The 45,774-nt window shown below is 33.6% G+C and carries 40 protein-coding genes (1 of these 40 only partly in view); 18 read left to right on the forward strand and 22 right to left on the reverse strand.

Annotated features, from left to right (window positions below; genetic code table 11):
- A protein-coding gene (pyrH, locus tag ACODSB_RS02400) for a UMP kinase (protein ID WP_488935885.1) crosses the window boundary here: on the reverse strand, positions 1 to 700 show its 5' portion. It extends 8 nt beyond the left edge of the window; the window shows 700 of its 708 coding nt (coding positions 1–700); its start codon is at positions 698 to 700; its stop codon lies off the left edge, out of view.
- Between the two features lie 190 nt (positions 701 to 890).
- Here pyrH and ACODSB_RS02405 point away from each other — a divergent pair, with 190 nt between their 5' ends.
- Entirely contained in the window at positions 891 to 1,508 is a 618-nt protein-coding gene (locus ACODSB_RS02405) for a thioredoxin family protein (protein ID WP_488935861.1), read from the forward strand.
- A 370-nt stretch (positions 1,509 to 1,878) separates the two neighbouring features.
- On the opposite strand, the gene truB is transcribed toward ACODSB_RS02405, so the two are convergent.
- From truB to ACODSB_RS02435, 6 genes are all read right to left on the reverse strand, one after another.
- Positions 1,879 to 2,571, reverse strand: a complete 693-nt coding sequence (truB, locus tag ACODSB_RS02410) for a tRNA pseudouridine(55) synthase TruB (protein WP_488935862.1) — start codon at positions 2,569 to 2,571, stop codon at positions 1,879 to 1,881.
- Positions 2,571 to 3,368 (reverse strand): undecaprenyl-diphosphate phosphatase, encoded by a 798-nt coding sequence (locus ACODSB_RS02415; RefSeq protein WP_488935863.1) that lies wholly within the window; start codon positions 3,366 to 3,368, stop codon positions 2,571 to 2,573. Before ACODSB_RS02415 ends, truB begins: the two co-directional genes overlap by 1 nt.
- Before the next feature lie 84 nt (positions 3,369 to 3,452).
- Positions 3,453 to 3,707 carry a DUF3098 domain-containing protein gene (locus ACODSB_RS02420; protein WP_053472463.1) on the reverse strand — a complete coding sequence of 85 codons (255 nt, stop codon included), beginning with the start codon at positions 3,705 to 3,707 and terminating at the stop codon, positions 3,453 to 3,455.
- Between the two features lie 109 nt (positions 3,708 to 3,816).
- Positions 3,817 to 4,692, reverse strand: coding sequence for a cell division protein FtsX (locus ACODSB_RS02425; RefSeq protein WP_053472464.1), 876 nt, complete (start codon positions 4,690 to 4,692; stop codon positions 3,817 to 3,819).
- A gap of 439 nt (positions 4,693 to 5,131) precedes the next feature.
- Positions 5,132 to 5,290 carry a hypothetical protein gene (locus tag ACODSB_RS02430; protein WP_180856882.1) on the reverse strand — a complete coding sequence of 53 codons (159 nt, stop codon included), beginning with the start codon at positions 5,288 to 5,290 and terminating at the stop codon, positions 5,132 to 5,134.
- Positions 5,291 to 5,611: 321 nt separating this feature from the next.
- Positions 5,612 to 5,959, reverse strand: coding sequence for a winged helix-turn-helix domain-containing protein (locus tag ACODSB_RS02435; RefSeq protein ID WP_488935864.1), 348 nt, complete (start codon positions 5,957 to 5,959; stop codon positions 5,612 to 5,614).
- 199 nt (positions 5,960 to 6,158) lie between these two features.
- Between ACODSB_RS02435 and ACODSB_RS02440 the strand changes: the two genes are divergently transcribed.
- From ACODSB_RS02440 to ACODSB_RS02460, 5 genes are all read left to right on the forward strand, one after another.
- Positions 6,159 to 9,143, forward strand: a complete 2,985-nt coding sequence (locus tag ACODSB_RS02440) for a leucine--tRNA ligase (protein ID WP_488935865.1) — start codon at positions 6,159 to 6,161, stop codon at positions 9,141 to 9,143.
- Between the two features lie 521 nt (positions 9,144 to 9,664).
- Positions 9,665 to 10,513: an alpha/beta fold hydrolase gene (locus ACODSB_RS02445; RefSeq protein ID WP_488935866.1), complete on the forward strand. Its 849-nt coding sequence runs from the start codon at positions 9,665 to 9,667 to the stop codon at positions 10,511 to 10,513.
- Between the two features lies 1 nt (position 10,514).
- On the forward strand, positions 10,515 to 10,988 hold the full coding sequence (locus ACODSB_RS02450; RefSeq protein ID WP_053472469.1) for an RNA polymerase sigma factor: 474 nt from the start codon (positions 10,515 to 10,517) through the stop codon (positions 10,986 to 10,988).
- Positions 10,975 to 11,568 (forward strand): hypothetical protein, encoded by a 594-nt coding sequence (locus ACODSB_RS02455; RefSeq protein ID WP_180856878.1) that lies wholly within the window; start codon positions 10,975 to 10,977, stop codon positions 11,566 to 11,568. Before ACODSB_RS02450 ends, ACODSB_RS02455 begins: the two co-directional genes overlap by 14 nt.
- A gap of 149 nt (positions 11,569 to 11,717) precedes the next feature.
- A complete protein-coding gene (locus ACODSB_RS02460; protein ID WP_488935867.1) occupies positions 11,718 to 12,404 on the forward strand; it encodes a zinc metallopeptidase in 687 nt (228 codons plus the stop codon).
- Positions 12,405 to 12,576: 172 nt separating this feature from the next.
- Here the strand turns inward: ACODSB_RS02460 and ACODSB_RS02465 are convergent, their stop codons facing one another.
- The 3 genes from ACODSB_RS02465 to ACODSB_RS02475 all read right to left on the reverse strand — a co-directional run bounded on the left by ACODSB_RS02465 (position 12,577) and on the right by ACODSB_RS02475 (position 14,740).
- Entirely contained in the window at positions 12,577 to 13,047 is a 471-nt protein-coding gene (locus tag ACODSB_RS02465) for an Lrp/AsnC family transcriptional regulator (RefSeq protein WP_035681816.1), read from the reverse strand.
- A 260-nt stretch (positions 13,048 to 13,307) separates the two neighbouring features.
- Positions 13,308 to 14,057, reverse strand: a complete 750-nt coding sequence (locus ACODSB_RS02470; RefSeq protein WP_053472472.1) for a uroporphyrinogen-III synthase — start codon at positions 14,055 to 14,057, stop codon at positions 13,308 to 13,310.
- Positions 14,058 to 14,071: 14 nt separating this feature from the next.
- Positions 14,072 to 14,740 carry a DUF4271 domain-containing protein gene (locus ACODSB_RS02475; RefSeq protein WP_053472473.1) on the reverse strand — a complete coding sequence of 223 codons (669 nt, stop codon included), beginning with the start codon at positions 14,738 to 14,740 and terminating at the stop codon, positions 14,072 to 14,074.
- A 107-nt stretch (positions 14,741 to 14,847) separates the two neighbouring features.
- On the opposite strand from ACODSB_RS02475, the gene ACODSB_RS02480 reads away from it, so the two are divergent.
- The 3 genes from ACODSB_RS02480 to ACODSB_RS02490 are packed head-to-tail and all read left to right on the forward strand — an operon-like array spanning position 14,848 to position 17,420.
- Positions 14,848 to 15,573 (forward strand): polyprenol monophosphomannose synthase, encoded by a 726-nt coding sequence (locus ACODSB_RS02480; protein WP_073485429.1) that lies wholly within the window; start codon positions 14,848 to 14,850, stop codon positions 15,571 to 15,573.
- A gap of 8 nt (positions 15,574 to 15,581) precedes the next feature.
- A complete protein-coding gene (locus ACODSB_RS02485) occupies positions 15,582 to 16,922 on the forward strand; it encodes a dihydroorotase (RefSeq protein ID WP_488935868.1) in 1,341 nt (446 codons plus the stop codon).
- Between the two features lie 9 nt (positions 16,923 to 16,931).
- Positions 16,932 to 17,420, forward strand: coding sequence for a DUF4296 domain-containing protein (locus ACODSB_RS02490; protein ID WP_180856874.1), 489 nt, complete (start codon positions 16,932 to 16,934; stop codon positions 17,418 to 17,420).
- Between the two features lie 3 nt (positions 17,421 to 17,423).
- Here the strand turns inward: ACODSB_RS02490 and ACODSB_RS02495 are convergent, their stop codons facing one another.
- Complete coding sequence (locus ACODSB_RS02495; protein ID WP_488935869.1) at positions 17,424 to 18,425, reverse strand: NAD-dependent epimerase/dehydratase family protein; 1,002 nt, start codon at positions 18,423 to 18,425, stop codon at positions 17,424 to 17,426.
- Positions 18,426 to 18,599: 174 nt separating this feature from the next.
- On the opposite strand from ACODSB_RS02495, the gene tyrS reads away from it, so the two are divergent.
- Together tyrS and ACODSB_RS02505 are read left to right on the forward strand one after the other, a co-directional pair.
- The gene (tyrS, locus tag ACODSB_RS02500; RefSeq protein WP_488935870.1) at positions 18,600 to 19,895 is read left to right on the forward strand and encodes a tyrosine--tRNA ligase; all 1,296 of its coding nucleotides are present in this window, start codon (positions 18,600 to 18,602) and stop codon (positions 19,893 to 19,895) included.
- Between the two features lie 147 nt (positions 19,896 to 20,042).
- A complete protein-coding gene (locus tag ACODSB_RS02505; RefSeq protein ID WP_180856871.1) occupies positions 20,043 to 20,387 on the forward strand; it encodes a hypothetical protein in 345 nt (114 codons plus the stop codon).
- A 45-nt stretch (positions 20,388 to 20,432) separates the two neighbouring features.
- On the opposite strand, the gene ACODSB_RS02510 is transcribed toward ACODSB_RS02505, so the two are convergent.
- The 5 genes from ACODSB_RS02510 to ACODSB_RS02530 form a co-directional block, all read right to left on the reverse strand.
- On the reverse strand, positions 20,433 to 21,413 hold the full coding sequence (locus tag ACODSB_RS02510; protein WP_488935871.1) for a LuxE/PaaK family acyltransferase: 981 nt from the start codon (positions 21,411 to 21,413) through the stop codon (positions 20,433 to 20,435).
- A 152-nt stretch (positions 21,414 to 21,565) separates the two neighbouring features.
- The gene (locus ACODSB_RS02515; protein ID WP_488935872.1) at positions 21,566 to 22,642 is read right to left on the reverse strand and encodes a M57 family metalloprotease; all 1,077 of its coding nucleotides are present in this window, start codon (positions 22,640 to 22,642) and stop codon (positions 21,566 to 21,568) included.
- A gap of 181 nt (positions 22,643 to 22,823) precedes the next feature.
- Positions 22,824 to 23,162, reverse strand: a complete 339-nt coding sequence (locus tag ACODSB_RS02520; protein WP_053472555.1) for a T9SS type A sorting domain-containing protein — start codon at positions 23,160 to 23,162, stop codon at positions 22,824 to 22,826.
- Between the two features lie 108 nt (positions 23,163 to 23,270).
- Positions 23,271 to 24,686, reverse strand: coding sequence for a hypothetical protein (locus ACODSB_RS02525; RefSeq protein WP_488935873.1), 1,416 nt, complete (start codon positions 24,684 to 24,686; stop codon positions 23,271 to 23,273).
- Between the two features lie 190 nt (positions 24,687 to 24,876).
- The gene (locus tag ACODSB_RS02530) at positions 24,877 to 27,675 is read right to left on the reverse strand and encodes a TonB-dependent receptor (RefSeq protein WP_488935874.1); all 2,799 of its coding nucleotides are present in this window, start codon (positions 27,673 to 27,675) and stop codon (positions 24,877 to 24,879) included.
- Between the two features lie 233 nt (positions 27,676 to 27,908).
- Between ACODSB_RS02530 and ACODSB_RS02535 the strand changes: the two genes are divergently transcribed.
- From ACODSB_RS02535 to ACODSB_RS02545, 3 genes are all read left to right on the forward strand, one after another.
- On the forward strand, positions 27,909 to 28,592 hold the full coding sequence (locus tag ACODSB_RS02535) for a response regulator transcription factor (RefSeq protein WP_488935875.1): 684 nt from the start codon (positions 27,909 to 27,911) through the stop codon (positions 28,590 to 28,592).
- Between the two features lie 233 nt (positions 28,593 to 28,825).
- Positions 28,826 to 29,911, forward strand: coding sequence for a sensor histidine kinase (locus ACODSB_RS02540; RefSeq protein ID WP_488935876.1), 1,086 nt, complete (start codon positions 28,826 to 28,828; stop codon positions 29,909 to 29,911).
- 162 nt (positions 29,912 to 30,073) lie between these two features.
- The gene (locus tag ACODSB_RS02545; RefSeq protein ID WP_488935877.1) at positions 30,074 to 31,369 is read left to right on the forward strand and encodes a porin; all 1,296 of its coding nucleotides are present in this window, start codon (positions 30,074 to 30,076) and stop codon (positions 31,367 to 31,369) included.
- 135 nt (positions 31,370 to 31,504) lie between these two features.
- Here ACODSB_RS02545 and ACODSB_RS02550 read toward each other — a convergent pair whose 3' ends face one another.
- The 3 genes from ACODSB_RS02550 to ACODSB_RS02560 form a co-directional block, all read right to left on the reverse strand.
- A complete protein-coding gene (locus ACODSB_RS02550; protein ID WP_053472490.1) occupies positions 31,505 to 32,581 on the reverse strand; it encodes a glycosyltransferase in 1,077 nt (358 codons plus the stop codon).
- A 281-nt stretch (positions 32,582 to 32,862) separates the two neighbouring features.
- Positions 32,863 to 33,432, reverse strand: a complete 570-nt coding sequence (locus ACODSB_RS02555) for a hypothetical protein (protein WP_488935878.1) — start codon at positions 33,430 to 33,432, stop codon at positions 32,863 to 32,865.
- Between the two features lie 63 nt (positions 33,433 to 33,495).
- Positions 33,496 to 36,927 carry a DUF8818 domain-containing protein gene (locus ACODSB_RS02560; RefSeq protein WP_488935879.1) on the reverse strand — a complete coding sequence of 1,144 codons (3,432 nt, stop codon included), beginning with the start codon at positions 36,925 to 36,927 and terminating at the stop codon, positions 33,496 to 33,498.
- A gap of 196 nt (positions 36,928 to 37,123) precedes the next feature.
- Here ACODSB_RS02560 and ACODSB_RS02565 point away from each other — a divergent pair, with 196 nt between their 5' ends.
- From ACODSB_RS02565 to ACODSB_RS02575, 3 genes are all read left to right on the forward strand, one after another.
- Positions 37,124 to 38,185, forward strand: coding sequence for a helix-turn-helix domain-containing protein (locus tag ACODSB_RS02565; RefSeq protein ID WP_488935880.1), 1,062 nt, complete (start codon positions 37,124 to 37,126; stop codon positions 38,183 to 38,185).
- A gap of 2 nt (positions 38,186 to 38,187) precedes the next feature.
- Entirely contained in the window at positions 38,188 to 39,237 is a 1,050-nt protein-coding gene (locus tag ACODSB_RS02570) for a helix-turn-helix domain-containing protein (protein WP_488935881.1), read from the forward strand.
- A 115-nt stretch (positions 39,238 to 39,352) separates the two neighbouring features.
- Positions 39,353 to 41,599, forward strand: coding sequence for a TonB-dependent receptor domain-containing protein (locus tag ACODSB_RS02575; protein ID WP_488935882.1), 2,247 nt, complete (start codon positions 39,353 to 39,355; stop codon positions 41,597 to 41,599).
- Positions 41,600 to 41,764: 165 nt separating this feature from the next.
- On the opposite strand, the gene ACODSB_RS02580 is transcribed toward ACODSB_RS02575, so the two are convergent.
- The 3 genes from ACODSB_RS02580 to ACODSB_RS02590 all read right to left on the reverse strand — a co-directional run bounded on the left by ACODSB_RS02580 (position 41,765) and on the right by ACODSB_RS02590 (position 44,053).
- Positions 41,765 to 41,989, reverse strand: coding sequence for a DUF5808 domain-containing protein (locus ACODSB_RS02580; RefSeq protein WP_488935883.1), 225 nt, complete (start codon positions 41,987 to 41,989; stop codon positions 41,765 to 41,767).
- A gap of 124 nt (positions 41,990 to 42,113) precedes the next feature.
- Positions 42,114 to 43,373 (reverse strand): aspartate kinase, encoded by a 1,260-nt coding sequence (locus ACODSB_RS02585; protein WP_053472498.1) that lies wholly within the window; start codon positions 43,371 to 43,373, stop codon positions 42,114 to 42,116.
- Between the two features lie 185 nt (positions 43,374 to 43,558).
- Positions 43,559 to 44,053, reverse strand: coding sequence for a GNAT family N-acetyltransferase (locus tag ACODSB_RS02590; RefSeq protein WP_180856860.1), 495 nt, complete (start codon positions 44,051 to 44,053; stop codon positions 43,559 to 43,561).
- A 250-nt stretch (positions 44,054 to 44,303) separates the two neighbouring features.
- Between ACODSB_RS02590 and fbp the strand changes: the two genes are divergently transcribed.
- Complete coding sequence (gene fbp / locus ACODSB_RS02595; protein ID WP_488935884.1) at positions 44,304 to 45,311, forward strand: class 1 fructose-bisphosphatase; 1,008 nt, start codon at positions 44,304 to 44,306, stop codon at positions 45,309 to 45,311.
- Positions 45,312 to 45,774: the final 463 nt, after the last annotated feature.

Consider the following 45,774-nt stretch of genomic DNA (forward strand, 5'->3'; position numbering starts at 1 on the left):
TTACTACAGTTCCGATGTTTTCTCCTTCGCAGATTTTCAAAAGGTTTCCAATTTTGTTCATATCAAAAACAACAATTGGCAATTTATTTTCCTGGCTTAAAGTAAAAGCTGTTGTATCCATTACATTTAGTCCTTTTTTAAGAACATCATCAAACGAGATAAAATCAAATTTTACAGCCGAAGCATTTTTTTCAGGATCAGAATCGTAAACACCATCAACGCGGGTTCCTTTTAAGATCACGTCAGCATTGATTTCGATTCCTCTTAAAACCGCTGCAGTATCAGTTGTAAAATATGGGTTTCCGGTTCCGGCACCAAAAATAACAATTCTTCCTTTTTCTAAGTGGCGATCTGCTCTTCTTTTAATATAAGGTTCTGCAATAGATTCCATTTTTAAAGCAGTCTGCAAACGCGTTTTCATTCCCTTGTCTTCAAGTGCGCCCTGCAAAGCCATTCCGTTAATAACAGTAGCAAGCATTCCCATATAATCACCTTGTACTCGGTCCATTCCTGAGCTGGCACCGGCAACGCCTCTAAAAATATTTCCTCCTCCAATAACGATTGCAATTTCTACTCCCTTTGCATGGATCTGTTTAATTTCATCTGCATATTCGGCTAATCTTTTTGGGTCAATTCCGTATTGTAAATCACCCATTAAGGCCTCACCGCTAAGTTTTAGAAGAATTCTTTTATATTTCATATTTCGTGTTGCGTTAATTTGTGCAAATATAGACATATTCTGATTTTTAAAAATAATGTTGATAAAAAATTAATTGTACTTGAGATTTAATTTTATAACGGCTTTTTTGATTTTTTCTTTTGAATGTGATAAAAGTCATTCGAGGTTGTTTTTAAAATCCGTAATTTTATAGTAAGCAAAATAAACCTCTATGAAAAGTACTGTAGCCAAAGCATTATTCAACAGTCATTCCTATGCTGAATATCGAAAATTAGTTACTGATTTATTATCTGAAGGAAAATCAACAGGAAGCGAACAGTCTGAAAGTCTGACTAATTATTCCAAATTGAACGAAGCCAGAATGAATCGATTAGAAAAAACAATCAAAATCTCCGAAGATGTTATTTCAAAACTCCAGCATCTGGATAATCATTATATCTGGCTTGTAATTTCTGAAGGCTGGTGCGGAGATGCGGCACAGATTCTTCCCATTTTAGATAAAATGGCGCACGGATCTAATAAAAAAATTGATCTTCGAATTGTACTTCGTGATGAAAACGACGAATTGATGAATCAATATTTGACAAACGGCGGAAGAGCGATTCCGAAAATAATTGTGATCTGCAAAGAAGCCGGAATTGTTCGTGCCGATTGGGGACCAAGACCAAAAGGCGCAGCAGAATTAATGGCGATTCATAAAAGAGATGTCGGACCAATTGATGAAAAAATTAAAACCGATTTACAATTATGGTATCTCGCAGATAAAGGACTTTCTGTGCAGGAAGAGCTGGTCGAAATCATGGAAAAGATCAAATATAACCGACTTTAATGTTGATTACTTTTGTAATACTTGTCTGAAACCCTTTGGTGGTAAAGTGTTGATAGTAAATGTTATAATGTTTTTAAAAAATGTAAGAAAATAGTTTTTTTATTAGAAAATTTTGTATCTTGCTATAACCAATCCCACTTCTATTATATATTTTTTGATTTACTCTTTTTATTGGTGTCTATTTTCTACTAACAATTAAAAATGCACTATTATGAAAAAGTTATTCGAAAGGTTTTATGATTTTTTCTCCAGATATTTATTCGGAGGACAAAGAAATGTTCCTCACTATTGATTAAGCAATAAGTATGGAGTAACATTATTTTAGGAGTAGGCACATTACAATATTTATATGTAATGTGCTTCTTGTTTTTTATGAAGTAAGACTTTCTTCAAACAACGTAATATCAATCGCATTTTTTACGTCATAGTCACCAATCTTTGTTCGGCGTAAAACAGTTAAATGCGAACCGGAATTCATTGCTTTTCCAAAATCGTAAGCCAGAGAGCGAATATAGGTTCCTTTACTGCAAACTACTCTAAAATCAATTTCAGGCAGCGCAATTCGTGTAATTTCAAATTCATGAATCGTAGTTTTTCTGCTTTCAATCTCTATAGATTCTCCGGCACGCGCATGTTCATATAAGCGAACACCATCTTTTTTAATAGCCGAAAAAATAGGCGGTTTCTGGTCGATTTCGCCTAAAAATTGTTTCACCGTTTCGTGAATTAAAGCTTCATCGATATGTTTCGTTGGGAAAGTTTGATCGATTTCGGTTTCTAAATCATATGATGGAGTAGTGGCTCCAATATAAAACGTTCCCGTATATTCTTTTGCCTGACCCTGAAGTTCAGAAATTCTTTTGGTAAATTTTCCGGTGCAAATTAATAAAAGACCGGATGCTAACGGATCTAAAGTTCCGGCATGTCCAATTTTGAACTTTTTTGGAAGTCCGACTTTATTAATTAAAAGGTATTTTAATTTATTGACCGCTTGAAACGAACTCCATTTTAAAGGTTTGTCTATCAATAAAACCTGTCCGTTTAAATATTCTTCGGGTGTCATTATATAATGGTAAGCGGGTGAATGAAAAAGTGAATCAGCAATAAGATGATTCCGGCAAGAATTCGGTAATAACCAAAAACTTTAAAACCATTTTTAGTCAAAAATCCAATAAAGGTTTTAATAGCCAAAAGAGCCACGATAAAAGCAACTATATTTCCAATAACTAATATGTTGATTTGATCGTGAGATAATTCAAATCCAGCTTTGTAATAATCGTAACATTTTTTTACTGTTGCGCCCAGCATAGTTGGAACTGCAAGAAAAAACGAGAATTCGGCAGCCGTTGTTCTTGATAATTTTTGAGACATTCCGCCCACAATACTGGCGCCGCTTCGTGAAACTCCGGGAATCATCGCAATACATTGAAATAATCCAATTTTAAGAGCTTGTAAATAGGTGATTTCTTGTGAAGTTTCAGCAGTATTTGGGTTGTTGAACCATTCGTCAACTTTCAATAAAATTAATCCTCCAATTAAAAGAGAAACTGCAACCGTAACCGGGTTTTCTAATAAACCATCAATAAAGTCACTTAGCAATAATCCTAAAACTACGGCTGGAATAAAAGCAACTAAAAGTTTAAAGTAAAAATCAAGCGTTTGAAAGAAACGTTTAAAGTATAAAACAACAACCGAAAGTATAGCACCAAGCTGAATAACAATCGTGAAAAGTTTAGTGAAATCTTCGTGTGCGATTCCAAAAAAAGAAGAGGCAATAATCATGTGTCCAGTTGAAGAAACAGGTAAAAATTCTGTAATTCCTTCAATAATGGCAAGAACGATAGCTTGTAATGTGTTCATTAGAAATTTTAGATTTTAGATTTTAGATTTCAGATTCTTCCTTTCGCTGCGCTCAAAGGTTTAATTGAAATCTATAAACCTGATTTATTTAGATTTTTTGAAAATAGAATAAATCGTGATTCCAAAACCAATTAAAACAGTGGTTGGAGCTAAACGAATACGTCTAAAACTAAAAACATCCTCATTAAAAACATTCGGATTATCACTTCCACCGCCTGACATTAAAATAAATCCTAATGCAATAACGCCAATACCAACTAATAAAATTTTGTAATTGATGCCGTCAAAAAGGAATTCCTGTTTTTGCTGTTGTTCTTCTTTAATATTGTTGTTCTTCATTTTTTATATTTTGTTGCCCTGAATAATCAAGGACATTTTTATTTATTTGTCAGCCTGAGCGAAGTCGAAGGCCTTTTCAAATCTAAAATCTGCAATCTAAAATCTAAAATTAATAAAGATCGTCAGTTCTTAAATTAAGGAAACGCTGTGTTGCAAAGTGTGTACTTACCCAAGTAATTAAAACCCCTAATCCGAAAACGGCCAATAAAACCAATCCAATTAAAGCTTTATCTTCTAAAATTCCTAAACCAGGGAAATTAGTTTCTACATAGAATAAAAGTCCAATTAAGGCGATAATTGCCAATAAAGCGCCAAGCATTCCTAATTTTACGCTGCGTGTTACAAAAGGTTTACGTATAAACGATTTTGTAGCGCCCACCATTTGCATGGTTTTAATAATAAAACGGTTGGAATGGATTGATAAACGAAGGGAACTATTGATTAATAAAACAGCAATTACAGTAAGGAAACCGCTGATAATCAAAATCCACATACTTACTTTTTTAATATTGTCGTTTACCAGATTTACTAATTGTTTGTCGTAAACAATGTCTTCAATCATAGTGTTTTGACGTAATGCACTTTCTATTTTAGAAATACTGTCCCTTTCAACATAATCAGCTTTTAAGTGAATGTCGTATGAATTCAATAATGGATTTTCGCCCAAAAATGTCAGGAAGTCTTCTCCAATAATATCAGTATGTTCTTTTGCTGCTTTTTCTTTGGTTACATAAACATAAGAAAGCGCAAAAGGAGCTCTTTTTAATTCTGAATCAAATGCCTTGATAATACTGTCATTCGCTTCGTTTTTAAAGAAAACCGTCATGGCGATTTTTTCTTTAAAATCATCTGCCAGTTTTTTAGAATTGATAATGAATAATCCCAGTACTCCCAAAAGGAATAAAACCAAGAATACACTTAATACAACCGAAAAATAAGAGGAAATTAACCTGCGTTTTTGAAATTTATCAAAATTAGAACTCATAGATACTTAAATTATGTGGTAAAAATAATAAAGAATTTCTTTATTTAAAGTTAATAACAAACTTTTATACTATAAATGTACGATTTGATATTGAATAAAAGTTTTTATTTAACCGCAAAGTGAGCAAGGTTTTCGCAAGGTTCGCAAAGTTAAAAGAGAATAGCCACAGATTAAAGGATTAAAATGATTTCAAAATCTGTGTGAATCCTTTTAATCTGTGGCTAAAAAATAGTAACGCAAAGTTCACAAAGTTATTTTAAAGGTATTGTTTTATAAAAATACAAAGTTCGCAAAGCTTTGTGTTGATAAGCTTTGTGAATAGCCACAGATTAAAAGGATTCACACAGATTAAAAAAAAACCTTTTAATCTGTGGCAAAAAAAAAGCAAAGTTCGCTAAGCTTTATGAACACAAAGTTTAGCGAACTTTGCGGTTAAATATTAAATTTTACTGGTTTCCCAAACTAAAGATAAATAATACAATCCGCCAATTGACGGCCCGCCAAGAATTGAAGTATAAGGTTTATTTAAAATATTTGTTCCGCCTAATTTTGTAGTAAGGCCAGTTTTTTTGAAATTATAATTGATTTGTGCATCCATTGACCAATAAGCAGGAACAGTCCCGCTGACTAAAAAAGAAACATAATCAAAATTGTTTTGATAACGCGCTGTAGCACTTGTGCTAAGATTTTTCCAGACGTTTTGGGCCAGTAAAGTTCCGTTTACATTAAATTCCGGCGTGTTGACACCATCTTCTAAACTATCTTTATCGTCAGTTCGGTCGAGTTTTGGGTTTTATTAATCTCGCAAAGACGCAAAGGCGCAAAGTTTTTTTTCTTTTTTAAGATTAAAAATTATTCTCTTTGCGACTTAGCGTCTTTGCGAGATTAAAAATAAACTCTGCGAATTGATTTCTTTAAATTAAAATTTCAGATTTTGAGTTTCCTTTTCAGCAAAATCTTTGATGCGTTTTTCGAGTTCGTAAAAAATGGTTATCGCTCTTTCTCCGGCTTCTGTCAATCGTGCGCCGCCACCGCCTTTTCCGCCCAATAGTTTTTCAACAAGCGGACTTTCTGCACGCTGATTCATTTCTTCAACTAATTGCCAGGCTTGTCGATACGCCATTTTCATTTCTTTAGCAGCATTTGTAATCGAACCAGTTTTTCGAATATTTTCTAAAAGCCAGACTTTACCAATACCAAGAAAGGCACCCTCAGTTTCTTCAATCCAAACCCGAACTTCGATATTGTATTTCTTATTTTCTGCCATAGATTTCAGTGCAAATAAGTATTTATAATTGCAATAATACGTATTTTTACTTAATTGTAAATAAGTAAAATGTAAATTTATTTGTTTGTCAATGAAATAGCTTTGGAACAAGCAACAATAAATGTAAATTTGCGCCATAATTCATAAAGTGAGAAAATCTTTGAACCTTTGTCACTTTGCAACTTTGAACCTTTAAAAAATGAAGTACAATCCAAACGAAATTGACGCCAAATGGCAAAAATATTGGGCAGAAAATCAAACTTTTGCAGCAAAAAATAACTCTGAAAAACCTAAACATTATGTTCTCGATATGTTTCCTTATCCATCTGGAGCAGGATTACACGTTGGGCATCCGCTGGGTTATATTGCTTCAGATGTTTATTCTCGTTTCAAAAGACATCAAGGCTTCAATGTTTTGCACCCAATGGGTTACGACAGTTTCGGATTGCCGGCAGAACAATATGCAATCCAGACAGGACAGCGTCCGGAAGATACAACACGCGTAAATATTGACGGTGGTGTTGATAAAGAAGGAAAGCAGATTGCCGGATATAGAAAACAACTTGATAAAATAGGATTTTCATTTGACTGGAGTCGTGAAGTACGAACTTCAAATCCTGATTATTACAAACATACACAATGGATTTTTATCCAATTGTTCAATTCTTGGTACTGCAGAAAACAAGGACAGGCGTTTGAAATTTCAGAGCTTGTAAAAGTTTTTGAAGAAAGCGGAAATGCATTGGTTGAAGCAGTTTGCGACGATAATGTTGCGATTTTTACTTCAGAAGAATGGAATTCTTATTCTGACGATCAAAAAGAAAAAATTTTGTTGCAATACAGAATGACGTATTTGGCAGAAACAGAAGTAAACTGGTGTCCTGGTTTAGGAACTGTTTTGGCAAATGATGAAATTGTAAACGGAGTTTCTGAGCGTGGAGGATTTCCTGTCATAAGAAAAAAAATGACACAATGGAGTATGAGAATTTCTGCTTATGCCGAACGTTTACTTCAAGGTTTAAATGATATTGACTGGAGTGAATCTATAAAAGAATCTCAAAGAAACTGGATCGGAAAATCGGTTGGAGCTTTGGTGACTTTTAATTTGAAAAATCACGATGAGGTAATCGAAGTTTTCACGACTCGTCCTGATACTATTTTTGGAGTTACTTTTATGACTTTGGCACCAGAACATGATTTGGTTGCTAAAATTACAACTCCGGAACAAAAAGCTGCAGTTGAAGCTTATATAGAAAAAACAGCAAAACGTTCTGAGCGTGAGCGTATGGCCGATGTAAAAACCATTTCGGGAGTATTTACAGGAGCTTATGCAGAACATCCATTTACAAAAGAGGCTATTCCGGTTTGGATTGGTGATTATGTTTTGGCAGGTTATGGAACAGGCGCTGTAATGGCGGTTCCTTGCGGAGACGAAAGAGATTATGCTTTTGCTAATTTCTTTAAAGGTCAAAACGGGATGCAGGAAATCAAAAATATCTTCGCAAATGTTGATATTTCTGAAGCTGCTTACGGATCAAAAGACAATGTTGAAATTGCAGCTTCTGATTTCTTAAACGGATTAAATTATAAAGACGCAACAGCAAAAGCGATTTATAAACTTGAAGAAATTGGGCAGGGAACAGGAAAAACAAATTACCGTTTGCGTGATGCAGTTTTCTCTCGTCAACGTTATTGGGGTGAACCGTTCCCGGTTTATTATGTAAACGGATTGCCAAAAATGATTGATACGCAGCATTTGCCAATTATTTTACCAGAAGTAGAAAAATATTTACCAACAGAAGACGGTTTGCCTCCATTAGGAAATGCAGCAGTTTGGGCTTGGGATACAAAACAAAATAAAGTTGTTAATACAGATTTAGTTGACAATGTTTCAGTTTTTCCTCTTGAATTGAATACAATGCCGGGATGGGCAGGAAGTTCATGGTATTGGATGCGTTATATGGATGCACATAACGAAAATGAATTTGCAAGCAAAGAAGCTTTAGCTTATTGGGAAAGTGTAGATTTATACATTGGAGGAAGCGAACATGCAACCGGACACTTATTGTATTCTCGTTTCTGGAACAAATTCTTAAAAGACAAAGGTTTTGCTCCGACTGAAGAACCATTCAAAAAACTGATTAATCAGGGAATGATTTTGGGGACTAGTGCTTTTATTTATATCTTAAGAGAAAACAATAAAATTTATATAATTCCACAATCATTATATCAAAAAATTTCGGATGAAGCTAAGGAGCCTTTTTATTCTGAAAATTATACGAATCCAGGAAATATTGATTGGAATAATGTATTAAAAATGCTTAATACGGGAGAAATGAATTCTCAATTTGTACAGCCAATTCACGTTGATGTTTCTTTAGTTAATGCTTCTAATGAGCTTAATATTGAGAAGTTTCAAAATCATCCATTATATATTGAGTTTTCTAATGCAGAATTTATTTTAGATGAAAACGGAAAATACATTGTAGGCCGTGAAGTTGAAAAAATGTCGAAATCGAAATACAATGTAGTAACTCCGGATGATATTTGTGCAGAATATGGAGCTGATACATTACGTTTGTATGAAATGTTTTTAGGACCGTTAGAGCAGGCAAAACCTTGGAATACTGCTGGAATTTCGGGAGTTTTTGGTTTCTTGAAAAAATTATGGAGATTGTATTTTGATGATAATGGTTTAATCGTAAACAACGATGAGCCAACAAAAGACAACTTGAAATCATTGCATAAAACAATCAAAAAAGTAGCAGAAGATATCGAGAATTTCTCTTTCAATACTTCAGTTTCTCAATTTATGATTTGTGTAAACGAATTGTCTTCTCAAAATTGTCATTCAAGAGTAATTTTAGAACCATTAGCCATTTTGGTTTCGCCTTATGCACCGCATATCGCAGAAGAATTATGGTCGCAGTTAGGACATACAACTTCAATTTCTGAAGTAGCGTTCCCAATTTTTGATGCAAAACATTTAGTTGAAACCAATAAAGAATACCCAGTTTCTTTCAACGGAAAAATGCGTTTCACCATCGAATTACCTTTGGATTTAACTCCACAGCAAATCGAAGAAATCGTAATGAAAGATGAAAGAACGTTAAAACAATTGGATGGAAAAACTCCAAATAAAGTGATTATCGTTCCTGGAAGAGTTATTAATCTTGTAGGTTAATTTTAAAATTCCAATATAGAAAATTCCAAATTCCAATTTTACGATTGGAGTTTGGGATTTTTTTTGTTGAGTCTTTTTTGTCAGTCTGAGCGAAGTCGAAGACCACGCACGTAACTCTATAAAGATTGGCGATTTTCTTTGCGGAGCTTCTTGCGTGGTCTTCGACTTCGCTCAGACTGACAATGCGTAAAGTTTGTCATCCTGAGGAACGAAGGATCACACACGTAACTCGACAAAGATTGGCGATTCAGTTTGCGGAATATCTTGTGTGATCCTTCGTTCCTCAGGATGACAAGATTGTGGAAAAAGCTTTGTGACCTTCTCCGATAACTATCGGAATTACAAACAAAAAAAACTTCCAAACTTTGCGAAAAACCTTAGCGCACTTTGCGTTAAAAACACACACCAACATTGGAATTTGAAATTTTTTTATTGAAAATTTAATTTGAGTTGTAACATTTTAATAGTTCACGTATCCAAACGACGGATCCGATTAAATTAACAACTTAAAACTATTAAAAATGAAAAAGTATATCATCTTAATTATCGCATTCTTATTCTCAGCATTATGTCTAAATGTTTTTGCACAAACAAAATCATATCCTTTTGAAGTTCTTAAAACCGGAAAAGGAAAACAATCGATTATATTCATTCCCGGATTTGCTTCTTCTGGCGAAGTATGGAACGAAACCAAAGCCGCATTCGAAAAAAATTTCACATGTTATACACTAACAATGGCCGGATTTGCCGGAGCAGAACCACAGCCAAATCCTTCATTCGAAAACTGGAAAACAGGAATAGCCAATTACATTAAAGAAAATAAAATAGAAAAACCAATTATAATAGGTCATAGTATGGGCGGCGGACTGGCGCTTGCCATCGCTGCAGATTATCCGGAATTAATTGGTAAGATTGTCGTTGTTGATGCTTTGCCTTGTTTGGCTGCTTTAACCGATCCTTCTTTTAAATCAAAAGAAAATAACGATTGTTCAGCAACAGTAAATCAAATGACGGCAATGACTGAAACGCAGTTTTATGATATGCAGAAACAAACCATGCCGAGACTTTTGCAGGATACTTCAAAACTAGAAACGGTTATCGGTTGGAGTGTAAAATCAGATAGAAAAACCTTTGCTCAAATGTATTGCGATTTCTTTAATACTGATTTGAGAGATAAGATTTCGACGATAAAATGTCCGTCGCTAATTTTATTAGAATCTTATTTTATAAATTTAAAACCGGCAATCGAAGGGCAGTATAAAAACCTAAAAACAGCTAATTTTCAATATGCTAATAAAGGTTTACATTTCATAATGTACGATGATACTGAATGGTATTTGGCACAATTAAACACTTTTTTAAAATCTTAAAATGGAATTCGAAGAAATCTACAAAACATATTGGGATAGAATTTTCAGGCTTTGCATGGGATTTGTGAATGATTATGATGCCGCACAGGATTTAGCTCAGGAAACCTTTATAATTGTCTGGCAAAAGCTGGAAACCTTTAGAAACGAATCTTCTATTGGAACCTGGATATTTAGAATTGCGTCTAATAATTGTCTTCGGCAGATAGAAAAGCAAAAACGCTTTCCAAAATCAGAACTGCCAATTCATCTTTCAGAAGAAAAACAAACTTCATTAGAACCTCAAATTCAGTTTTTATATAAATGTATTGCTGAACTGCCCGAAACGGAACGTATCATTATCTCATTAGAATTAGAAGATGTCAGGCAGGCAGAAATCGCTAAAATTATTGGACTTTCTGAAGCCAATGTGCGAGTGAAAATTCACAGAATAAAAGAAAAACTGACTCAAAAATTTAAAGAAAATGGACAACGATAACAATATAGATTTTAAAGATTTATGGAAAAAACAATCCGTAAGTCAGCCTGATATGCAGGATTTGCTGGCGCGGGTAAATAAATTTAAAAGGGCAGGCTTAAGAAGTTTGTGGATTACTAATATGCTGCTTTTTGCAACAACTGCGTTTATTGTTTTTGTCTGGATTTATTATCAGCCGCAATTTATTTCGACTAAAATAGGAATCATCGTGACGATTCTGGCAATGATGATTTATTTATTTGTTTACAATAAATTATTAAGCACCTATAAAAGCATTGAAACAACACAAACCAATCAGGAATACCTTCAAAATTTAATTCTGATTAAAAAGAAACAACAATTTTTACAAACCACAATGATGCGTTTTTATTTTGCAACGCTTACGTTTGGAATCTGTTTATACATGTATGAATACGCCAGCAGAATGACTTTTTTAGGAGCAAGTCTGGCTTATGGACTAACATTATTATGGATGGCGGTTAATTGGTTTTTTATTCTTCCAAAACAAATCAAAAAACAGCAGTTTAAAATAAACAGCCTGATTGAGAAATTTGAAGAAATAAATAAGCAATTGTTATAGAGATAGATTGTAGAGACGCACAGCAGTGCGTCTTTTTTATTTAGATATGGTTTTTTGTCTGAAAAAATGCCAAAATGACATTTTGTTAAAATGGTTCATAATTTGCAGTTTGTTTTGTAAATTTAAATTCAATCAAAAAAGATAAAGATATGGGAGGTGAATATTTAATACTTGCCGGAGCGATAATGTTGTTTAGCTGGATGGTAAGTTCAAAACTTAAAAGTAAATTTGAATTGTATTCTAAACTGCAATTACGAAACGGAATGAGCGGCGCAGAAATAGCTGAAAAAATGCTTGCGGATAACGGAATTAGAGATGTTCGTGTTATTTCGACTCCGGGTCAGTTAACAGATCATTACAATCCGTCAGATAAAACAGTAAACTTAAGTGAAGCAGTTTATAATCATCGAAATGCAGCAGCTGCGGCAGTTGCGGCTCACGAATGCGGACATGCTGTTCAGCATGCTATTGGTTATGAATGGTTAACGATGCGTTCTAAATTAGTGCCAATTGTAAACGTAGCCTCAAGCTATATGCAGTGGGTTTTATTAGCCGGAATTTTAATGATCAGAACTTTTCCGCAGTTGTTATTAGTTGGAATTGTAATTTTTGCAGTAACAACATTGTTTTCGATTATTACACTACCGGTAGAATACGATGCGAGTAACAGAGCTTTAGCATGGCTTGAAAATAAACACATGTTAACACAAGAAGAACAGGCAGGAGCAAAAGACGCCTTAAAATGGGCTGCAAGAACGTATGTTGTTGCTGCACTTGGATCGATTGCAACCTTATTGTACTATATCTCAATTTATTCCGGAAGCAGAAGGAATTAAAAGAAAAATAAATTCCAATATAAAAATTCCAAATTCCAATTTTGTTGGGTTTGGTTTTTTTTATGTTTTTCCGTTACGAATTCACGAATTGATTTGAATATTTTGTGAATTCGTGGCGGAAACTTTGAGTCAATATTTTTGGAATTTGGAATTTTTATATTGGAATTTAAAACTAAAGTTGAATCTGTCTGTCAATCTGCTGATCAAGTGAAATAAACGTTTCCGTTCTTGAAACACCTTCAATAGCTTGAATTTTAGTGTTTAAAAGCTGCATTAAATGTTCGTTGTCGCGGCAGATGATTTTAATTAAAACCGACCAGTTTCCGGTTGTATAATGACATTCCAGAACTTCGGGTATTTTTTTTAAATCTTTTACAGCTTCAGAATTTCGGGAAGCTTTATCAAGATAAACTCCTACGAATGCCATAGTATTGTAACCTAAAACTTTTGGATTGACAGTAAACTTCGAACCAGAAATAACACCGGACTGCTCCAGTTTTTTTAACCGCTGATGAATCGCAGCTCCCGAAATACCAATTTTATTGGCAATTTGTAAAATAGGTTTTCGGGCATCGTCCATAAGATATCGAAGGATTTCTTTGTCGATACCGTCAATTTCGATTAAAAGGGAGTTGATTTTCATAACTTATAATTTGAAACTATTTATTGTGATTTGGGTTTAGAATAGAAATCAAATGTAGTTAAAAGGAAGGAAAAATAAAATTCCAATTTTTTAAATCCCAAATTACAAATGGGGATTAAAAAATCAAATTCAAAACATAGCCGGTGGTTTCAACCACGGGAAACGGAAGGAGATAAAGAATTGATTAAAAACAAAAATTCCAAATCCCAATATAAAAATTGGAATTTGGAATTTTAAAAATTTTAATATTTGTAAAAGGATTATTTTCCTTTGTTTGCTTCTGCAATATATTTCTCTAAAGCCATTGTCATAGAAGGCGTTTCAGGAGTTGGAGCAAGAATATCAATTCTTAAACCATGATCTAAAGCTTCTTTTTGAGTTGTGCTTCCAAATACAGCGATTCTGGTGTTGTTTTGTTGAAAATCCGGGAAGTTTTTAAATAAAGATTTAATTCCTGTTGGACTAAAAAACGCTAAAACATCATAATAAACATCAGCAAGATCAGACAAGTCGCTCATTACAGTTCTGTAAAAAATAGCTTGAGCCCAGTCTACTTTCAGGCCGTTTAATGTTATAGGAGCATCAGCATTTAACTGGTCAGATGCAGGAAGCAAAAACTTCTCGTCTTTGTACTTTTTGATAAGAGGAGATAAATCTGCAAAATCTTTTGCCCCAACGTAAATTTTACGTTTTCTGTAAACAACATACTTTTGAAGATAAAACGCTACTGCTTCAGATTGACAAAAATATTTCAATCCTTCAGGAACTTTGTAACGCATTTCATCAGCCACTCTAAAAAAATGATCTACAGCATTTCGACTTGTTAAAATGATCGCAGTGTAATGATTAAGATCGATTTTTTGTAATCGGATCTCTTTTGCGCTAACCCCTTCCACATGAATAAATGGTCTGAAATCAATTTTTATTTTGTGTTTTTGTTGGAGCTCAAAGTAAGGAGAATTCTCCACTTTAGGTTCAGGCTGTGACACCAAAATTGTTTTCACTTTCATATTATAAACATTTTCTAAGCACTCCCTTTTGTTATCCAATAATAAAGAAAATAATAAGGCGCTATTTCAAGAGCGCAAAGATATAAAATAAAATAAAATAACTTACCGATTATTACGTTTTGATATGTTTTAATTGAAATAAAATAAGAGTATAGACTGATACACAGCGAAATGCCTATCGTTACTAGCGGTACAATCGTTGAAATATTATCATAATAAAACAAAATTGCATTGATTGGAAGGATTAAAACGCCAATATAAGTTCTGTAAGTAACTTTTTGCAAATTAAAAAGCTCCACAAAGTCGTCAATGTTGAATGCTGCAGCTACAATTTTCTCAATTAAATATTTAGCCAGAATAAAATAAAGCAGGAAAGTTGCAATCTGAATAAACAAAATATAATCCGTTTTTGAGGCTTTATCATAAATGTTCATCGTTAGCAAAATAAAAAAGGCAAACGAAATAACCTGCACAAAAAATAAACCAACCGTAAAGCTGCTTTTCATGTGGCTGTTATCCCGATAAATTTTTGCATACTTATCTGAAAAAATAAGCTTACTAAATTCTGAAAAACGAGTCTCATAAGCAGATTTTGTCATGGCGACAACAGCAAACGTCAGGACAAACAAAGCTGTTGCCCAGTCTTTGTTTTCAATAATTCGTGGATGAAGGTGTTCAATCATAGCGTGACAAAATTAGTAATTTTTTGTATCAATAGTTTTATTATGTATTTATTATGAACCAAATGCTATAAAAAGTTTACTTTTGCGGTGAAATTACCGAGAAAAAAATGAGTGATAGTATTGTCATAATCCCTACTTATAACGAAATTGAAAACATAGAAAGTATAGTGAGAGCTGTACTTTCGCAGCATAAATCTTTTCACCTGCTAATAATCGACGATAATTCGCCGGACCATACCGCCGATAAAGTTGTTGCATTGCAGGAAGAATATCCGGGAAGATTATTTCTTGAAAAAAGAGCTAAAAAAGCCGGTTTAGGAACCGCTTATGTTCATGGTTTTAAATGGTCATTAGAACATAAATATGATTTTATTTTTGAAATGGATGCCGATTTTTCGCATAACCCAAATGATCTTGAAAAATTATACGATGCCTGCCACTTCGGAGGTGCAGATTTAGCCATTGGATCCCGTTATGTTACAGGTGTAAATGTGGTAAACTGGCCTTTAAGCCGAGTTTTAATGTCTTATTTTGCATCAGTTTACGTAAAGTTTATTACCGGAATGAAAATTCACGATGCAACAGCTGGTTTTGTTTGTTATAAAAGAGAAGTTTTAGAGAAAATTAATCTGAACAAAATAAAGTTTGTTGGATATGCGTTTCAAATCGAAATGAAGTACAGAACTTATTGTGCTAAATTTGAAATAAAAGAAGTGCCTATTATTTTTACAGACAGAACAAAAGGAGTTTCAAAAATGAGTAACGCTATTATTAAGGAAGCAATTCTGGGTGTAATTTCTCTTCGCTTAAAAAAATTAGTCAATACATTATAAGATAGAACATGAACAGGATTTTAATAAAAAATGCCAAAATTGTAAACGAAGGATCTATTTTTGACGGAGATGTTTTGATCGAAAATGACTTAATCGTTGAGGTTGCTGACAGCATCAGTTTAAAAACATCTGACTGTATTGTTATTGATGCAGAAGGAAGTTATTTAATGCCGGGTGCAATTGATGATCAGGTTCATTTTAGAGAGCCGGGATTAACACATAAAGGTGATATCGAATCAGAATCGAGAGCTGCGATTGCGGGAGGAATTACTTCTTTTATCGAACAGCCAAACACGGTTCCTAATGCAGTTACTCAGGAAATATTAGAAGATAAATACCAAATTGCTGCCGAGAAATCATTTGCGAATTATTCGTTTATGATGGGCGCAACAAATGATAATCTGGAAGAAGTTTTAAAAACAAATCCAAAAAATGTTGCCGGAATCAAGATTTTCTTAGGTTCTTCAACAGGAAATATGCTGGTTGACAAGGAAGAAACTCTGGAAAAAATCTTTTCAAGCACACCAATGTTAATTGCAGTGCATTGCGAAGATGAAACTACGATCCAGAACAATTTAGCAGAATTCAAAGAAAAATATGGTGAAGATGTTCCGGTAACGGCGCACAATTTAATTAGAAGTGCCGAGGCTTGTTATCTTTCGTCTTCAAAAGCGGTGGCTTTGGCGAAAAAAACGGGAGCAAGGCTTCATATTTTTCACCTTTCTACGGCAAAAGAAATGGAATTGTTTACCAATAAAATTCCATTAGAAGATAAAAAAATTACGGCTGAGGTTTGTGTACATCACCTTTGGTTTACTGATGAAGATTACAAAACAAAAGGGAATTTCATCAAATGGAATCCTGCTGTAAAAACTGAACATGACAGAGCCGAACTTTGGAAAGCTTTGAATGACGGCCGAATTGATGTTATTGCAACAGATCATGCGCCGCATACTAAAGAAGAAAAATTACAATCATATTTAAAAGCTCCTTCTGGAGGGCCGCTTGTACAGCACGCTGTTGTGGCAATGTTCGAAGCACATCACCAGGGAAAAATCAGTGTGGAGAAAATTGTGGAGAAAATGTGTCACAATCCGGCTAAGATTTTCAAAATCGAAAAAAGAGGTTTTGTTAAAGAAGGTTATTTTGCCGATTTAGTAATTGTAAACCCAAGTTTGCCATGGAGTGTAAAACCAGAAAATATCCTTGCAAAATGTGGATGGTCGCCTTTTGAAAATTATACTTTTAAATCTAGAATTACGCATACTTTTGTAAATGGAGAACTAGTTTACAATAACTTTAAAGTAAAAGATATCCGCGCCGGGAAACGTTTATTGTTTGATAGATAAAAAGCTGAAATGAAGAATTGTTTAGTAATACTATTGGTTTTGTTTCTTTCTGTAAGTTGTAAAAAGGACGTTGTAAAACAGCCTGCAAAACTTATTGAGAAAGATAAAATGATTGATATTATGTATGATTTGTCTCTTCTGGAAGCAATGAAATACCAACATCAGGAATTGTTAGATTCTACAGAAACAAGCCCAACGAAATTCATTTTAAAAAAATATAAAGTGGACAGTCTTCAGTTTGCTCAAAATAATATGTATTATGCCGCAGATTATGAGAACTACAAAGATATGTTTGATGAAGTAGGGAAACGATTAAAAGTAGCAGAACGAGCTGCAGATTCTCTTGTTACTATCGAAAATAAAAAAGCAGCGAAAGAAGCTAAAAAGAAACTTAAGGAAACTTCAAAAACTCCAAAGGATTCAATCAAAAAAAGTTCAAAACAACAAATAAACCTCGATTCGATAAGACGACAAATGAAAAAACCACCTAGAAGATAAGGTTTATAATTTCGAAATGTCTTTTATGTATTGATGTACATCTAAAAAAACCGTTCCAAGAGCGGTTTTTATTTTTTCATTAGAATACAGATTTTTAGAATAAGATGCTTTTGCAGTCGCTTTTGTAATAGTTCTTTTTTGAAAAAATAAAGTCGAAAATATTCCGTCAGCAATCCAAAGCAAATTCATTAAAAAAGGTTTTGCATGAAGATGCGGTTTTTTGACTTTTAAAACATCGGCAATGGTGTCCAGAATATCTTTAAAAACAACATTGTCCGTAATTAAAGTAAAGCGCTCATTTTTGATATCACTTTTCATTAACTGATACATTGTTTTTACAACATCATCAATCGAAATAAAACCAGTACTTCCGAGTGTGTAAAAAGGAAGTCCGTTTGCGACTTTTACATATAATTCTGCGCTTCCCTGCTGTTTACTTTTTGTTTTCGGAATTGGGCCTAAAATTACTCCCGGATTTACGATAATTACATCTAAACCTTCCTGATGAGCTCGCCAGACTTCCATTTCGGCGCCATATTTAGAAATAGCGTAATCGCTGTGCGGTTTTTCGGGATTCCAGTCGGTTTCCTCGGTAATGTAAGTTTCATGAGGAGCTAAATCGCCAAGAGCGGCAATAGAACTCACAAAGCAGAATTTCTTTATTTCTCTGGCAAGAGAAAAATTAACCATATTGGCTGTTCCTTCAATATTGGTTTTTCGGAGTATTTCTTCATCTGTGGGATCAAAAGAAATAAATGCGGCACAATGGTAAACGTAATCAATATCATTAAAAGCAATTTCCAGAGAAGGAACATCTAAAATATCGGCTTCAAGCCATTCTATTTTTTCAAATAAATCAGCTTTTTGATACAATTCAAAAACCGATTTTGTTTTTTGAATATTGCTTTCGGTTCGGTAAATAGCCCGAACATTTTCTCCATTTTCAATTAAATGAAGCAATAAATGTGAGCCCACTAAACCTGTTCCGCCAGTTACTAATACCATTTTGTAAATATACCGATTTTGCCACAAAGGCGCAAAGACACTAAGTTTTTTTAATGGTTACTTTTTTATTTATTGAGAAAAATGGTATTCTCTTTGTGTCTTAGTGTCTTTGCGGCAGAAGGTTTTTTGATATTGCAGATGACAATCCTTATATTTGCGCAAAATATTTTAAAAATGAAGAATCTAGTTGAAGAATTAAAATGGCGCGGTTTATACCATGATAGCATGCCAGGAACGGAAGAACAATTGCTAAAAGAGGTAACGGCGGCATATATTGGTTTTGATCCAACGGCAGATTCGCTGCATATTGGCAGTATGGTTCAGATTATTTTATTGGTTCATTTAAAGAATTTTGGCCATCAGCCAATTGCCCTTGTGGGCGGTGCGACCGGAATGATTGGTGATCCTTCTGGAAAATCTGACGAAAGAAATTTGTTGAACGAAGAAACTTTGGCTAAAAACGTGGCTGGAATTAAAAGTGTTCTGTCTCGTTTCTTAGACTTTAATTCAAAAGAAGCAAACGCTCCAATTATGGTTAATAACTATGACTGGATGAAAGAATTCTCGTTTATTGATTTTGCCCGTGAAGTTGGAAAACGTATTACGGTAAATTATATGATGGCGAAGGATTCTGTTAAAAAGAGAATTAACGGAGAAGGTGAAGGAATGTCTTTCACAGAGTTTACTTATCAATTAATTCAGGGATACGATTTTTATCATTTATATAAAAACAATAACTGCCTTTTGCAAATGGGAGGTTCTGACCAATGGGGAAATATTACCACGGGTACAGAATTAGTACGCAGAATGGGTGGAGAAAGTGCAAAAGCATTTGCATTAACTACGCCTTTAATCACAAAAGCAGACGGATCTAAATTTGGTAAATCTGAAGGAGGAAATGTTTGGTTAGATGCTGATAAAACTTCTGTTTACAAATTTTACCAATTTTGGGTAAATGCTACAGATGTTGATGCAGAGAAATACATTAAAATCTTTACTTTCTTAGATAAAGAAACTATTGATGGCTTAATTGCAGAACATCAGGCAGCACCGCATTTAAGAATTTTGCAAAAGAAACTGGCTGAAGAAATTACGATTTTTGTTCATAGTAAAGAAGAATTAGAAAAAGCAATTCAGGCTTCAAATATTTTATTTGGAAATTCTACTGCCGAAGATTTGAAACAATTAGATGAAGCTACTTTCTTAGAAGTTTTTGACGGTGTTCCTCAAGCTGAAATTGCAAAAGCAGATCTGGAAAATGAATTGGATATTATCTCAGTTTTAAACGAAAAAACGGGTTTCTTTAAATCAAACGGAGAAGCAAGAAGAGCTTTAACAGCTAATTCTATTTCTGTAAACAGAGAGAAAATAAAAGAAGATTTTATTTTAAGTTCAAATGATTTGATTAACAATCAGTTTGTTTTATTGCAAAGTGGAAAGAAAAATTATTTCGTAATTAGAGTGATTTAAGTGTTTAATTGGTTAATTGTTTAATCGATTTCTGAAAGTTAGAACATATTATATAGATCCCAATAGTTTGAAAGAGCAGTTGGGATTTTTATTTTATATTATATCCAACTGATATTTTTAGTATGTTTATCACTTAAAAATAAACTTATGATAGGAATTATATTTATTTATTGGATTTGGAAATCGTTTAGCGACTTAGCTACTGAATATAATAAGAACAAATGGACTTATGCGCTTATTGGGTTAGCGTCTTATTACGGAACTACTCTTGTAGCAGGTTTTATATATGGAGCTTGTGTCTTTTTTATTAATGGTGTGGATGGTGTAAATGACGAAAATTATAATAGTATCGGATGGAATCTGCTTTTCGTTCTTTTGGGAGGACTAGCATGTTATGGCGTTTACAGTTTATTAAAAAGCAAAGGCGAGAAAGAAAGAGAATTGTCTAGAAAAGAAGGAATAGATAGTATTGGCGTAACGGAAGAAAATTAGTTTTTTTTAACTGTTTAATCGTTGATTCGGTTAACCGATTAAATATTAAAGAACCATTAAGTTACAACCGCGAATATCAGAATTATCAAAACGTCCCAATACTTCAAAAGAGTTGTTGGGATTTTTTTTGCCTAAATCCTGCGTTGCAATAAAAGAACAGGAATTGATGTTGGCTAAGTCAATTACGTTTATTCCTCCCGTTTTTCCGTCGTTTATGTAAGTGAGAGCATCTTCGGGATCACGAACTAAAATGTGCATCCATGACGGACATTCAAAAACACCTTCACCCAAAGAATAAGCCTGCGCTAAAAGTTCTGTCATTCCGTATTCTGAATGAATAGAAGAAACGCCAAAACCTTTACAGAGTATTTCGTGAAGTTCTTCGCGAATCATTTCTTTACGTTTTCCTTTCATTCCTCCAGTTTCCATTATAATGGTATTTTGAAGGTTGAATTGATGTTTTTCGATTAAATCTAATAAGGCGTATGTAACGCCAATTAAAATCACATTTTGACCTGCTTGGTCTAATTCAGTCAGCTTTTTAATTAAGTCGTCGTGATTGTGTAAATAAAAGCCGCTCTCAGGTTGATTGGACAGCTTTATCAAGTCTTCGACCATATAAATAAGCGAAGATCCCTCGCGCTCTAAATAAGAAGGCAAAAGAGCTAAAACAACATAATCTTCAATATTGCCGTAAAATTGTGAAAATCCCTTGCGGTAACTTTCCTCATATAGGGAAACATCGGTCACTAAATGTCGGCTGGTAATCATTCCGGTTGTACCGCTGCTGGTAAAAGTTACCTGAGCAGGATTTTCATTAGAAACTACATCGTGGCTTTTGAAAAACTGAATAGGTAAAAAAGGAATTTGCTGTAATGATTTTACCTGCTGAACATCTGTCTTTAAAAAATCACAAAAATTGCGATATACGGCGTTATTAGCGTATTGAAAGCGAAACACTTTTAATGCTGTTTTTTCAAATTGTTTATGGCTTGAAATCGTAAATATATCGCTGGCTGTAATCAAAACTTTTTTTTTGTGCAAAGATATTGTTTTTCTGTAGATGGTCTTCAATATTTCCGAATAGGTAGAGATAATTGGAATTTTGATTAAAATTAAAAGCCCCAACAATTTTGGGGCTTAGAATCTTTTCAGTTTACATTTAGTTGTATCGCGATTTAATCGGAATAGTTTTCATTGATACAGTTGTTTAATGAAACAGTAAATGTTGTAGAACAGCCTACGCTGGTTGTCCTAGTTACAATTCCCGTAGCAGGCCAGGTTGTATTATTAGCTTTAACTCTTATTTCACATGACTCATTAAGCGGGCTAACCATTTCTAGAGAGCTACTTGTTAAAGTCCAAGTTGCTGTTCCGCTCTCAACATTTGTTTGTTTTCTTCCAATTACATAAACATTGTAATTTATACGATCGTTATATCTGTCAAAAGCACATGTGCCTGCATCAGGACCATTTAGAAGGGTGTTACAAGCTAAGGGTGGGTACAAAAATTGAACAGCCTGTATGTCATATTGAGAAAAACCTGCCCAGCCACCATTAGAAGTAGAATTCATGATCGAATTTGGATCTGAAGCGGGAGAATTTGGGACATAATTTGTACCTGCTTCATCTGTATGTAATATCCCTACTATATGTCCTAATTCATGTGCTACTATTCTAATTTTTGTTCCATAGTTAACGGGAATGTCTAAGTTAAGACTTACCATTGCTCCTGGCCTTCCTTCTGCACTTGGCATTAGAGCATAACCGCCAGTTGTAGTGCCTAGTATGCCTTCATCACTTCCAATTAAAATATCTGCTGTTTCTTCATGTGTCTCAACGAAGAGAATCGATGTATTACTTATATCTTTCCAGCTTGCAATTGCATATCTTATTGCATCTCTCCAGTTTCCGGAAGTTGGTATAGAGGAGTGGATTTTTACTTTAATAATTCGATTTTGTGCTGATACTAATGATGATGTGTAATTATGACGTGCTGTAAGATTTGATTTTGCATAGTCATGAATGTTTTTAGAGAAAAGCATATCGCCCTGAACAATAAAATAATCTTTACTTTCTACGATATCTTCTTTTTTAAAACCCTTTTTTAAAATTTCATTAATTACTAAAGAATTGTCATTAGTAATTTTAATACTTGAATTTGAGTTTTCAGTGCTAACGTTGGAATCATTATTTTCACAAGAGAATAATGTACTTATTACTAATAAGGTAACAACGGCTTTTTTAATCTTCATTTGAATAATTTTGATTTATAATAATTTTCTCATATAAAAATAGAGAAACCAAAATTTCTAAATGAATGATTAAGTTAATTAAACGTTAAGCTTAATCTTATTAAAATAATTATAAAAATAAATGTTGGAAAATAAAAAAAGCTCTAAACTTAGTTTAGAGCTTTATAAATATTTTATAATCTTATCGGATGATTAATTTTCGGGTTGAGGAGGAGTTTTGTTCGCTTATTTTTATGATATAAACGCCTGGAACTAAATCTGCAACGCTAAGTTCTCTGGAAGCTAAATGCGTCTGCAGTACTTTTTTTCCTAATATATCAAAAACGATTATTTCTTTCTCCAGATCATTTTTAGAAGAAATATATACTCTTCCGCTGGTAACTGGGTTAGGGTACAAGCTTAGTCCCTCAATACCCGTAGCGTCTTGAGTTTTTGGTAATTGCTTACTGTCTTGTGCCGAGACACTTACAGTAAAGAAAAAAGCCAATAAGAATGTAATATAAAAGTAGTTTTTTGCCATCGCATTTGTTTGTGTAAGTAAATATACAAAAAAAAAATACAAAAACTACGCCAAAAAAAAACATCCTAATAATTTAGGATGTTTTTAACAATTTATTTTTTCTAACTATTATTTAGTCAAATCAACTCCGTCAACTGTTGCCCAAGCACCAGCTGTTAAAGAAGCTCCAGTAGCTGTAGCGTCAATTACGAAATTTGCAGCAGGGAAAGTAACAACACCATCCCAAGCACCTACTACTACACCTAAAACATTTTTAGAAGTGTTAGTGATTTTAACTTTAGTGATTTTAATTTTTCCACCATTCACTTGGTTAGTATTTGTAGAAGCATCTTGAATTTTAACTGCTGCTCCAGTGTATACTTTAGAAGCTTCAGTGTAATCTCCGTAACCATCGATTATGATGTTGCTGAAATCACCATTACCTTCATTTTTGAATTGAATAGCATCAACTTGAACATCTCCAACTGCTTCTGGAGTTGTACCTGCAGTTCTTTTTAAAGTAATGTTTGTAACTTTAGGGAAGTAAGCATTGTTGTTTTTAGAAGACTCGATTTCGATTCCAAAGTTTCCTTTTGCATTTTGGTGAGCATACCAGTTTGTATTAGCTTGACCTTGCCATCCATCTTGCCAGTCAAAAGAATCATCAGTATTGTCATAAGAAATAGCATTAGTTAAGCTTGCAGTTCCTCCGTAAAATTCGAATCCGTCATCAGCACCTTTGTAAGATACTAAGTGATCTAAAGTTGTTCCTGATCCTACAGAGTAGAATGAGAATCCATTTAATTCTTTAGTTCCATCTGCTAATTTAGAACCAGCGTACTCAACTCTTACATATTTTAATGAACCACCATTGTGAGCATCATTTGTTCCTCCGTAAGGTAAAGCGTTTCCATCTTCTGAAGTTGAAGTTTTAACACCGTTGATAGCGTTGATTGGAGCATCACCATACATGATGATACCACCCCAAGAACCAGCGATTTTAGATTTTTCAGTAAATACTACTGGTTTGTCAGCTGTACCATTGATGATTAATTTTCCACCGTTTAAAACTACTAAAGCATTATCTCCAGTTGTTTTATCAACTGTAATAGTTGAACCAGCTTCGAAAGTTAATGTTACACCAGAATTAATTTTTACCACACCTTTCATAGTGTAGTTTCCTAATGCATAAGTTTTATTAGCTGTAATTGGACCAGTAATTTCGCCAGTTGCAACAGGAGTTGCAGTTACAGTTACAGTTCTTGTTACAGAAACAGATTGTACAGTATAAGTAATAACAGAAGTACCAACAGAAACCCCTGTGATAACTCCAGTTGTAGGTGCTACAGTAGCAACAGATGGTGTACCACTAGAAAAAGTACCACCTGTAGTTGTACTGCTAAAAGTTGTAGTTCCTCCTACAACGATGCTTTCAGTTCCTGTCAAAGGATTTACCGTGAATTGTGCCGGACTGTCATCGTCGCTGCTACATGATGAAAATAATAAGCCAATAGAAAGGGCTAAAGCAAATAATTTAGTTTTCATAATTGATGTTTAAAGTTTTATTTCTTTGCAGACAAAATTAACTAGGGAATCCTTTTTAAGTGTTAGCTAATCATTACAATACTGTTACTATACAATATCTTAAATGTCAAGAAAATGTTAAGAGTTTCGCGTTATGAGCAAAAAAAAAGCCCTATCGAAATAGGGCTTTGTATTTGTTGTTTTGATGATATTAAAAAGTATATCCTAAGCTTAAAGAAAATCCTCTGCTTTTTTTGTAACTTTTTGTCAATGGATCTCCCACAACTGGAGTTTCGCTGTTGTTTCCAATTTCAAATTTACGGGCCGGATCTAAAATGTTATCAGCTGAGAATTTTAAATCAATATGGTCAGATAGTTTGCTGCTCCATACAAAATCCAATTGTGATACCGGTAATTCATAAATATGATCTAAACCGTTTGTACCTACTGCATAAATTCTTTTTCCAAATACTGAATATACTAATGAAAGAGTATTACTCCATTTTTCATTCAAGTCAAATTGGTATTTTAGATCAGAGTTGATTAACCATTTTGAAGCACCTTGCAAATCTCTTGATTGGTGAGTTTCGATTGATTGTGAAGTACTTCCGTCAGGATTTACAATAAAAGGTTTTACCTCTGCCTTAGTACTCATTAATGAAGTGTTAAATCCTAATGAGAAATTTTTAAAAGTATTACTCAATCTTTCTAAGTCATAAATAAACTCAATTTCGGCACCGTATAAAACTGCGTTGTCAGAGTTTAGGTAAGTGATGATTGTAGAACCAGCAGCATTTGCAGTTAATGTTCTCTCAATAGGGTTTTCCATTTGTTTTCCAAAAACACCTACTGCAAACATTTCTTTTGCTGTTGGGAAAAGCTCATACTTTAAATCAACATTGTAATTATCACTATTTACTAAATATGGATTTCCTTTCATAGAAGTACCATCGGCATTGATATACTCAATAGGATAAGCTTCCATAATTACCGGTTTAGTATAAGTTATACCACCTGCTAAACGAATATTTGCTTTTTCAGTAATACTATATTTAGCATTTAATGAAGGTAAGAAATATGTTTTGTCGTAATTTAATGTTACGAACGGTTCATCAAATGAACCTTGTTGTCTGTATTTAGTTTCTCTGTTAGTGCTCTCAAATCTTACACCACCATTAACTTCAAGCTTATCATTAAATTTGTAAAGCAAATTAGCATATCCAGCATTAGCACCTTCTTTTAATAATGCTTTATATGTAGAGTTAGAACTCTCTCTGTAGTTAAAAGCGCCACCGGCGATATAACCATTTAATTGATTGTCGATACTGTTAAGCGGTGCATCAACGTTTGGTCCTGTAGTTGGAGAAATAAAACGATAAGAAGACTCCATGTCAGATCTGTTTCCATTGTATCCAACAGTTAATCTGTGCCCTTTATCAGCTCCAAACTTTAAATTATATTCAGCTAAACCAGAGAAGTAAGAGTTACCAGTAATTTCTAAATATTGTTTGATAAAGTTATTTCCCGCAACAGAAGCAATTATTCCGTCATTATCAGTTTTAACACCAGAAAATGCTTTTCTGTCTGGTTGATTGTATTTAGTTTCTGCATAAGAGATTCCAGCTTTTACAGTTTGGCTTTTATCTTCATTTATAGCATATTCTCCTACCAATTGATTGTTCCAATAATCTGATTGATCTAATTGGTTAGTACGGATAAGAGTTTTGTTTGTTCCAGTTCCGGTTTCAGCATTTGCAACACCAAATTGGTCTTTGATCAAATTATCTGTTGTGCGGATAAAAAGACTGTTATAAGATAATTTGAATCTGCGTGTATTATAGTTTAAACCTAATAAACCAGTCAAAGAAGTTTTGTAGTGGTTGTCTGTAGTAATGAAATCAGTTTTATAGCTAATCCCTGTACTTTGATATGCAAATGTTCTGTCAACACCTTCTTGAATAGCATAACTGTTTTCTGCATTTAAGGAAATGATGTATGAAAAGCTTCTGTCTTTTTGCAAATCAAATTTTTCTGCATGCAAAAATCCAATACTTGTATTTAATGGACTTCTGATAGATGAAACATCAAAACCACTTTGGAAATTGTTTAATGATTCCTGAGGAGTAAAAACGTGACCAGAAGGAGTGTCACCTAAAAGTGATGGCAATTTTCTGTTGTCTGCTGTCATTCCAAAAAAACCTTCAGCTGAGTCAGCATCCTTAGAAAGAGAAAATCTTTTAAAGTTACTGTTTACAAGATAGCTTGTTCCGATATTGATTTTTGTAATGCTTTTTGTGTTTTTTGAAGTTTGGATATTAAATGTTCCTCCTGCAAAATCACCGTAAATATTTGGACTGAATGTTTTGTAAACTTCTATAACACCAACTACATCAGTAGAGAACAAATCCAAAGGAATAATTTTCAAAAATGGGTTGTTTGTTGGAGCAGCAAGATCATTAATCAATAAGTTGTTGTATCTGTCTTCAAGACCTCTAACAAATAAACCTCTTGATCCTACTTTAGTAATTCCTGTAATTTTAGTTAAACCCTCTTCAACGTCACTAACACCTTTTCTAGACATTTCCTGTGCACCAATACTTTGTTTGATTACAACAGCATTTTTTTGGTCTAATAAAAGAGCAGTTTCTTTTTCTTTATTTGCTGTAGATTTTACAACAACATCTTTAAGAGTAAAACTTCCAGAAGAAAGTACTTGATTTATAACTACAGTTTCGCCTGCTTTTACAGTAACCGGAGCTTCTTTAGTTTCATATCCTACAAAACTAAAAATGATAGTATAGTTTCCAGGATTTACATTCAACGAATATTTTCCGTCAATGTCAGTATTTGCGCTAATATTTGTACCTTTAATTAAAACATTAGCAAAAGGTAACGCTGCATTGTTCGATTCTTTGTCAGTCAGAACTCCAGAAATCGTACCTTTGTTTTGCGCGATCGAAATCGTACAGATAAATAATGCAATAAATAGAAATCTTAAATTGAATTTCATTTGTGTGTTGTGTTTAATTTATTTTTGTGCAAAGAAAGAACCGCCCTGTAAAGTTCATGTTACGGACTTGTTATGTTTTTGTGTTGTTAAGATTATGAAATTGTTATGAGATTAAATTACGGTTAACACCAATTTTTAACCGTTCATTTGTTAGTATATTTACGCTGTGAAATAAAAAACATCGAATAAATAATTAAGAATATTTGATGTAAAAATCTCAATTTTTGCTATTTATGAAAAAAACACAAACTAAGATTTTATTAGTTGACGACGAACCGGACATTTTAGAAATCGTTGGCTATAACCTCGCTCAGGAAGGCTACCAGATTGTTACAGCTTCTAACGGAAAAGACGCTATAGCAAAGGCTCAGAAAGAATTGCCGGAATTAATTATCATGGACGTGATGATGGCAGAAATGGACGGGATGGAAGCTTGTGAGCACATCAGAAAAATTCCTGAGTTAAATAATGTTATCATAACATTCCTTACCGCAAGAAGCGAAGATTATTCGCAAGTAGCTGGTTTTGAAGCAGGTGCTGATGACTATATTACAAAGCCAATCAAACCAAAATTATTAGTGTCTAAAGTAAAGGCTTTGTTAAGAAGGTTAAAAGAACAAGAAGTCGTTACAGATACTATAAATGTTGGCGGAATCGAGATTAACCGCGAAGAATATAAAATCATAAAAGGCAATGTCGAAATTGCTTTACCAAGAAAAGAATTCGAATTATTTTATTTATTAGCTTCAAAACCAGGGAAAGTTTTTAAAAGAGATGAAATCCTTGATAAAGTTTGGGGAAATGAAGTTGTAGTAGGAGGAAGAACAATCGATGTTCACATCAGAAAACTGCGTGAAAAAATAGGAGAAGACCTTTTTAAAACCATAAAAGGTGTTGGTTATAAATTTGAAGTTTAAACATTCTATAAAAGTTTACACCATATAAGTGATATAAGTTCATTTAAATTATAGTGTATATACTTTTTAAATCTAATTTTATCTTTGTCAAAGTTCTGAACTTTGACAAAGATTTACTTTTTTAAGTTCGTATGTAATTCTTAGAAATAAGTTTTTATCTTTAAATGAACTTATATCACTTATATGGTGGAAAAAATAGCCTTATAAATGGTCTTATTATTTTAAATATTTCAATGAAAATTAATTTTAAAAAAACATACAAATTTGCTATAAAATCGGCATTGTATATCAGTCTTTTCTCGACAGGATTTGTACTGATTTTGATGTCGTTATTGTATAAAAATCAGTTAAAACACCAAATTGCATTTGGAATTATTTTCATAATATCCATTTATATATTTTCCTTTTTGGTTTTACAATATCGCGTTGAACGTTTTATTTATCGAAGAGTAAAGAAAATATACGATGAGGTTTCGTTATTAGAATCCACAACACTAATCAACCAGCCTATAACGACCGATATGGAAACACTTTCGCGGGAAGTGAAAAAGTTTGCAACCGATAAAAAGCTGGAAATCGAAATGCTTGAAATTCGTGAACAATACCGCAGGGAATTTCTGGGCAACGTTTCGCACGAATTAAAAACACCTTTATTTACTGTTCAGGGTTATGTTTCGACTTTGCTTGACGGTGCAATGGACGACAAACACATTCGAAAAAAATATTTAAAACGTGCCGAAAAAGGAGTAGAACGTCTTATATATATAGTTGAAGATTTAGATATGATTACCAAACTGGAGTCTGGTGATTTAGATTTGAATATGACTGATTTTGATATCGTTGAACTGATTCAGAATGTTTTTGATTTATTGGAAATGAAAGCCGATAAAAAGAAAATCAAACTGGCTTTTGAAAGTAAAAATGTACAGTCGGTAATTATTCGCGGCGATCAGGACAGAATTCAGCAGGTTTTAGAAAACCTAATTGTGAACTCCATTAAATACGGAAAAGAAGGCGGTTTAACCGAAGTGGGAGTTGTAAACCTAACCAAGAAAAAAGTCTTAATTCGTATAAGTGATAATGGAGAAGGAGTTGAAAAACAAAACATTCCGAGACTTTTTGAACGTTTTTACCGAGTTGACAAAAGCGGAACACGTTCTGAAGGAGGTTCTGGTTTAGGTTTAGCAATTGTAAAGCATATTATTGAAGCACATAAAGAGAAGGTTTATGTAGAAAGTGAATTCGGAATTGGTTCAGAATTCTCTTTTACACTCGAAAAAGCTTTTAAAATACAAAAAGGCGAGGTTAAAAAATTGTAATTGAGTTTTTGTCAAATGCCCCAAAACAGGGGGTTTAACAATAAATCAACATAAAACTTCCGGCGATAACATTAAATTTTTATTATGGTAACATCTTGTTAATGATTTCTTAACATAGGTGAGTCATCTTTGCATCCTGAAATTAAGGGAATTAAAGAACTAATGATAAAAAGAAAAATATTAGCCGTTTTAATGCTGATTACTTGTGCTGCAAATGCGCAGGAAATAAACAAACAGGAAGTAAAAAATGAAGTACTTCGTATTTTAGATTCCATCAACAAAGCAAAACTTCCGGAAACTAAATCCGGAGGAGGAGTTGAAGAGCACTGGTATGACAGAATCTCTTTAAGAGGTTATGCTCAAATTAGATACAACGGACTTTTTTCTACAAATGATAAAGTTTCCTGCGAGCAATGTGATAAATCCTGGGGAACAACTTCAACAGCTCCAGATGCAAAAGCAAACAACGGACTTTTTATTCGTCGTGCCCGTTTAGTGTTTTCTGGACAGGTTCATCCAAATGTATTTTTCTATTTTCAACCCGATTTTGCCAGTTCGCCTGTAACTGGAATTCAGAATTTCGTGCAAATCCGGGATCTTTATTTTGACCTTTCTTTTGATAAGAAAAAAGAATACCGCATTCGTGTTGGGCAGAGTAAAATTCCGTACGGATTTGAAAACATGCAGTCAAGTTCGCAGCGTTTAACTCTGGATCGTGCCGATGCCATAAACAGTTCAATAGCAAATGAACGTGATTTAGGAATGTTCTTTTACTGGGCTCCAGCCGAAATTAGAGAACGTTTTGCCATGTTAGTAAAAGACGGATACAAAGGTTCAGGAGATTTTGGAGTATTTGCCTTTGGAGTTTATAACGGACAAATTGCTAATAAAATAGACGGAAACAGAGATTTAAATGTAGTAGCCAGAGTAACGTATCCATTCGTAATTGGAAATCAGATTATCGAACCGGGAATTCAGGCTTACACAGGAAAATGGGCATTTACAGGAGAAATTTCTAATGGAGTAACTGTTGACGATCCGCAGTATGTGAAAGACCAAAGACTTGGAGCAACGTTTGTTTTATATCCAAAACCATTCGGAATCCAGACAGAATATAATATAGGAAGAGGCCCTCGCTATAATACGTTAACCAATCACGTTGATGAAACCGATTTAAACGGAGGTTATGTTTTATTAAACTATAAATGGGACATCAAAAAACAGCATATTTATCCTTTTGCCAAATTTCAATATTATGACGGAGGAAAAAAATATGAAAAAGATGCCAGAAGTTATGTCGTAAGAGATTACGAATTTGGTGTCGAATGGCAGCCAATTAAAGCTTTTGAACTAACGGCAGAATACGTAATCGCCGACAGAACTTTTGTGGACAGTGCGCTTCCAATAAACAGACAACAAGGAAATGTATTGCGATTACAAGCGCAGTTCAACTTCTAAAAAATAAAATCCGTGTCAATCCGCGTTTTCACGATAGTGAATCCGTTTAATCTGCGTCGAAAATTAGACACAGATTAAACGGATTTGCTTTTGCAAAATCGCGGATTTACACAGATTTTATAATCTTTTCTTTTTCTAAAGATGATCTTCAAAAACACTAAATAATAAGTCCCAGTCTATCTCATTTTTAAATTGAGACAAACCTTTAAACGACTTTACTTTTGATAAATCTTCAATCGTAAAGTCGTCCTGCATTGCATATGGTACAAGATTTTCTTCCTGAAGTTTTACCGCCAAATATTCCTGCTCATACTGTCCCGGCGTAGGAATAAAAAAAGCTTTCATACCTAATTTAGCCAAATCCATAACAGTCGTATAACCAGAACGGCAAAGTACAAATTCACTTTCGTTAAAAGTCTGCTCTAACTGTTTTGAGTTCATGAAATTATAATAGGTAACATTTCCTGCTTCCCATTTTTCCTGGGTTTTCTCAACAATTCCCTGTACAAAAACAACTTTGCCATTAAATTTTGCAGCTTCTTTTTGCAGTTTTTCATCCAAAAAAGTACGCTGAGGTTCAGGCCCTGATAAAATAATCATCAAGTCATAAATTTTTGGCGTTTCCTTTTTCTTCATTCTGCTCAAAGGGCCAATATATCGTAGGTTTAGTTCATCTGTTTTAAGATGACCCAAGTCTCCCGTAAGATTTACTTTGTCATTAGAATCTGGAACCCAGCATTCGGTATATTTTTTTATAAAATGCTGATGGCATTTACTTGTAAACCAGGTCGTGTTTCCTGTCATCACATTCAATTGATGCGTCATAAAAACAGAAGGCACTTTTTTGCTGAAAACACCCAGTCGATTATCAGAAATAATTCCGTCAATACCATGTTTTTTAATCCAGCCGTTCACCATTTTCTTTTCATCTAAAATGGCTGTAATCATTTTCGGAAGATTTTTAATCAGCTTCCATTTAAAGTTTTTACCATTCTTAGCATATTCAATATGATAAGAAGGCAGCTCCAGAGTTTGAATGTATGGAAATTCCTTTCGTAATAAAGCCAGCGCAACACCGTCAGAAGCAATAATCGGAATAAAATTATTTTCTTGAAGCGCCTTAATTATAGGAATACATCTCGTTGCATGCCCAAGTCCCCAATTTAATGGAGCAACTAATATAGTTTTGTTAGCAGAATAATCAATGCTCATAGTTTTTAACGCTTTTAAAAAACGAAGATAGATAAATATGTTTTTTATGTTATTTCGCACACATTACTAAATTATTAACTCTACAGGTGTCCTCAGGCTTTATTTTTCGTTAAAAAGAAGAAGAAAATACACCAATCCAAAAAACAAAGTTACTTATATGTTAAGTTGCTAAGTTTCTGAGATACTATGGCTCTAAGTTTTTTCTCAGCAAATAAAAAAGCCGAACGTAAGTTCGGCTTCAAGTCTTGTATCTTAGCAACTCAGCATCTTAGTATCTTTCCTTAATCCTGAATATAAGTTTTGTTTCCGTTTTTGTTAATGTAATATTTTCCGCCTTTTGGTCCAGTGTATACTTTTTTACCATTATACTCTCCAGTAACCTTGTCCGGTGTTTTTGGAGCTTTTTCGTTGGTTTCTTTTACAGTTTTTGTAGCTGATTTTTTAGCAGCTGTGACATCTTTCTTAGCCGTTTTACTTGCTGCGTCAGCATCGGCTTTTGCTTTTTTGGCGTCAGCTTTTGCACCTTCAGCTTTGGCAGAAGCTTTTTTTGCTTTAGCTGCTTCCGTTTTTGCACTAGCAGCTTCCTTTTTAGCTTTTGCTGCTTCTTTGTCTGCCGCTGATTTAGTTTTGGCTGCAGCATCTTTTTCCGCTTTCGCAGATGCGTCACTAGCTTTTGATGCTTCTTTTTTAGCTTTAGCAGATTCTTTTTTAGCATCGGCTTTTGCCTTATCAGCATCAGATTTTGCTTTTTTAGCTTTGGCTTCTGTTTTCGCCTTTGTGTCTTTAGTGTCTTGGGCGTAGAAATTAGTAGATAAAACTACTAAAAAACAAAGTAATAATAATTTTTTCATCTTGGTTATATTTTATAAATTCACATAAAATTAAGCAATTAATTCTTATGTTTTTGTTAAACATTAAAAATATGCACGAAGCTGAACATTTCCTGTATGTATCGTATTTCCAGTCTCACTTTTACGTCCCTGATAGTTTAAATTAACATCTAAAAAGGAAGTAATATTTTTCTGCAAAAGCAATTTCCAGACTAAATTCTGCCCCGCCTGCAATCCTTCCAACATTTGAAAACCAACTGATGAAAACTCATTTCCCGTAAACTTATTTTCATAAAAAGAAAACTCACCATTTACCGTTACCTTCTTTTCACCCGCAAAAGAAAATGAAGTACCAAGTCGGTTTTGGACTAAACTCTCCTGATTTCCAATTTTGTTTTCTTTGTTCTGAAATTCATAAAAGAAATCGAGGCTCGTATTTTTAGAAAACAAATAACTAATTTTTGGTGCCACCTGATACCCTTTTAAATCATAATTCTTTTCGACAAAATCCTCCGAAATCAAATCTGTTTTTATCGTTTTGGTAAACAAATTAAACAGCCAGCTTTTTTGGTACAAATGTGTATACTGCAATTGATGCGAACTATTTTTGACATTTTGCGAACCAATAGAAAGCAAATTTTTACCATTATTAATAAGGTAAGAATACGTAACAGAATGTTTTTGTTTACCGCGATTGTAAAACAAACTATTCCTGAAACTGGAGTTTAAACCCAGAATATTTTCCTCAGAAGAATAAAACGGATTCAACTCTAAACGATCGCCGTTGCTTCGCACTTTACGATCCATAATAAACGAAGTCTGATTATAGAAATAAGAAAGCAGTTTCTTCCAACCTTTTTCATTCTGCCATTGCAGCGGATTCAAAATAACCGATTGCGAAAATTTATTCTGATTGGTTTTAATGTAAATCTGATTCGGGAGAAAAATTCGAATATATTTCGCCTGATCCGGAAAAGCAGCAATTTCAAATTCTTCCAGTTCCTGAATTCCGTTTCCGTTATAATCGTTCCAGGTATAAACGCCTTGTCCCGTAGGAACTTCAACATAAGTAAATTCCTGTTGCGCAATAGTTCCCGAACTCGTTTCATAAGCCGTTCCAATCTGCATAAACTGATTAAAAAATCGGTCGTTATACAAAATCCTTGAATTTAATGAAGGCTCATTTTTTCTGCTAGAATCCGTAAAATCAAGATTTCTGTAACTCGCATAAACCGCTAAATCAGTCGTTTTATTCTGGATTAATTTTGACTTTAAAAAGTACGTCTGTGAATTGTTTACATGCTGTAAAAGACCATTTTGTAAACTATCATTTCTACGCTGTAAATAACCTAATTCAACAAAAACCTTTGTGCTGTCGCCGCGTCCAACAAAAACTCCATATTCAGAAAATCTTTGGCTTAAAGCCGAAAACTGATTGGTGACTTTATCTTTTTCCTGATTATCTTCAATTTGTAAACTTCCGCCAACCCAGTTTTTGCCAAAATGATATTTTGCTCTGGTTTGGTTTCTGATAAATTTTGAAGTTGAAGCCGTCGCATCAGAATTTAAAAAACTACCCTGATTTTGAATCGTCCATTTCTTTAATTTAAACAAAGCCGTTGTTGTATGTCGCGCTCCCGAATAACTTTCGGTAAAATCTAATTTCTCAAATTGATAGGTAAACAAACCAATATTTGAAGTTTCCTTTTTCGCAAATAAATCAAAATTTACGCCCGTAACCAATAAACTCTGATTGCCTAAAAGTGTCGAATTCAAATTCCAGTCGCGGTTAAACTCAATATTATACAAACGCTCAACTGATCTAAAATCTTTCTGAACAAATTGATAATTTGCAAAACCGTCCAGAGTCCAGTCTCTGGTAAAAAGACGTTTTTTAATATTCGTTTTAAAAGCAATTCCTTCATTGTCAGAATCATCAATTCCTGAGAATAAATTTTTATCGTTATTACTCATCGCGATTTCAAAATCAACAAGCGTTTTTTCGTCAGGATTGTATTTCCCTAAAAAAGTCGCAACCTGAATTTTCATAGGCGCAACCAGCTGTACAATTGGTTCGTAATTTCCCTGCGGAATACCGCCAACAGGTGAAACATATTCGTAAATTCTTTCCACAGAATTCGTGTTCTGAATACTATAATTTCCCAGATTATTACCAACAAGACTAAACTTTACATTGTACAAAACATCGGCAGAATTGTTGGAATATTCATAAACTTCAATCCCGTTTACAATTGTTTTTTTATATAATATTTTATTGTCGGCATATTTATCTTCATAAGCAGAAGGAGCTGTCATTTTAGTTGGGTCATCTCCCGCCTGACCTAAAATCTGAACTTGTTCTGTAGAAAGATTTTGCTGTAAAGGCTGATTTTTCAAATCATTTTCAGAATACAAATAACCGCCAAAACTCCAGCTTTTATTTTCGGTTGTTGCCCCGGCGTAGGTAACTAATCGGTTATAATTTCGTTCAGAATATTGATACTCAACATTAATCCTCATTTCAGAAGTAATAGGAAAAAGCGAAGTAAAAACAATTTCGCCTGCATTGTAATCAATAACATAATCATTGTTTTCACCGCGTTTAAGCAAAACACCATTTACATAAACACGCTCAGAACCGGAAATGACCAAAACATACAATTCGCCATTTTGTCCTTTTAATTTATAAGGTCCCTGATTTCCTTCCTGACCCGTAAATGTACTTTTGGCATACTGCCCTTTTACAAACGAAACCGAAGCAAAAACATTCGTTTTACTTTTTTCTGTATCAAAATCAAAACTGGCAGAAAGTCCCTGAACTTTTTTATTGAAATTCAGGAATTGTGTTTTCCGATTCTCTAGAAAAACATCTCCTGCACGAATGTTCCAGTCATCTGTAAAAAGTTCCATAAAGATATTATCAAACTGATCCAATTTTTGGGAATAACCGCCATCCTGAAGCGGAATATTATTATCCTGAAGCGAAGCCCGCAAGCTCACTTTATCTGAGATTTTTCCCGTAATCTGCAAATCCAGATTAGAATTCAAAACCGTACTTTGATTATTTCCAATCGTAACGCCGCGGGTAATACTTCCGGAAGTGTTTAAACCATCAAAAGGCGTCACTTTTTTAGCATTGGCATTATCAATTTTGTATAATTTTTCAGTCCCAACATCATTGCTCACAACCTGACTGTCTTTATATAGACCATATTCTTTAGTTAGAAAATCAGGATAATTAAGATAATTGACAATTAAAGTATCTGAAATAGAAGTGAATTTTTCGTTTAAAAGAAGCGTTCCTTTTTCAAAATCAATTTTGTAATAACTCGAATCAATTGGCTCATTTTTACTGTTTAAAATTTCAAAAAAACTGGAGTTTATACTGAATTTTTCCAGATGAATTGTGTCTTTTACCGCAATTACTTTTTTTGTTTTGTACAGCGATTCCGTATCCTGCGCCATAAGCCCGGAATACCAAAAAAGCACCGCAAAAAACAGTAATTTTTTCAACATAAAGATTTTAACTCTAAAAATTCAAAAGTAGTATATATAATCAAGAAATTGCGAGGCTTTTATTTATTGGGAAACCAGCTGATTTTGAACTCAATCGCTTATTTTATATATGATATTTAATTATAATTTGAAGCAGAATTCTCATCACACATCAATCTTTTTTTTAGCTTTGTTCAGTATAAAACGAATTTAAAATATGGATACCGGCAAAGAACTTTTATTCTTTTTTAGTGCTTTGGGAGCTTTCAATGGAGTAATTCTCGGGATTTATTTTTTCTTTTTTACCAAGAAAAAATACCTGACCAATTATTTCCTTGGCGCACTTTTGTTTGCTTTAAGCATCAGGATTGGCAAGTCTGTATTTGTTTATTTTCATCCTGAATTGCCCAAAATGTATTTGCAGTTTGGGTTAACGGCCTGTTTTTTTATTGGCCCTTGTTTGTATTATTTTCTAAAATCGGCAGTTGAAGAAATCAATGTAATGCCAAAATCATGGAAATTTATTCTGTTGTTTTGGGGAACAATAATTGTTGCAGCCGGAATTTTATATCCGTATGAATATTATCCTGAACTTTGGAGAGAGTATTTTATAAAAATCATTTACTTTCAATGGTTTGTTTATATCATTTTTTCAGCCTTTACAATTAGAAATATTATAAAGAAAATCGCGAATACAAAAGAAAAAAAGACACCATCAGAAATGTGGTTCGGAATGCTTTTTCTGGGAAATTTTTTATTATTTCTTTTTTACTTTTTAGCCATTATGGGCGCTTCGGGAGCAACCTATATAAGCGGAGCTGTTGTTTTTTCTTTTATTTTATATCTGATAATTTCCATTCTTTTATATCGAAAAAGAACCGATGATTTGTTTTTACTGAATGTCCAGAAAATTTCGGGTAAAAAAATAGATTCGGCGGAAGCCATAATTATTTCCGAAAAACTGGAAAATATAATGAACGATAAAAGTTTGTATAAAAACCCGAATTTAAATTTGCAGGATTTATCCAAAGAAATTAATATTTCGAGCCATCAATTATCACAGTTTTTAAATAATAATCTCGGAAAGAATTTTACCAGTTTCGTAAACGAATTCAGAATCAACGAAGCTTGCAGAATAATCACTTCAAGTGATAAACTGACTTTAGAATCTGTGGGTTATGATGTAGGATTTAATTCGAAATCTACCTTTTTTGCTGCCTTTAAAAAACATACTGGAACAACGCCGCTTAATTATCAGCTTCAGGCATTGCAAACTTAAATATGAGTTTAGGTAAAGAAATATTATTCTTTTTTGGTGCTTTAGGCGCTTTCAACGGATTTATTCTAAGTCTGTATTTTTTGTTTTTTACTAAGAAAAAATACCTTTCTAATCTTTTTCTGGGTGCACTTTTATTCGCTTTAAGTACCAGAATCGCCGTTACCGTTTTTGTATATTTCAATAATAATCTGCACAAAACTTATTTACAAATTGGTCTTTCGGTTGGTTTGTTAATCGGACCGTTTTTATATTTTACTTTAAAATCAGGAATTCAGAATATGATTCCGTTAAAATGGAAATCACATTTATTCATTTGGATTTTGACTATTTTGATAATTGGTTTTGTATTTCCATATCAAAATTATCCTGTTTTATGGAATGATTATTTTGTAGCTTTTATTTTCCTTCAATGGTTCACTTATATTTTTATTTCAGGTTTTGAGATCAGATTATTGCTGGAGAAAATAATACAGAATTATCAAAATACACTTCCATCAGAAAGATGGTTTGGAACAATTTTTCTGGGAATTGCTTTAATATTTATATCTTACTTTTTAGGATTTGCCAGAGTTCCGTTTGTTTCCTGTATTACCGGAGCGCTCGCCTTTACTTTTATTTTATATCTGATAATTTTAGTTCTTTTACACCGAACAAAAACCGATGATTTATTCCTCCTCAATATTCAAAAAGACAAAAAACTGAATGAAGAAGAAGCTTTCATTTTGTCTCAAAAACTGGAAAAAGTAATGAACGAAAAAGCATTATATAAAAATCCGAATTTGAGTTTAAAAGATTTATCTCAGGAAATAAATATGCCAAGTCATCAATTGTCGCAGTTTTTAAACAATAATTTAGGAAAGAATTTTACCAGTTTCGTAAATGAATTCAGAATCAATAATGCCTGCGAAATTATTACTTCAAATGATAAACTAACATTAGAATCCGTTGGTTATGATGTGGGTTTTAATTCTAAATCTACATTCTTCGCGGCCTTTAAAAAACATACCGGAACCACACCTTTAAATTACCAAATTCAGGCTTTACAGCCGTAAAACAGAGTATTGATTTATAAATCCGTACTCCTGATTTCGCTTTCTAAAACCTTATTCACAGATTTTCAGCTGACTTTTGCTTCAAATAAAGTCAAACCGCTAATCTTTAAAGTTTATGAAATTTCTTATTGTTGTTGTTATTTCTATTTATTGCCTGATTTTTTCATCAATCGAAGTAAAAGCACAAGCTGTAAAAAATAATCGGGATAAATCCTATGTTGAAGAGGATAAACTAATTGAAAAAACAACATTATCAGTGCCTGCTCCGGATTATATACCCAAGGATCAAGATCATAATCAGTTAAATGAAGTTGTGGTACAAAGCAATCCGTCATTATTAAAATATGGTGCAAACGGAACAATCGATGTCAATGTTAAGGGAACAGTTCTGGCAACAAGCAGTTCTGTAAACGAATTATTGAGCCGCGTTCCCAATGTTGTTGTTGCCGAAGGACAAATCAGCGTTCTGGGAAAAGGCGAAGCGATTATTTACCTAAATGGAATTCTGATTAATTACGAACGTTTTGCTGCAATTCCGGTTTCACAGATTGCCAAAATAGAAGTGATTTCAAATCCGTCTTCAAAATATGATGCCGAAGGAAAAGCAGTTGTCAATATTATTACCAAACAAAATATCGAAAGTGGCATAATGGGTTCAGCAAGTCAGCATGTTACTGTTTCGAAATTTGCAGGAACAAGTACAAACACACTTCTTGATTTTAATTATTCAAAAGGAAAATTCTCCTTTATAACCAATTATGGTTTGCAATTAGGCAAAGGCCGAGAATTGTTATACACCACACGAACACGCCCCAATCCCGACGAATATATGAAATCAGTTTTAACAACAGATTGGCGAAGGCAATTTAATAATTATTCCAATTTTGGATTTGGACTTCAGTATACTTTCTCTGAAAAAAGTTATGTTTCATTAGCTTACAGCGGAAATATTGAAGATTTGGGCGGCGAGGTCGAAAGCAGAAACTCCATTACGAATAATACCGGAAATAGTTTTTATGCTACAGATATTGCAAAAAATGATGTTTTGCTCAATCAGTTTGTAAACCTGAATTATAATCTGATTACTGATCCAAAAGGTTCGTCGCTGTTTATAGGAACGCAATATTCTAATTACAACGGAACGGTAAGAGATTTTATTGAAGAAAACAGTTTGGTTGATGAAAATAACATCCAGAAATATCTTAAAAACAATGTGGGAAGTACCATAAACATTGTTGCCGCTCAAGTTGATTATTCGAAGAAAATAAAAGAAAATACCAAACTCGAAATGGGTGCAAAATACAGCTACGCCACCATAAAATCAGGAACAGATTTTTTAATCGCCAATCCTGACGATATGAATTTTGAACTGGATGATGAACTTTCGAGTGATTTTAAATACAATGAAAAAATTGCCGCGGCCTATTTTACTTTTGGAAGTACATGGGGTGAAAAAGTCAATTTTTCAGTAGGAGCAAGAGCAGAAAGAACAAATTATGATTTGTACACGAATGCCAACGGAATTCAGAAATTTGGAAAGAGCTACGGTAATTTTTTTCCAAACCTGCTTTTAAATTTTGATTTTTCAGAAGATTGGAAAGGGCATTTCTCTTATGTTTCCAGAATAACAAGACCAAGATATCAAGCTTTGAATCCCTATGTTATTTATCAGGATCCGTTTACGACAATAGAAGGAAATCCGAATTTACTTCCTGAAAAAGTACATGCTTTTGAAATTGGAACTATGTACAAGAAGTTTGATTTTAAAATGGGTTATACTTATAAAATTGATCCTATTTCTGGCGCTGCTTTGCGAGGCGATACCCCAAACAGTTATATTTTGCGCTCATTAAATTTAGAAAAAGAGCACACCTTTTTTACTTCACTTTCCAGATCTTTCAATGTTAAATGGTGGAATTCTACTAATACCGTAAGTATGAATTTAACGAAAGCAATAGACGATTTTTATGAATATGCTACGGGTCCGGTTAAACCGCAAATCTATTTGTATTCAAATAATACCTTTACAATTCCGGATCTTTTTAAAGTGCAATTATTAGCCTGGTATTTAGGCAATAAAAGTTACGGATTACGAAGTGACAATTCCCGTTCAACAGTAACGTTAGGAATCGAAAGAAACTTTTTTAAAGATGCCTTAAAACTAAATTTTATGGCAAATGATATCTTTCACAAGTTTATGGTTTCGGGCGATTATGAAGTGGGGCAAACACAAATTTATTATCACCGAACTTATACTACCAATTATTTTAAGCTGATTGCGACGTATAGTTTCGGGAATTCAAAAAAGACAAATTATAAGAAAACTGAAATTGAGCAGTCTGAGAATAATAGGGCGAGGTAAATGGCACGCAGATGACACAGGTAAAACTGATTTACATAGATTTTTATTTTTATGCATACCTATTGCCATCCTGAGCGAAGTCGAAGGAATGTAAGAAGCTCGACAATCTAAAGTTAATGCTTTGTGTGACTTTGATTGTTAGAGAATAAGAGGGTGAGGTAGAGTTTATTTAATATGCTTTGAGATAATTAACAAAGCAAGAATTAGAATGATGAATATTATAACAGAATTGGGGTTGGCAAAATTAATTGTCAAACCCAATTGTTTTGTTCTTTTTGGCGGAAATATTCTTCTGTCTTTTGGATTATAATAGAAAATACCCCAAATCCAGTTTTTAGGATCGTTGTGCCAATTGTTTTTTTGTTCTTCGGAAGGTTCGTTAAAACTCATATTTTAATTCATTTGATAAAGAATCTGTAAAAATAAGAAAAATCTTAAGAAAAAAAGGCTTCACAATTAAGTGAAGCCTTTTCAAAAATATCTGAATTTTAATAATTACCTTTTTTATCAAGTATTAATTTAGTTCTTTAGTTACGATCTGCATCGTTTCGCGGCTTACTTGTTTCAATAAGACCTCTTTGTTTTCTTCAACCGTTTGTGCAGCATTTTCTGTAAAGTGACGAATTGTATAAAGTGTTACATTTTCGCTGTAATCTACTTTGAATTTTTTAGAAAGAATCGCATTCAATTCATTGAAGTTTCCGAATTTATCTTCCACACAAACAGAAAAACTAATTGCAGAGTTCTGAATCAGGTTTACTTTTATTTTGAATTCGTGGAATAATCCAAAAATCTCACTAATGTTTTCCTCCATAATAAAAGAGAAATCAATAGACGAAAGTGAAATTAAAAGCTGTTCTCTTTTTACAATAAAACAAGGATATTGCGGCTCTAAATCAACACCTTTAGAAACACAAGTCCCTTTTAATAATGGGTTGATAAATGATTTTACGTACAACGGAATTTCTTTTTTCTGTAAAGGCTGTAATGTTTTTGGGTGAATAACCGTTGCTCCGTAAAACGCTAATTCGATTGCTTCACGATATGAAATTTGGTTTAATAAACTAGCATTTTCAAAATAACGCGGGTCAGCATTCATAACTCCCGGAACGTCTTTCCAGATTGTTACACTTTCGGCATTTAAACAGTAAGCAAAAATTCCCGCAGTATAATCAGAACCTTCACGGCCTAAAGTAGTAGTGAAATTATTTTCATCGGCACCTAAAAATCCTTGTGTAATATTTAGTTGTTTTCTAGGTACATTTTTGCTGATATTTTGCTGTGTAGTTTCCCAGTCCACTTCTGCATCTCTGTAATTTGCATTAGTTTTAATGAAATTGCGAACATCAAGCCATTGCGTCTGGATTCCTCTGAAATTCATATAATGGCTTAAAATATTGGTAGAAATCAATTCTCCAAAACTTACAACCTGATCGTAAACAAAATTGTAATTTGGCGATTTATTATGTGCCAGGAAATACTCTAATTCTAAAAACTGCTCGTTAACTGCAGCAAATACAGCATGTTTTTCATCATCAAATAAATCTAATAATATTTGATTGTGGTATTTTTTTATTTCTTGTACAGATGAATTCAACTCTGCCGATTTCTCAAAATAATTCTTGATTACAACCTCAAGAGCATTTGTGGTTTTCCCCATTGCCGAAACGACCAAAATCACATCTTCATAACCCACTTGTTGTAAAACGTCGTATACGTTTTTAATTCCTTCAGCATCCTTTACCGATGCACCACCAAATTTAAATACTCTCATTTTTAATTTTAGATTTTTAATTTTAGATTTCAGATTGAATGAAATCTGGTATTTTTTTATGTTTTTTTGCCACAGATTATAAGGATTAAAATGATTTTACAATCTGTGTCGGTTTGCCACGAATTTCACGAATTAGCACGAATTAAATTAGTGGGGATTTGTGAAATTCGTGGCAAAATAAATTTTTATAATTTTTCTAAGAACGAATTAATTCCCGTTTCATCCATTTGAACAACCTGCCAGCCATCAAGAATTTTCGCTCCGGAATTCTTGTAAAAATTAACGGCCGGAGTATTCCAGTCTAAAACATTCCATTCCACTCTTCTAACATTATCTCTTTTTCCCTGTTTCATTATTTCGGCATAAAGTGCAGATCCTAAACCGGTACCGCGCATTTTTTCCTTTACAATTAAATCCTCAAGGTGTATTGTTTTTCCTTTCCAGGTCGAGTAGCGGTAATAGAACAATGCAATTCCTACTATTTCTTTTCCTGTTTCGGTTTCGTTTGAATCAATCTCAGCTACAAAAACCTGAAAAAGCGGTTTTTCTCCAAATCCGTCACGTACTAAATCTTCCTCTGTAATGACTACAGCATCAGGTTCTTTTTCGAATATTGCCAGCTCCTGAATTAACCCCAAAACCGATTTCATGTCCTCAGGATTTCCTTTTCTAATATTCATAATTTATTTATTTGCGCTTCATAAAATTGCTTTGTATTTTAAAACTATTCAAAGCACGCTTTCTTTAGAAGCAATTCATTTATTCTTATTATTAACTGCATATTAGCCAAAAAAAAATGTATTTACTGCATTCTTTTTGTCTTTAATTAGCAAATATACAATTGTAGCAAACTAACGAAATAATTTTTAAATCATTCTCACAAAATAAACGATATTTGTGACTTAAAATTAAAACTACAACGATATAGTAATGGAAGAACGCAATAAAACACTGGGAGAGTTTATTATTGAGAACCAAAAAGCATTTCAGTATTCGTCGGGAGAGCTTTCCCGGATCATCAACTCAATTCGTTTGGCAGCCAAGGTTGTCAATCACAAAGTAAACCAAGCTGGATTGGTGGATATTATTGGCGCCGCAGGCGAACAGAATATTCAGGGAGAAGACCAGCAAAAATTAGATGTCTATGCAAACGAAGTATTTATCCAGACGTTAATAAACCGTGAGATTGTTTGTGGTATTGCTTCTGAAGAAAACGACGATTTTATTACAGTTCAGGGGAGCGACAACTGTCATAATAATAAGTACGTGATCTTAATGGATCCGCTTGACGGATCTTCAAACATTGATGTAAATGTTTCTGTAGGAACTATTTTTTCTGTTTTTAGAAGAATAACTCCAATAGGAACTCCGGTAACAATCGAAGATTTTTTACAGCCGGGAGTTAATCAGGTTGCAGCTGGTTATGTAATTTACGGAACTTCGACAATGCTGGTTTATACAACTGGTTATGGCGTAAACGGATTTACATTAAATCCTGCAATTGGTACATTTTACCTTTCGCATCCTAATATGAAATTTCCAAAAGACGGAAGTATCTATTCTGTAAACGAAGGAAATTATATCCATTTTCCGCAAGGAGTAAAAAATTATATTAAATATTGTCAGCGTGAAGAGGAAGACAGACCTTATACTTCAAGATACATTGGAAGTTTAGTGGCCGATTTTCATCGAAATATGATCAAAGGCGGAATTTATCTTTATCCAACAAGTTCAAAAGCACCAAAAGGGAAATTACGTTTATTATATGAATGTAACCCAATGGCATTTCTGGCAGAACAAGCCGGAGGAAAAGCTACGGACGGTTTTGGAAGAATTATGGAAATCCAGCCAACAGAACTGCACCAAAGAGTTCCGTTTTTCTGCGGAAGCTATAATATGGTAGAAAAAGCAGAGGAATTTATGGCGACTGCTGAGTAAGTATTCAGTTTTCAGTTTACAGTCACAGTCGCAGTCGCAGTTTTCAGATAAAGCAAACCCGACAAATTTTAAAAATCTGTCGAGTTTGAAATTTTTCGTATTCTCATATATCAAACCGGACTAAAGTACGGCCCTACAATATAATTCGTTCCTTCGGAACTTTAAAGAGCCTTTGGCTCGAGACATATTGTAGGGCTGGACTTTAGTCCAGTTGAATGAAGAGATATTTCGAAATTAAGCAAAACCAAATTTGCATTATAGGTTTGCAAAAAAACAAAACCCAACAGATTTTGAAAAACCTGTCGGGTTTGAAACTTTTCGTATTCTCATATATCAAACCGGACTAAAGTCCGGCCCTACAATATAATTCGTTCCTTCGGAACTTTAAAAAGAGCCTTTGGCTCGAGCCATATTGTAGGGCTGGACTTTAGTCCAGTTGAATGAAGAGATATTTCGAAATTAA

The organism is Flavobacterium sp. FG68, from assembly GCF_057808895.1.

Coding starts and splice junctions, on each gene's coding strand:
- ACODSB_RS02405 (WP_488935861.1), top strand. CDS start 891: ATGAAAAGTACTGTAGCCAAAGCATTATTCAACAGTCATTCCTATGCT.
- truB (WP_488935862.1), bottom strand. CDS start 2,571: ATGACACCCGAAGAATATTTAAACGGACAGGTTTTATTGATAGACAAA.
- ACODSB_RS02415 (WP_488935863.1), bottom strand. CDS start 3,368: ATGAACACATTACAAGCTATCGTTCTTGCCATTATTGAAGGAATTACA.
- ACODSB_RS02420 (WP_053472463.1), bottom strand. CDS start 3,707: ATGAAGAACAACAATATTAAAGAAGAACAACAGCAAAAACAGGAATTC.
- ACODSB_RS02425 (WP_053472464.1), bottom strand. CDS start 4,692: ATGAGTTCTAATTTTGATAAATTTCAAAAACGCAGGTTAATTTCCTCT.
- ACODSB_RS02430 (WP_180856882.1), bottom strand. CDS start 5,290: ATGGATGCACAAATCAATTATAATTTCAAAAAAACTGGCCTTACTACA.
- ACODSB_RS02435 (WP_488935864.1), bottom strand. CDS start 5,959: ATGGCAGAAAATAAGAAATACAATATCGAAGTTCGGGTTTGGATTGAA.
- ACODSB_RS02440 (WP_488935865.1), top strand. CDS start 6,159: ATGAAGTACAATCCAAACGAAATTGACGCCAAATGGCAAAAATATTGG.
- ACODSB_RS02445 (WP_488935866.1), top strand. CDS start 9,665: ATGAAAAAGTATATCATCTTAATTATCGCATTCTTATTCTCAGCATTA.
- ACODSB_RS02450 (WP_053472469.1), top strand. CDS start 10,515: ATGGAATTCGAAGAAATCTACAAAACATATTGGGATAGAATTTTCAGG.
- ACODSB_RS02455 (WP_180856878.1), top strand. CDS start 10,975: ATGGACAACGATAACAATATAGATTTTAAAGATTTATGGAAAAAACAA.
- ACODSB_RS02460 (WP_488935867.1), top strand. CDS start 11,718: ATGGGAGGTGAATATTTAATACTTGCCGGAGCGATAATGTTGTTTAGC.
- ACODSB_RS02465 (WP_035681816.1), bottom strand. CDS start 13,047: ATGAAAATCAACTCCCTTTTAATCGAAATTGACGGTATCGACAAAGAA.
- ACODSB_RS02470 (WP_053472472.1), bottom strand. CDS start 14,057: ATGAAAGTGAAAACAATTTTGGTGTCACAGCCTGAACCTAAAGTGGAG.
- ACODSB_RS02475 (WP_053472473.1), bottom strand. CDS start 14,740: ATGATTGAACACCTTCATCCACGAATTATTGAAAACAAAGACTGGGCA.
- ACODSB_RS02480 (WP_073485429.1), top strand. CDS start 14,848: ATGAGTGATAGTATTGTCATAATCCCTACTTATAACGAAATTGAAAAC.
- ACODSB_RS02485 (WP_488935868.1), top strand. CDS start 15,582: ATGAACAGGATTTTAATAAAAAATGCCAAAATTGTAAACGAAGGATCT.
- ACODSB_RS02490 (WP_180856874.1), top strand. CDS start 16,932: ATGAAGAATTGTTTAGTAATACTATTGGTTTTGTTTCTTTCTGTAAGT.
- ACODSB_RS02495 (WP_488935869.1), bottom strand. CDS start 18,425: ATGGTATTAGTAACTGGCGGAACAGGTTTAGTGGGCTCACATTTATTG.
- tyrS (WP_488935870.1), top strand. CDS start 18,600: ATGAAGAATCTAGTTGAAGAATTAAAATGGCGCGGTTTATACCATGAT.
- ACODSB_RS02505 (WP_180856871.1), top strand. CDS start 20,043: ATGATAGGAATTATATTTATTTATTGGATTTGGAAATCGTTTAGCGAC.
- ACODSB_RS02515 (WP_488935872.1), bottom strand. CDS start 22,642: ATGAAGATTAAAAAAGCCGTTGTTACCTTATTAGTAATAAGTACATTA.
- ACODSB_RS02520 (WP_053472555.1), bottom strand. CDS start 23,162: ATGGCAAAAAACTACTTTTATATTACATTCTTATTGGCTTTTTTCTTT.
- ACODSB_RS02525 (WP_488935873.1), bottom strand. CDS start 24,686: ATGAAAACTAAATTATTTGCTTTAGCCCTTTCTATTGGCTTATTATTT.
- ACODSB_RS02530 (WP_488935874.1), bottom strand. CDS start 27,675: ATGAAATTCAATTTAAGATTTCTATTTATTGCATTATTTATCTGTACG.
- ACODSB_RS02535 (WP_488935875.1), top strand. CDS start 27,909: ATGAAAAAAACACAAACTAAGATTTTATTAGTTGACGACGAACCGGAC.
- ACODSB_RS02540 (WP_488935876.1), top strand. CDS start 28,826: ATGAAAATTAATTTTAAAAAAACATACAAATTTGCTATAAAATCGGCA.
- ACODSB_RS02545 (WP_488935877.1), top strand. CDS start 30,074: ATGATAAAAAGAAAAATATTAGCCGTTTTAATGCTGATTACTTGTGCT.
- ACODSB_RS02550 (WP_053472490.1), bottom strand. CDS start 32,581: ATGAGCATTGATTATTCTGCTAACAAAACTATATTAGTTGCTCCATTA.
- ACODSB_RS02555 (WP_488935878.1), bottom strand. CDS start 33,432: ATGAAAAAATTATTATTACTTTGTTTTTTAGTAGTTTTATCTACTAAT.
- ACODSB_RS02560 (WP_488935879.1), bottom strand. CDS start 36,927: ATGTTGAAAAAATTACTGTTTTTTGCGGTGCTTTTTTGGTATTCCGGG.
- ACODSB_RS02565 (WP_488935880.1), top strand. CDS start 37,124: ATGGATACCGGCAAAGAACTTTTATTCTTTTTTAGTGCTTTGGGAGCT.
- ACODSB_RS02570 (WP_488935881.1), top strand. CDS start 38,188: ATGAGTTTAGGTAAAGAAATATTATTCTTTTTTGGTGCTTTAGGCGCT.
- ACODSB_RS02575 (WP_488935882.1), top strand. CDS start 39,353: ATGAAATTTCTTATTGTTGTTGTTATTTCTATTTATTGCCTGATTTTT.
- ACODSB_RS02580 (WP_488935883.1), bottom strand. CDS start 41,989: ATGAGTTTTAACGAACCTTCCGAAGAACAAAAAAACAATTGGCACAAC.
- ACODSB_RS02585 (WP_053472498.1), bottom strand. CDS start 43,373: ATGAGAGTATTTAAATTTGGTGGTGCATCGGTAAAGGATGCTGAAGGA.
- ACODSB_RS02590 (WP_180856860.1), bottom strand. CDS start 44,053: ATGAATATTAGAAAAGGAAATCCTGAGGACATGAAATCGGTTTTGGGG.
- fbp (WP_488935884.1), top strand. CDS start 44,304: ATGGAAGAACGCAATAAAACACTGGGAGAGTTTATTATTGAGAACCAA.